The following is a 57,671-nucleotide window of genomic DNA, read 5'->3' on the forward strand; positions in this document are numbered from 1 at the left end:
GATCTCACGGTCAAGACCACGCAGGCACTGATGAAACTGGGCGCGCAGACCCTGGAACGCGCGGGGCGGCTGACCCAGCAGCAGATCCTGTACCAGTCGGGTGGCGACCTTGCCACGATCGACGAGATCAACTGGCGGCTGGCGCTCGTCGGCCTCAAACCTCTTGCGGCTGGGGCGATGCCGGAGCCGCCGTCACGGCCGGTGGAGATCTCGGCGACCTACGGCGCGATCGCCGTCCGTTGCTCGGCGCCGGACGCACTCGATCAGGTACGTGCCGCGATCGTCGCCGCGTACGCCCAGGACGGTGCGGAGCCGGTCGACGCCGGACGATTCGCCGGTGTGCACGATAAGCACTGGGGCGTCAAGGAACCCAAGTCCAACCTCGACACGCAGCTCGGTGCCGATGTGGTGCTCGTCGAAAAGTCTTCCGGCAGCTGGATTTCGGTGAAGAGCCTCAACTGGGAAATCGGTGCGCTCGGCAAACACCCGCTCGCCGTCGCGCTCTCGATGAAATGGCCGGTCCTCACCGTCGCCACCATCGAGAAGATCTCCTACGAACTGTGCGTCTACGACAACGGCATCGCGACCCAATACGCCGCTCTCGGTAGGCCCGCCGGTCAGGCACCCCTCGACGCCCCGCTGGCCCCGCTGGATTTCGCGACCCTGGCCGACTACGGCGCCGACTACGCCTCCGAAACCCAGGTCAGAGCGGCCTTCGGCAACGCCGAGATGTTCGCCAAGGTCACCGAGCTCCCCGGTGCGGGCATCCGCCAGGCCGCGGAGAAGGCCCCGCTCACCGACTACGGCCCGAATATCCTCTTCTTCGGCAAGAACTGACCCGTCACAGCGAAAGCCGACCCGTGGTATTCGCACCGGTGAATATCTCACGCTGCTGATGCGGGATGAGACGCCCCGGAATCCGCGGAGCACACTCACCCGGCATGATCGGTGCCTGTGCGAGTACTGCTACAGCGTGTGACCAGCGCCCAGGTGAGCGTCGACGATCAGGTGGTCGGGCGCATCGACCCGGCGGCGGCAGGTGTCCCCCACGGCCTGCTTGCCTCGTCGGCGCCACCCACACCGACACCGAAGCCATCGCGAAAGCCCTGGCCGACAAGACATACCGGCTGCGCATCCTCGACGGGGAACGCTCCGCCGCCGACCTGGACGCCCCCATCCTGGTGGTCAGCCAGTTCACCCTCTACGCCAACACCGCCAAGGGCCGCCGCCCCTCCTGGAACGCCGCCGCCCCCGGCCCCCTCGCCGAACCCCTCGTCGATACCTTCGCCGAAACCCTTCGCGAACTGGGCGCCACCGTGGCTACCGGAAAATTCGGCGCCCACATGCAGATCGAACTCACCAACGACGGCCCGATCACCGTCCTGCTGGAAGGCTGACTACTCGTCGCCCGGCCGGTACGGGATGCCGTCAGCCGCAGGAGCAACGGCCTTTCCGATGAAGCCGGCGACCACGACGAGGGTGACCACGTAGGGCAGCATGCCGAGGAATTCGGTGGGGATCGGGTTGCCCGGCATGGTGTTGAGGAAGCGTTCCAGTGCACTGGAGAAGCCGAACAGCAGAGCGGCCAGCAGGGCGCCGATCGGCTTCCAGCGGCCGACGATCATGACCGCCAGCGCGACGAAGCCGAGCGCGGCGGTCATGTTCTTGCTGAACCCCACATTGTTGGCGATGGTGAAGAAGGCGCCGCCGAAACCCGACAGGGCGCCGGCGCAGGTGACGTTCCAGAAGCGCAGGCGGTTCACGTCGATGCCCGCGGCGTCGGCTGCGGCCGGATGCTCGCCGACGGCACGCGTGCGCAGGCCCCATCGCGTGCGGAACAGCAGGTACGACAGCCCGAACACGCAGGCCAGCGCGACATAGACGAACAGGTTCTGGTCGAACAGCACGGGGCCAAGCACCGGGATGCCGGTCAGGAAACCGAGGCCGATGTCGTGGAGGAACTCGCCGATGCGCGGCACCGTGCTCGGCTCGTTGAGCGAATGGTCCATGCGCATGAGCCGCTCGAACAGGAAGCCGGTCAGCCCGAGCGCGAGCAGGTTGAGGATGACGCCGGTGACCAGCTGGTTGACCTCGAAGCGGGTCGCCAGCCAGGCCAGCAGCAGCGTCGATGCCATGCCGCTGAGCACCGCGGCCAGAATTCCGAGGTAGGGGTTGTCGGTGATCGAGGCGAACAGCACCGCGGTGAACGCACCCGCCAGGAACTGTCCCTCGATGCCGAGGTTGATCACGCCCGAACGTTCACAGACCACACCGGAGAGTGCGCCGAAGATGAACGGCAGCGCCAGGAACAACGTCGAGGCCAGCACGAACTCCACCGGAAAGCCGACACCCGGCGTCACCACCCACGACAGCGCGGCGATCACCAGCGCGGCTACCGCGACGCCCACGATCACCCCGTGCGCTCGCCGCGAGAGCGGCCGGGCGAGCAGCACACCGCCGAGCACCACCGTGAGGACACCGAGGATCAGCACAACGGTGAGAGTGCCGACCGTCCAACTGCTCTCGGTGGTCTGATCCAACCGGTAGGTGGTCGTTCGTCCGCCGTCGATGAACAACAGCCCGAGGACGCCGAGACCGATACCGAGCACGATGAGCACCGCCCCGCCCACACTGTGCCGGGTGGCTTCGGTCGTGACGACCGGTGACGCGGTGGTGGTACTCACCAGCCCCTCGCTTCCAGAGTGTTGAGGCCACCGCGCGGTGTGCGCAGGTGCAGCAGGGTCTTCACCAACGCGGGCGCCGCGACGAACAGCACGATCACGGCCTGCAACAGCGTGGACATCTCGACCGGGATGGCGGGCTGCATGTGCAGCGTGCCCGATTTCAGCGCACCGAACAGCAGTGCCGCGGCCACGATGCCGCCCGGATGCGCCCGCCCCAGCAGCGCGACGGTGATCCCGTCGAACCCGAATTCCGCGACCGAGCCCGGGTTGACCGTGTACGGATTCAGACCGAGCACCAGCGCGGCACCACCCAACCCGGCCAGCCCGCCCGACACCCCCATCGTGGTGATGAACGTGCGCCCGATATCGATGCCCGCCGTCGCCGCCGCGTGGGCATTGGCGCCGACCGCGCGGATCCGGTACCCGAAGGTGGATTTGCGCAGCAGCCACCAGATTCCGGCCGCGAGCGCCAGCCCCAGCAACAGCCCCGCGCTCACCCGCAGCCCCGATCCGGCCCACCCGAGCAGCCGCGGCAGTCGGCCGGAGAAGTCCACCTGCTTGGAGACCAGCTCCTGCGAGGTCGTCGAATGGATGAACGTGGTGCCCAACGCCCAGAGCAGGAAATAGGTGGCGATGTTGTTCAGCATGATCGACGAGATGACCTCGTGCGCACCGGTTTTCGCCTTGAGCACACCGGGGATGGCACCGAGCAGGCCACCGCCGAGCGCACCCGCGAGCAGGGCCAGCGGCACATGCAGCAGCGGCGGCAGGTCGAGCGCGAACCCGACGATCACGCCGCCGAGCATGCCGAAGATGAACTGGCCGTGCCCGCCGATATTGAACAGCCCGGCCCGAAAGGCCAGGCCGACGGCGAGTCCGGTGAAGATCAGCGGGGTCGCGTAGGTGAGCGTCTCCGAGATCGGCCGCAGCACCTGGGCGAGCGTGGCATCACCGTCGAAATACTCTTGCAGCCGCCCGAAGTCGATGATCGCGCCTTCGAACATGTCGCGATATCCCGTGCTCACCGCCTGCCACGAGAAGCTCAGCGCATCGGCGGGCCGGTTGAAGAAATAGCCCCAGGCTCCCCGCACCGCCGCGTCGGAGACGATGATCAGCAGCGCGCCGATCGCGAAGGCGAGCAGCAACGAATAGATCGTCACCATCACGCTGTTGGCCTCGGTCAGGTACCCGATGAAGGTGCGGCCGACATCGCGCTTTTCCGGTTTACGCTCGCCGGGTGAGTCGATGTCCGGCTCGATGGTCGTACTCGGCATGGATGTCCTCGGGGTCGACGACTACAGCTCAGCTCGCGGTGGCTGGATCTGCGGGACGGTGGCCTGCCATGAGCTGACCGATGATCTCGCGCGGCGTATCCGGGGCGAGGACGCCGACGATCTGCCCGTTGTGGATCACCGCGATGCGGTCGGACAGGGCCAGGATCTCGTCCAGCTCCGCGGAGATGAGCAGGACCGCGGTCCCCGAATCACGTTCGGCGACCAGACGACGGTGGATGAACTCGATGGCACCGACATCCACCCCGCGGGTGGGTTGCGCGGCCACCAGAACCGAACGCGGCCTGGAGAATTCGCGCGCGATCACCACCTTCTGCTGATTGCCGCCCGAGAGCGCCGACACCAGCTCCCCCGGCCCTCTGGTGCGGATGTCGAAATCGGCGATGGCCTTGTCGGCGAGCGAGCGCACCGCCACCGCATCGACCACGCCACGATGGGACAGCGGTTTGTCGCGGTACTGGTTCAGGACGAGGTTCTCGGCGACGGTGAAATCGGCGGCCAGCCCGTCGCGGCCCCGATCCTCCGGGATGTAGCCGAGCCCGGCGACGATCCGCCGGTACGGAGCCCACCCGGTGATCGGGGTGCCACCCATCTCCACCGAGCCACTGGCGGGCGTGACGATCCCGAGCACCGCCCTGGCCAGTTCGGTCTGACCGTTGCCCTCGACCCCCGCCAACCCGACGATCTCACCGGCCCGCACAGCCAGGTTCAGTCCGTCGAGCATCGGCGTCCCACGCTCGCCGAGCACCGTCAGATCCTTGATGTCCAAGGCGATCTCGCCCGGCTGCGCCTGCGGCCGATCCACGGTGAGCACGACCGACCGCCCGACCATCGCCGCCGCCAATTCGGCCTCGCTGTCGTCGGGCGATGCCTCGGTCACCACCTTCCCGCGCCGCAGGACGGTGATCGTGTCCGCGATGGCCTTCACCTCTTTGAGCTTGTGGCTGATGAAGATCACCGACATCCCCGAGGCGGTGAGATTGCGGATGATGTCGAGCAGCTCGGCGACTTCGGGCGGGGTGAGCACCGCGGTCGGTTCGTCCAGGATCAGCAGATCGGTCCTGCCCGACAGCGCCTTCACGATCTCGACGCGCTGCTGCACGCCGACCGGCAGGTCCTCGCAGATCGCGTCCGGGTCGAGCGCCAGACCGTACCGGTGCGACACCTCGAGCACCGCCTGCCGCGCGGCCGCCCGGTCCAGACTCCCGCGCTTGACATGTTCACGACCCAGCTGCACATTGTCGGCGACACTGAACGGCCCGACGAGCTTGAAATGCTGATGCACCATGCCGATTCCGGCGGCGATGGCATCGCCCGGCGATCGCAGCCGCACCGGCTCGCCGTCGATCAGGATCCGGCCGCTGGTCGGTTCGAGGATGCCGTACAGCATGTTCATCAGCGTCGACTTGCCCGCGCCGTTCTCACCGAGGATCGCGTGCACCTGCCCCGGCTCGACGACCAGGTCGACGCTGTCGTCGGCGAGAAACGCACCGAATGCCTTGGTCAATCCCTGTACTTCGAGTCGCATGCGCGTGTCCTCTACAGCTTCGGGGCGGCCGGGGAATCGATCACGATCTTGCCGTCGACGATGTCGCGCCGCAGGTCGGTGAGCTCCTGCTTCAGCTGCGCCGGCACCTTCGCGTCGAAATCGTGGAACGGCGCGAGCCCGACCCCGGCATTGCTCAGGGTGCCCACGTATCGGCCGTCCATGACACCCTCGCCGTAGGCATTGTCGATCGCCACGCGAACCGCGGCGGCGATGTCCTTCATCGAGGAGGACAACATGATGTCCTTGTACTCCGGAACCGCTTCGTAGCCATCGGAATCCACCCAGATCATGGACACCCCGGTGGAGTCCTGCACGGCGGAGGCCCCGCCCATCCCGACCGGCCCGGCGACCGGGTGGATCACGTCGGCGCCCTGGGCGATGAAGTTCTCGGTGAGTGAGCGGCCCGCGCTCGTGTCGTCGAAATTGCCGGTGAACGAGCCGTTCTGGTCTTCGACGTCCCAGCCGAGCACGGCGATCGCGGTACCGTGCTCGGCGTTGTACCCGGCCACCCCGGCGGCGAACCCGTCCATGAAAATGGTCACCGCGGGAATCTCCATGCCACCCCAGGTGGCGACCCGACCGGTCTTGGACATCCCCGCCGCGAGATAGCCTGCCAGATAAGAAGATTGGGCCGCGTTGAACTCCATCGAGTAGACATTGTCCAACTCGACGTGCGCGTCGACGATCGCGAAACGCTGATCGGGATACTCGCCTGCCACCTGTGCCACCGCCTCGGCCATCAGGCCGCCGACGCCGATCACCAGATCGCAGTCGTCGTCGGCCGAGGCTCGCAGGTTGGGTTCGTAGTCGGCGGAACTGTTGGACTGGCGGTAGGAGCCGTAGACACCGGGGTTGGCGTCGATCGCGGCTTTCACGCCGTTCCAGCCGGATTCGTTGAACGACTTGTCGTCGACGCCGCCCGCGTCGGTCACCATGCAGGTCTCGAAACCCGCGTTCGCCGTGCCGTAGGTGTTGCCCGATCCCGTATAGCGCGCGTTCGGCGGCGGCTCGGCACAACCGGCGAGCAGTGCCGTAGCCGCGCAAGCGACCAGCGCGATGCGAGATCTCATCACTCAGAGATACAGGATCACACCGACAGCCGATCGGATTAGAAAGATTACTTCACCGAAAAGCCGTGGACGACTACTCCGGGCGCAGGGTGAGAATGCGTGGCCCGTCCTCGGTCACAGCGACACTGTGCTCCCAGTGCGCGGCCCGCGACCCGTCGGTGGTGACCACGGTCCAGTCGTCATCGAGGGTCTTGGTGTCGGTGGTGCCGAGCGTCAGCATCGGCTCGATCGCCAGCACCGACCCGACCACCAGGCGCGGGCCCTTACCGGGCGCGCCTTCGTTGGGCAGGAACGGATCCATGTGCATCTCGCGGCCGATGGCGTGGCCACCGTAACCGTCGACGATGCCGTACTTGCGACCGTGCGCCTGCTCGGCCGCGCGGGTGCCCAGCTCGATGGCGTGCGAGACGTCGGTGAGCCGGTTGCCCGGCAGCATCGCCGCGATGCCGGTCTCCATCGAGAGCCTGGTCGCCTCGCTCAGCAGGTGATCGGCCTCGATGATGTTGCCGATGCCGAACGTCCACGCCGAGTCGCCGTGCCAGCCGTCGAGGATGGCACCGCAGTCGATGGACACGAGATCGCCCTCGGTGAGAATGTCACTCGCCGAGGGGATCCCGTGGACCACACGATCGTTGACCGAAGAACAGATCGAGCCGGGGAAGCCGTGATAACCCTTGAACGACGGGACAGCGCCCGCGTCACGGATCGTCGCCTCGGCGACCTCGTCGAGCTCCAGCGTCGAAACGCCGGGCTTGGCCGCCGCGCGAACGGCGACCAGCGTCGCACCGACGATCGCGCCGGCTGCCTGCATGGCATCCAGCTCGCCCGCCGAACGAAACGGCACGACCTTCTTCTTACGGGTGAAGACCATCCGGCCTCAGTACTCCGATCCGCTGATTACTGTCCGAGCGCCTTGAGCGCCCGTGCGTTGACCTCATCGACCTCGCCGATACCGTCGACGGTCACGACCAGACCGTCGTAGTACTCGAGCAGCGGCTCGGTCTCCTCACGGTAGACCCGCAGCCGGTTGCGGATGACGTCCTCGGTGTCGTCGGCGCGCCCACGGGAGAGCATGCGCTCGACCACGGTGTCCTCGGCGACCACGAAGCACAGCACGGCGTCGAGCTTGGTGCCGTTGTGCTCGAGGATCTTCTTCAGCGCGTCGGCCTGGTCGACCGTGCGCGGGTAACCGTCGAGCACGAAACCGTTCGCGGCGTCGGGCTCGCCGACGCGGGCCTCGACCATGCGATTGGTGACGTCGCTGGGGACGAGGTCGCCCGCGTCCATGTACTTCTGTGCCTCGCGACCGAGGGCGGTCTGCTGGCTGATGTTCGCGCGGAAGAGGTCTCCGGTGGAGATGTGCGGAACGCCCAGCTTCTCTGACAGCAGGACGGCCTGAGTACCTTTGCCGGCACCCGGCGGACCGAGCAGAACAACTCTCACTTGAGGAACCCTTCGTAATTTCGATTCATCAGCTGGCTCTCGATCTGCTTGACCGTGTCGAGACCCACGCTGACCATGATGAGCACCGCGGTACCGCCGAACGGAAGGTTCGCCACCGCACCCGAATTGCCCATGTCGAGGAACAGGTTCGGGAGCACGGCGACCAGACCGAGGTAAATCGAGCCAGGCAGGGTGATGCGGCTCAGGACGAAGTTCAGATAGTCGGCGGTCGGCTTACCGGGCCGGTAGCCCGGGATGAAGCCGCCGAACTTCTTCATCTCGTCCGCGCGTTCCTCCGGATTGAAGGTGATCGCGACGTAGAAGTAGGTGAAGAACACGATCAGCGCGAAGTAGATCGCGATGTAGACCGGGTTGGACGGGTTCACCAGGTATTTCTGGATGGCTTCCTGCCACCAGCTCGGCTCCGTTGCCGTGCTCGACCCGGTCAGCTGCGCGATCAGGTTCGGCAGGTAGAGCAGCGAGGACGCGAAGATCACCGGGATGACACCGGCCTGGTTGACCTTCAACGGCAGGTACGTCGATGAACCGCCGTACATCTTGCGACCGACGACGCGCTTGGCGTACTGCACCGGAATCCGGCGCTGACCCTGCTCGACGAAGATCACGGCCACGATGATCGCCAGCACCGCGGCACACACCAGGCCGAACACCAGGCCGCCACGGGTGTCGAGGATGTTCTTGCCGTCGATCGGGATACGCGCGGCGATACCGGCGAAGATGAGCAGCGACATGCCGTTACCGACACCGCGCTCGGTGATCTGCTCGCCGAACCACATCACCAGCGAGGCACCGGCGGTCATCACCAGCACGATGATGATCATGCCGAAAATGCTGGTATCAGCGAGAATCGGCTCGTTGCAGCCCTGCAACAGCTGACCGCGCGAGGCGAGCGCGACGAGACCGGTGGCCTGCAGGACCGCCAAGGCGACCGACAGGTACCTGGTGTACTGCGTCATCTTGGTCTGGCCGGATTGGCCTTCCTTGCGCAGTTCCTCGAACCGCGGGATGACGACGGTCAGCAGCTGGATGATGATGCTCGCGGTGATGTACGGCATGATGCCGATCGCGAACACCGACAGCTGCAGCAGCGCGCCACCGGAGAAGAGGTTGATGAGCTGGTAGATACCGGCGGATTCACCGCCGGAGACCAGCTTCACGCACTCCTGGACGTTTTGGTAGTCGACACCGGGGGACGGCAGCGCGGCACCCAACCGGTACAGCGCGATCAACCCCAGCGTGAAGAGAATCTTCCGCCGTAAGTCCGGAGTCCGGAAGGCCGATACGAAGGCGGAAAGCACAAATCCTCCTGGCGAACGACATGGTCATGCCATGCGACTGAACCACTGGACAGCATGTGGAATCGTCAGCCGATGACGAGCTTTGGCAGACAACACTTGGAACTCTAACAGTGACACCGGACGAGCTCGCGACTCGTCCGGTGTCAGCTGCTGACTACAGTACCGTCAGGCCAGTTCGGTGACAGTGCCACCGGCTGCGGTGATCTTCTCCTTGGCGGAGCCGGTCACCTTGTCGGCGGTCACCTGGATGGCGACACCGATCTCGCCGTCGCCGAGAACCTTGACCAGCTCGTTCTTGCGAACGGCGCCGGCCTCGACCAGCTCGGCCTTACCGATGGTGCCGCCCTGCGGGAACAGCTCGGCGATGCGGCCAACGTTGACAACCTGGTACTCGACCCGGAAGCGGTTGGTGAAGCCGCGAAGCTTCGGCAGACGCATGTGCAGCGGCATCTGGCCACCCTCGAACGCCGCGGGGACGTTCTTGCGTGCCTTGGTGCCCTTGGTACCGCGACCGGCGGTCTTACCCTTGGAACCTTCACCGCGACCCACACGGGTCTTCTCGGTCTTGGAGCCAGGGGCGGGACGCAGGTGGTGCAATTTGATGGTCATGTCTAGACCTCCTCAACTGTTACGAGGTGGCGCACGACGTTGATCAGACCGCGGTTCTGAGCGTTGTCCTCACGAACCACCGACTGGCGGATCTTCCGCAGGCCGAGGGTCCGCAGGCTATCGCGCTGGTTCGCCTTGGCACCGATCGTGCTCTTGATCTGGGTCACCTTGAGATCAGCCATGTCAGGCTCCCTGTCCTGCACGCGCACGCAGCATGCCCGCCGGAGCGACATCCTCGATCGGCAGACCGCGACGTGCGGCAACCTCTTCGGGACGCTGGAGCATCTTGAGCGCGGCAACCGTCGCGTGAACGACGTTGATCGCATTGTCGCTACCGAGCGACTTGGCCAGAATGTCGTGAATGCCTGCGCATTCGAGCACGGCGCGAGCCGCGCCGCCCGCGATCACACCGGTACCGGGCGAAGCCGGACGCAGCATGACCACACCGGCCGCCGCCTCACCCTGAACCGGGTGGGTGATGGTCGAGCCGATCATCGGGACGCGGAAGAAGCTCTTGCGAGCCTCCTCGACACCCTTCTGAATGGCCGCGGGAACTTCCTTGGCCTTGCCGTAGCCGACGCCGACCAGACCGTTGCCGTCACCGACGATCACGAGGGCGGTGAAGCTGAAGCGACGACCACCCTTCACGACCTTGGAGACACGGTTGATCGCGACGACGCGCTCGAGCTGGTTCTTCTCGGCCGCGTTGTCACGACGGTCGCCGCCACCGCGACGATCGCCACCGCCACGACGGTTGCCCTCGGGGCCTCCGGCGTTGCTGTTGCTGTTGCTGTTAGGTCCGGCGGGTCCGCTGCCGCCGTCACGCCGCTGACGTCCCGGCATCAGACGTTCCTTCCGTTAGAAATTGCAGTCATCAGAACTTCAGCCCACCTTCACGAGCGGCATCGGCCAGCGCCGCGATACGGCCGTGGTAGTCGTGACCACCACGGTCGAACACGACCGCCTCGATACCGGCTGCCTTGGCACGCTCGGCGATCAGCTGACCGACCTTCGCGCCCTTGGCGGACTTGTCACCTTCGAGCGCACGCACGTCGGCCTCGATCGAGGAAGCGGCGGCAATGGTCTTGCCCACCGAGTCGTCGATCAGCTGAGCGTGCAGGTGGCGCGCGGAGCGGTTGACCACCAGGCGCGGACGCTCGGTGGTGCCTTCGACCTTCTTACGAAGACGGAAGTGACGGCGGGTCTTCGACAGGCGACGCTTCGTGGAAGCGTCCTTGCCCAGCGGAATCCGCTTCGCCTTCTGGTTAGCAGTTTGCGCCATGATCACTTACCCGTCTTTCCGACCTTGCGGCGAACGACCTCGCCGGCGTAGCGGATGCCCTTGCCCTTGTACGGGTCGGGCTTACGCAGTCCGTGGATGACAGCGGAGATCTGACCGACCTTCTGCTTGTCGATCCCGGACACCGAGAACTTGGTGGGCGATTCCACCGCGAAGGTGATGCCTGCCGGGGCCTCGATCGGCACCGGGTGGCTGTAACCGAGGGCGAACTCGAGGTTCGAACCCTTGGCCTGAACGCGGTAACCGACGCCGAAGATTTCCATCTTCTTCTCGTAGCCCTTGGTGACACCCTCGATCATGTTGGCGATCAGGGTGCGGGAAAGGCCGTGCAGCGAACGGTTCGCGCGCTCGTCGTTGGGACGAGCAACCTCGAGCTCATTACCTTCACCCTTGGTGACGATGATGGGCTCGGCCACGGTGTGGGAAAGGGTGCCCTTGGGCCCCTTGACCGTGACAACCTGGCCGTCGATGTTGACGTCGACGCCGGCCGGAATCTCGATGGGCTTCTTACCAATACGCGACATTAGTCCTGACCTCCCTTACCAGACGTAGGCGAGGACTTCGCCCCCGACGCCCTGCTTGGCCGCCTGACGGTCGGTGAGCAGACCGGTCGACGTGGAAATGATCGCCACGCCGAGGCCGCCGAGGACCTTGGGCAGGTTGGTGGACTTCGCGTACACACGCAGACCCGGCTTCGAGACGCGACGCAGGCCCTGCAGGCTGCGCTCACGGCTGGGGCCGTACTTCAGATCGACGACGATGGCCTTGCCAACGGTCGCGTCTTCGGTGCGGTAATCGGCGATGTAGCCCTCACGCTTGAGGATCTCGGCGATGTTCACCTTGATCTTCGAGTGGGGCGCCTTCACCTGATCGTGGTACGCCGAGTTGGCGTTGCGCAGACGCGTCAAGAAGTCTGCGATCGGATCAGTCATGGTCATGGTTAGACCTCGACACCTTTCTCGCTGCGGTTCCCATGCAACATCTCCCGCACGCTCGCGCGCAGGTGACCGTGGGCCTACAACAATTCGGCTGGTCCGGTCGGCACTTACCGACCGGATGAGTTCTCTTGCGAGCTCTCGGCGCCTGGCACGGTCCCACTCGCGCCGGAGCGCGCAGCGGACACAGATCTGCCCAGGCAACCGCTCTAGTGTAGGCAATGCCGTGGTCAGGACCAAACTCGGGGCCAGGGGAACCGGGGCGACATCGGTCACGTGGCGGTGTGATCCGCCTTCGCACCCGTCTTGTAGGTGATCAGGATCGCCGAGGCCGAGACACCGGTGGCGACGATCAACATCATCTCACCACCCACCACAATGCTCATCAAGCCACCGAGCAGGGCGCCGACAGCGAAGGCCGCGTACTGCAGGCCGTAGCCGAGCCAATCGCGCGAGCTACCCCCGCTGACGTGGCTTTCGATGCCCTGGCTCAGCTTCACGACCGTTCCGGTGGCATAGCTGAGCGGCACGCTGGTCTCGCCGTTCTTGACGAACGCGGTGTTGAGCGCGCCCACCGCGAAGGCGACGAACGCGATCGGGATGAACCCCAGCTCCTGTCCGCCGGTGCGGTCGAGGGGGTAGTCGACGATCGCGGCCACGGCGAGCGCAACGGTGGTCACCACGGATGCGCCGTAGTGGCCGCTGCGCCACAGCCGCCGCCGGAGCATCGAGGCCACGAACACACCGAGCCCGAACGAGAAAAGCAGCGTGATAGCCCCGGTGGCCAGTAGCTGGTCATTGTCGAACCAGCCGAGAACGGCACGCTCGGTATTACCGGTCATAAATGTCACGAAATATCCGGCGGAATGCGTATATGCGGCGGCACCGATAAATCCGGCCAATATCGAAAGAAATGCGACCATCGGCATCGCGCCCGCGGGAATCCCGCGTAGCGGCGCCCGGTGGGCCACGTCACTGGGCTTGTTCTTCGTGGTCAGGGTCACAATTTCACATCCTCTGCATTCACTCTGGCAAGGGATCGACACTGACGCCCACCTGCACGCTGCATTGTCACGCAACGATCTCGACAGTAGCCACTGAATAAATTTCCGACCAGTATGGAGATCACATTCTCGGGAAAGACACAGGATTATGAGGTGCCGGTAATGCCGCGGTAACCGAGAATTCGAAATCAATTCCGCGCAAAGATCGGGGGTGACCTGCGGCGATACCGTCGCAGGATGGCGGCCGATCCGCACCGTCGATCGAATTGTGTTCGATACCAACCACTTTGCGTTCGTGAGCGCTGCTCACGAGTGTGGTAGCTTCGCGAGGTTCGTCGGATCTGCGCAGGAGGCTCGGCCGTTGTCTTCCCACCGTGCACGTCGCCGGGGCTCGGCCTATCTGCTCGCCGTACTGCTCGGGATCGGCGCGCTCGTCACGCCCGCGCGCGCTTCGGCCGATCCCTACGTCGACCAGCTCGCCGACGCGGCGGCCACCCCGACGCTGGGGTGGGAGGGTTGTGCGGACGGATTCGAGTGCGCGTTGGCTCAGGTGCCGCTGGACTACAACAGCCCGCAGGCCGCCCAGATCGACCTGGCGGTCATCAAGCTGCCCGCGTCCGATCCCGCACGGCGTATCGGAACATTGTTCGTCAATTTCGGTGGGCCCGGCCCGTCCGGCGTTGACCGCCTCCGCGAGCGGGCCCGCTGGCCCTGGCTGTTCTCCGACGAACTGCGTGCCCGGTTCGACCTGGTCTCGTGGGATCCACGTTCGGTCTCGCGCAGCGCGGGCGCGCAGTGTTTCCCCAGCGCAGGCGAACAGGCCGCGTACCTCGGTTCCTTCCCCGGCACCCCCACCGATCCACGCGACGAGCCCGCGTTCTTCGCCGCCTCCGCCGATATCGCCGCCCGCTGTGCCGCGAACGCGGGCCCGATCCTACACCACGCGTCCACCGCGAACACCGCTCGCGACCTGGACCTGTTGCGCCGCGCGGTCGGCGATCAGACCCTGACCTACCACGGCATCTCCTACGGCACCCAGGTCGGCGCGGTCTACGCCAACATGTTCCCCGGCCGGGTGCGCGCGATGGCGTTCGACGGTTCCCTCGACTTCGACGGCAACGTCAACGGCCACGGCACCGACGGCACGAACCTGCCCCTCGACACCCGCCAGGGCGTAGCCGCGGGCATCGCCGAAACCTTCGATACCTTCCTGCGCGACTGCTCCGCCGCGGGTCCGCGCTGCGCGTTCGCCGCGGGCGACCCGAAACTCAAATGGATCGCACTGGCCGAACGAGCACGCCTCGCGCCGATCACGGTCGACGGCACCCCGTGGACCTTCTCCCAGGTAGTGAGCGCGGCGGGCAGCCTCTCACGCCCCGACACCTACCCCGACCTGGCGATTCTTCTCCAGAGCCTCTTCGACGCGGCAACGGTGCTCCCCACCCGGGTCCCCGACGCACTCTTCGCCGAGAACCACCCCGCCAACCGCGTCGAGGCTTTCTACACGATCCAATGCTCCGACAGCACCGTCCCCACGGATCCCGCCGTCTACAGCAGAGTGGCCGCAGCCGAAGACGCCCACTCCCGCTACTTCGGCCGAACCGCGGTCTTCAACGCCACCCCCTGCGCCTTCTGGCAGGCCGAGGACCGGGACCGCTACACCGGCCCGTGGAACCGCGAAACCGCCGCCCCGATCCTCGTCCTCAACAGCCGATACGACCCGGCCACGCCACTGAACGGCGCCAAAGCCGGTGCGGCCCAACTGAACCGGGCCCAGGTAGTCGTCATCGAAGGCGCGGGCCACAGCTCCATGTACGTCCAGAGCACCTGCGCCGAACACCTCAAACGCGACTACCTGTTCTCCGGACACCTTCCGCCCGCAGGCGTCAGCTGCGGAATCGATCGCTCCCCGTTCAGCTGAGCAGGCAGAGCAGATCGTAGAGCGGCGGCTTCTCCACACTGCCGGTGGCGAACAACAACTGCGCGATCGGCGAACAGATCAGCTCCGTCTCCGACGACCCCGACCCACCCCCCGAACCGGAATCGGCAACCGGCGCGATGGGGGCGGCGGATGCGACGGCGGGCGCCCCGAGGAGCGCGACGGAGACAATAGCGACTGTGGCGAACTTCTTCATGCGCCAAGAGAACACATCGACAGCCGCATCGGCAGTGAAACGCGAACATTTCATCCAACCTCGTGACAACACACAAGCGGCACACCCCAATGCTCCGATCTGCCCGCCGAAGTAGCGGACAGATCGGCCGAGTCGGTGCATACGCCGACAACTGGGCACTCGGTGCCGGCACGGATTCCGCCGGTGGTTGTGCGCCGGTTTCCAGCAGAGGATCCTGAGTAGGTCGGTAGTTGGAGGTTGTTCGATGACACCTCGTACGATCGCGCTCATCGGTGGGGTGACGGCATGTGCCGCCGCGCTGAGCGTCGCCGTGGTGCTGTCGGTGGATTGGTCGGAGGCCGCCCTCTACGACCCGGCCCGGATCCTTTTGCTCGGCCCGCGCGAGGCCTTCAAGGCGGCATCGCTTTCGCCGGTGTTCGGACGGGTCGAGCTAGTGCTGTTCCTCCTCGCAGGGGCATCCTTCGCCGCATCGGGTCTGTTCACCTGGACGAATCGCCCGCATGATCTGGCCGGACCGCTCTTCGTGCTGGCGGGCCTGGTGTGGCTCGCGGGCGGCATCCGCCGGTCGAGCGATCCCCTGCTGTTCACCACCGGTGCGGTGATGACGAATATCTATCTGCCGGTGATGATTCCGGTGCTCCTCGGTTTCCCATCCGGTCGGCTGAACCACGCGTGGGAACGATGGTGTGTCGGGGCGTGCTGGGCCTTGGCGGTGGTCGGTGTGTCAGCCGAGTGGATGTTCTTCGATCCACGCGAAGTTGCGACACCGCATCCCTCGACATCGGTCAATCTGTTGTTGATCCAGCACGATGCGGTCATCGCCGAACGGATCCAGCTGACGGTGGGAGCGCTGGTCTTCGTCCTCGCCATCGTGCTTCTCGGGGTGATCATCAATCGCTGGCGATCCGGCACGGCGGCCTACCGATCGGGCTTCTCGCCGGTGATGTTCTTCGCGCCGATCGCCGCGCTGATCATCCTGGTGATCCTGGTCTCGACCGCGATCCGATTGCCCGGTTCGCTGCACAGCTGGATATTGGACCTGCGTTACATCCCGATTGTTCTCTTACCCATGGCCATCGCGTACGGACAGTTGCGCTATCGGATGGCGCGCGCCGCGGTCGGTGACGCGATGGTCGTGATCGGGGCGGCCCCGATCAGCTCGGGCTTCGTGGAGGCACTGCGGCGGGCGCTGCACGACCCCACTCTGGAGCTGTGGAGCTTCGACGCCGAACGCGGCGGCTACATCGACGACCAGGGCATGATCCGGGTACTGCCGCACGGCACCGGTCACCGGGTGGCGACGATCCTCGAACTGGACGGTGCCGCGGCGGCCGCGCTCGTCTACGACAAGCAACTGCAAACCGAACCCGAACTGCTGGCCGTTGTGCGCGGCGCGACCGAACTCGCCCTCGGCCACGAACGTCTGCGCAACGATCTGCAAGCCCAGCTCGCCGAAGTACGCAGCTCGCGCGAACGCATCGTGGCGGCGGGCGATGCCGAGCGCCGCCGAGTCGAACGCGATCTGCACGACGGCGCGCAGCAACGCCTGGTCGCGGCGGCGCTACTGCTGCGCAGAGCACAGCGGTCCGCCGACACCGCGAACCGAGACCATCTGGTGACGCAGGGCGCCGCCGAACTGGATACCGCGCTCACCGAGCTCCGAGAACTGGCCAGGGGCGTCTTCCCACCGATTCTCGCCGAGCGTGGTCTGACGGCCGCCCTGACCGCACTCGCCGAACGCGCCCCGATCGCCGCCCGAATCCACGGCGACCTGGTACCGAGGCCGTCCCCTGGGGTAGAGCTGGCGGCGTATTTCATCGCCGCCGAAGCCCTCACCAACGCGGCCAAGCATTCCGGCGGTACGCATGTCGATATCGAGATGGGCGTTGTCGACGAGGCCGTCCAGCTCACCATCGCCGACGACGGACGCGGCGGAGCCGACATCGGGCCCGGTGGGGGGCTCAGCGGGTTGTGTGATCGTGCCGCCGCGCTCGGCGGTCAGCTGCGGGTGGCCAGCGCACCCGGCACCGGCACGGTCCTCACCGCGGTGCTGCCGCTTCGTGCGAAGGACACGGCATGAGCACGCGTGGCGGTGCCCCATGAGCGGGTCTGACCTCGAACCCGGCACGGTGTTCGCGGGCTACACGATCGAGCGAATGCTCGGCGCGGGCGGCATGGGTTCGGTCTACGCGGCCCGGCACCCCACGCTGCCACGCACCGTGGCGCTCAAGGTGCTCCATCCCTTCCTCACCGGCGACGAGTACGTCCGTACCCGGTTCGAATTCGAAGCCGATCACGGCGCCCGGCTCGACCACCCGGCCATCGTCGCGGTCTACGACCGTGGCCGCGAGGGCGATCGCCTGTGGATCGCGATGCAGCTGGTGCCGGGGACCGACGCGGCCCGCCTGGTGCGCGAGGGTCCGGTGGCGCCCGAGCGCGCCGTGCACATCATCGAGCAGGTCGCGGCCGGTCTCGACTACGCGCACCGGGCCGGTGTGTACCACCGCGACGTCAACCCGGCGAACATCCTGCTGGCCACGCCCACCCAGCCCGGCGAGGCCGAACGAGTACTACTGACCGATTTCGGCATCGCGAAGGCGCTCGATGACAACGTGCACCTCACCGCTGCCGGAATGATGGTCGCCACGCTGCGTTACGCGGCCCCCGAACAGCTCGAAGGACGAACTCTCGACCATCGAGCCGACCAGTATTCACTGGGCTGCACCCTGTTCCACCTGCTCACCGGCGCTCCGCCCTATCCGGGGCCGAGCCCGGCGGCCATCATGAACGGCCATCTCAACGCGCCGGTGCCGCTACCGAGTGCCCAACTACCTTCGCTGCCGAGGGCCTTCGACGCGGTGATCGCGCGGGCGATGGCCAAGAGTCCGGCCGACCGCTATCCGAACTGCGCGGAATTCGCCGCCGACGCGCGCGCGGTGCTCACCGCGGCGGTCGACGCCACCGCGGAACTCCCGACGATCCCCGAACACGTCCCCCAGCGCGATCAATCCCCCCTGCGCGTTGTGCTCGCCGACGATTCGGCGCTGCTCCGACAGGGCATCGCCCGGCTGCTCGAGGACGAGGGCATGGAGGTGGCTGGGCAGGCCGGTGACGCCGCGGCACTGTTGAGCCTGGTCCGCGCGCACCGCCCCGACGTCGCGGTCGTCGACATTCGCATGCCACCGACCTGCACCACCGAGGGCATCGACGCCGCCGTGGCCATCCGTCGCGACTTTCCCGATACGGCGGTGCTGCTGCTGTCGCAGTACATCGAGACCGAGAGCGTTCTCGACCTGCTCTCGGGCGGCGCGCGCAGCCTCGGCTACCTGCTCAAAGACCGAGTTTCCGATATCGACGAGTTCGTGACGGCCCTGCAGCGGATCGCCGCGGGCGGCTCGGCGATCGATCCCGACCTGGTCGGCCGCTTGGTCTCACGGCCGCACCACGGCGCCCTCCCGCTCGACGAGCTCTCCCCCCGCGAGCGAGAAGTCCTGCGGCTCATGGCCGAAGGCCGCTCCAACCGCGCGATCGGCGCCGCCTTGTTCCTCGGCGAGCGCACCATCGAAACCCACGTGCGCAGCATCTTCGTCAAACTCGGTCTCCAGCCGGAGCCCGACGACCACCGCCGCGTCCTCGCGGTACTCACCCACCTACGGGTCTACAACTGAACGCGCGATATTCGCCTAGGCGGCAGGTGCGCTCACGAGGAGCGCAAGCTCACCAGGAGCTCTTGTGCACGCCCGGGAGCTCACCGCGGTGCGCCATTTCGCGGACGCAGATACGGCACAGGCCGAACTTGCGGTAGTCCGCGTGCGGACGACCCGGAGTAAAGGTAAACGTAACCAGTGAGTAATTACAGGAATGTTGAAGACATGAAGCGCCTGCGTCAAGAATTGTTGACTTCTGGAGTCGCGTCAGAAGATGAGATCATGGGATGTTCGGCCAGCGAAATAGAAGATGTACTTTCCAGCGCCGGTTCATTTCGCCTACCAGACCAGTATCTTGCATTCTTGCAGGCAATGGGCAGGAGAGCCGGAGAACTGTTCGAAGGTACCGATATCTTCTATCCCAGATCGCTGGAAGCCCGAGAAGCTGCGATCGATATCGCCAGCGGGGACGGCGAGTCGCTGTCTCTCGAAAATCGATTCTTCTTTGGCCATCACCAAGGTTACAAGGTATATTTCTTCGAACCTGACTCCCTCGCAGTATTTACGTATCAAGAAGGTCACCCGGAGGTCAGGATGCTTGCAAAGTCGTTGCTGGCGTTTCTCCAGCACGCACTGGAGGTACGGGCATCAGCAGAGAAGTGAGAGTCACTTGTCGGCGGAGCCGCCCCCAATTGATGAGAGACTGATCTAAATGGCACTCGACTACATGGTGGCGGTCGCAACAGATCGAAGCGTGTCAGAAATCGCCACATTGGTGAACTCGATCTGCCTCTCGGGCGATATTTCTGGTCAGACAATTGCGACCAGCCTAATCGATGGCGTTTCGGTTCGACGTGGGTTGTATATTCGCGTAAGCGCCGCCCGGTCCCCAGCGTGGGGAGACCCCATAGAGGAGCAATTCGGATTCAAGCCGACAGTATCGATCTTTTTTAGATTGAATAAGACCGAAAGCCTAGATGTTCAAGTCACCGACGTGTTGTTCATCGCGACAAAACTGCTTGCGGCAACATCCGATGACATGGGCGTATATTTCTTGGAATCCGGCGATGTTTGGGCGATTCGCCGTGCGGGCAGCCTCGAAATAAATTCAGCTCCCTTTATGTGGACACCTGAGCGCACCGAAATGCTTAACCAATCGTACACCCGTCTGCCATACGCTCCATGAAGCACTGGCCGAGCGTCTGCCACACGAACATTCGGCCGATCTGGAGGTCCCGGATTCTTCGCGGATCACGGAGCGACCGTGCGGTCATGATTCGCGAAATACGATCTTGCATAGGTGCTTTCGTCGTTGACTGTGATCACGTCGCAGGTGCTGACCAGTGTGAGTGGCATCTCGACGCCGAGATGCCGCCGATGAGGAACGAAGACCGCTTCGGCGTTGATTCGCCGGACGATGGTGATGAGTCCGCTGAGGGGGTCGGCCGTTCGAGCGGTGAACACGATGGTCTTGGCAAGGTCGTAGCCATACCGCTTCGCCAGCGATCGTAGGCGGATCTCATCCCAGTTCTGTGCCGCGCCGGACAGGTCGGAGCGGAGGTAGCCGATGGCGGTGGGTTTCATCCTGTGATCACCGATCGAGGCACATCGAGCATGGCCTGTCCGGAGGGAGCCTTCGTGTAGGCGTGGCCAGACATCGATAGCTCCCACGCCTGCCGATGCGGAGGTTGCCGGAGGAACCCGGTGTGGTGGAGCGCTCGCAGTGCGCGTCGGGTTCGCCGGATGGAGAGCCCGGTGTCGGCGGCGATCTGGCGGTCGGTGAGTTGTCCTCCGGGTTGCAGTAGGCGTAGGACCAGCGCCTCAGCGAGAGTTGTCGACATCATTGGCTCCTCCTGGGGGTTTACGTACCCAGCAAGGTGCCTCGACGTGGAGTCCGGCCGCGTCGCCGCCGATGTCCGTGATCGTCTCAGGTACTACCGTCCTGTCCGATCTGTGGATCATTTACGTGCTCAGCGGGTTGTTCTGCGTCACCCGCACCCGTAGGATCGGCCCAATCGCGGGCGTTCGGGGAGGAGGCAAGCTCATGGTTACGTTGAAGGCTTTGCTCCAGTTGAAGCACCTACAGACGCACAGCGCGTTTGATCGTGAGTACAACGCGGTCGCGCGGCGCGTGGAGCCCGGCCTCGTCGGCGCCGGTCCGCGGAAGGCCCAGTTCTATCGATGGCTGTCGGGGAACGTCACCGGCCTTCCCTACCCGCATCACTGCCGGATTCTCGAGGCGATGTTCCCCGGGTATACGGCGGCAGAGTTGTTCGCTGAATCTGATGGGACACAAGGGATTTCCCCTCGGCGCCGTGCCGGCGATTTCGGTCCCGGAACTGGGGCCTCCGTCCAGACTTTCGCAACGCGAGGTGAGCTGTTCGGGAGTTTGCCTCCGGCGGAACTGTTCTCGGATGCAACGACGATAGATCTGGCTGGCATCTCGTTGAATCTGTTCTGCCAGCAGTACCCGGACTCAGAGATTGTGGAGTTGCTACGGTCCGGTGCCGTGATCCGGTGCATGTTCCTCGATCCCCGCAGTCGGCATACCTCAGATCGGGAGCGGGAAGAAGGTCAGCCCGCAGGTACTCTCGCAGCGCTGACCGGCCTCAATATCGCTGCGCTGCGCCGGATAAGCCAGCAGGTCACGACCGAGAATCTTCCAGGAACGCTGATGATTCGGACCTACGATGGGCCCGCCCGATTCAACATCATGGTGGTTGACGGAACTTGTGTCTTCCAGCCATACCTCCCGATGGCGCGTGGCGTGGAATCGCCGGCCTTCGTGATCGAGGCAGAGGCTGGTGGCCTCTACGCCACCTTCACCGGAGCATTCGAGGCGCTGTGGTCGGGTGCGGTGGAGGCTGTTGATGGTTGAGAGTCGGGATGCGCTGGCGATCGCGCGTGAGGCTGTGGCGATCGGCGCGGGAATGTTGGAATCAGCACGCCCGGCTGTCGTCCGACTCAAAGGAGATCGGGACTACGTCACCGATTTGGACCTCGAGATCGAGCGAAAGGTCCAGGCGTACCTTGCCGCCGCGACACCGGAGTTCGCGTTTCTCGGAGAGGAGACAGCTGGGCATAATGCCGGCGGCGAGTACCGCTGGGTGCTGGATCCGATCGACGGCACGTCGAACTTCGTCCACGGCATCCCACTGTGCGCGGTCTCTTTGGCACTCCTGCGAGGCGATGAGACAGTTGTCGCTGCTATCAGCGCTCCCTTCCTCGGCCATGCCTATCACGCGGTCGCCGGTGGCGGTGCATTCGTCAACGACGAACCAATGATTGCCAGTGGTGTCGAGGATCTCTCGGCGGCAATGGTGTCCATCGGCGACTATGCGGTCGGGCGGGAGGCGGCAAGCAAGAACGCCGAACGTCTCAGAGTCACTGCGGCCCTTGCTGGTCGAGCTGAACGTATTCGGATGCTCGGCTCGGCCTCGTTGGACCTTGCTTGGCTCGCCCAGGGGCGGACCGATGTCTGCGTGATCCTGGCGAACAAGCCGTGGGATACGGCCGCGGGCGTCCTCCTGGCGCGGGAAGCCGGGGCTGTCGTGAACGACGTTCGGGGCGAAGCTCATAGCCTGACTTCGAAAACGACTATTGGATGTGCGAGTTCCGCGCTCGCACTTGTGATCGCCGATCTGTTCGCACAACGATCCGCCTGACGCTCTCACCGCTGAGCTTCGCCGAACTCGATCACGTCGGACGACGTGAACTGGGACGCGAGCACGCCAGGTCGATGATCGACGACCTCTGAACGCGCGAAGGCACGGACTCCCATCGGAAGTCCGTGCCTTCGTACGATATTCGCCTAGGCGGGTGCGCTCACGAGGAGCGCAAGCTCACCAGGAGCTCTTGTGCACGCCCGGGAGCTCACCGCGGTGCGCCATTTCGCGGACGCAGATACGGCACAGGCCGAACTTGCGGTAGACCGCGTGCGGGCGACCGCAACGCTGGCAGCGGGTGTAGGCGCGGACGGCGAACTTAGGCTTGGCCTCCGCCTTGATGCGCAGTGCTTTCTTAGCCATGTGCTCAGTTCTCCTTGAACGGGAAGCCGAGGTGCTTCAGCAGCGCGCGGCCTTCTTCGTTGTTGGTCGCGGTGGTGACCACGGTGATGTCCATACCGCGCGGGCGGTCGATGGAATCCACGTCGATCTCGTGGAACATCGACTGCTCGCTGAGGCCGAACGTGTAGTTGCCGTTGCCGTCGAACTGCTTCGGCGACAGGCCGCGGAAGTCGCGGATACGGGGCAGCGCGATGGACACGAGACGGTCCAGGAACTCCCACATACGGTCGCCACGAAGGGTGACCTTCGCGCCGATCGGCATGCCCTCACGCAGCTTGAACTGCGCGATCGACTTGGTGGCCTTACGGATTTCGGGCTTCTGGCCGGTGATCAGCTCGAGGTCCTTGACGGCACCGTTGATCAGCTTCGCGTCACGGGCGGCGTCGCCGACACCCATGTTCACGACGACCTTGACGACGCCGGGGATCTGCATCACGTTGGCGTATTCGAACTCGCCGTTCAGCGCGTCCTTGATCTCGGCGCGGTAGCGCGCCTTCAGCCGGGGCTGAGTCTGCTCAGAGGTGGTCATGTCAGATGTCCTTCCCGTTTTTACGGGAGATCCGGACGCGCTTGCCGGACTCTTCGTCGGTGCGGTAGCCGACGCGAGTCGGGTTACCGTCGGAGTCGACGACCATCACGTTGGAAACCTGGATGGGGGCTTCCTGGGTGACGATGCCACCCGAGGACGCGCCACGCTGGTTCGCGGAGTCCGCGACGTGCTTCTTGATGCGGTTCACGCCTTCGACGAGAACCTTGCCGGTCGCCGGGAAGGCCTGAATGACCTTGCCCTTGGCGCCCTTGTCCTTGCCCGAAATGACGAGCACGGTGTCACCCTTGTGCACCTTCATAGTCAGAGCACCTCCGGGGCCAGCGAAACGATCTTCATGAAGCGCTTGTCACGCAGCTCACGGCCGACCGGGCCGAAGATGCGGGTGCCACGAGGGTCGTTGTCCGGCTTGATCAGCACGGCAGCGTTCTCGTCGAACTTGATGTAGGAACCGTCCGGACGACGACGCTCCTTGGTCGTGCGAACGACGACAGCCTTGACGACGTCGCCCTTCTTCACGTTGGCGCCGGGGATGGCGTCCTTCACGGTGGCGACGATGATGTCACCGATACCGGCATAGCGACGCGACGAGCCACCGAGCACGCGGATGCAAAGGATTTCCTTCGCTCCGGTGTTGTCGGCGACGCGCAGTCGCGACTCCTGCTGAATCACTTCAGCACCTCCTGGACCTGGATGTATACGTACGCCGGATTGCCGACCCGACGCACATGGTCAGTCACCCACCGGACGCGCGCCTGCCAGCGGAAATGCCTTCCACTGGGGGTTCACTGCCGGATTGCGAGGGCATAGCTCCCGCAGGCAACCGTTCTAGTGTAGGTGAACCCCCATGGCGAATCGAATCGGGGTCGACCTGCGTCGCTACCCCGCCGAAGACAGCGTCGCGCCGGTAGCCTGTGCGAGCTGGATCGCAACAAGCATCGGGGTGCGGGCATCGCATCGGGGAAGGAACAATCTGTGACATCGTCCGGTCGTCCGTCGTTGGATCGTCGCGCATTCCTGATCGCCATGGGCCTGGTCCCGGTGGCCGCAGCGCTGGCGTCGTGTTCCTCCGACGCTCCCGAAGTACAGCTCACCGGCGTCGACCTGGGCGGCGGCGACCCCACCATCCGCCCGCAGGACGACCTGTACCGCCATGTCAACGGCACCTGGCTGCGCGATTACCAGCTCCCGCCCGACAAGGCCTCGGTCGGCGCGATCACCGATGCCAACGACCGGACACTGGACCAGCTGCGCGCGATCATCGAGGGCATCTCCGATCCCGAGCACGGCACGGAGGCGCAGCAGATCAAGGATCTCTACGACGCGCGCCTGAACCTCGATGAGATCGAGCGCCTCGGTATCACGCCCTTGACCGGCCTGTTCGCCGCGATCGACAAGGCGTCGGGCAAGCCCGAGCTGGCGAAGGTGATGGCCGAGGCGCCGATCGCCGGGCTGATCGGGATGGGTATCAGCATCGACCGCAAGAACTCCAAGGCCTATATCCCCAGCGTCGGCCAGTCCGGGCTCATCCTGAGCGAGCAGTACTACCGCAAGCCCGAGTTCGCCGCCCAGCTCGTGGCCTATCAGACCTACCTCCAGCAGCTGGCCGCCGGCCTCGGCCTTGCCGATCCGGCCGGGTTGGCGCAGCGGATGCTCGATCTGGAGAAGCGGATCGCCGCCGCGCACTGGGACAGCGTGCGCCTGCGCAATACCGACGCCACCTACAACCTGATGAGCTGGCAGGAACTCACCGCGCTCGGCCCGCAGTTCGACTGGGATCCGTGGCTGGCCGGGATGACCGATCGGCCCAAGTCGCTGTTCGACAAGATGGTGGTCGGTCAGCCGTCGTTCGTCACCGCGGCCGCGCAGCTGTGGGCCGAGGTCGACATCGCCCAGTGGCGCGACTATCTCAAGATGCACGTGGCCGATTCCTATGCCCGCTTCCTGCCCAAGCCCATCGCCGACGCGCGCTTCGAGTTCTTCGGCCGGGTGATGAGCGGGCTGGAGGAGAAGCCGGAGATGTGGCGCTCGGCGGTGGGTGTGGTCGACAGCAACCTCGGCGAACCGCTCGGAAAACTGTACGTGGACAAGCACTTCCCGCCCGCGGCCAAGGAGCGCGCGCTGGAGATGGTCGCCGACCTCACCGCCGCCTACCGCGACAACTTCACCAATTCGACCTGGATGACCCAGCCCACCCGCGAGGCCTCGATCGCCAAGCTGGACAAGATCGCCACCCAGATCGGCTACCCGGACAAGTGGGTCGACTACTCGTCGGTGCAGATCACGCGCGGCAAACTGATCGAATCCCTGTTGGCCATCAACGCTTTCGAGTCCAAGCGCGCGTTCGCCCGCCTCGGCACCGAGGTGGACAAGATGGAGTGGAGCATGTCGCCGCAGACGGTGAATGCCTACTACAGCCCGACCACCAACCAGATCGTCTTCCCGGCCGCCTACCTGCAGCCCCCGTTCTTCGACAAGGACGCCCAGGCCGCGGTCAACTACGGCGCGGTGGGTTCCACGATCGGCCACGAGATCGGGCACGGCTTCGACGACCAGGGCTCCAAGTACGACGGCGACGGCAACCGTCGCGACTGGTGGACGCCCGAGGATCTCGCGGCGTTCGGCGCCAAGACCCAGCAGATCATCGCCCAGTACGACGTGCTCGTTCCGGAGGGCGCGCCCGAGGGCCAGCACGTGAACGGCGCGCTGACCGTCGGCGAGAATCTGGCCGACCTGCGCGGCCTGCAGATCGCGCTGGCCGCCTATCAGAAGGTGGCCCAGCGGTCCGGCGAGCAGCCCGACTTCCGGAGCATGTTCTTCTCGTGGGCGCGGCAGTGGCGCGACAAGCAGACCGAGGAGGCGACCCTGCAGGGTTTGCAGGACACCCACTCCCCCAACGAGTTCCGCTGCAACCAGGTGGTTCGCAATATCGCCGAGTTCTACACCACCTTCGAGGTGAAGGAAGGCGACAAGCTGTTCATGCCACAGGACCAGCGCGTCGCGCTCTAGGGGCACAGCTTCCCTCCGAAAAGCGACGTAGGTTAGCCTAGGCTGACTTACGCTGGAACTTGCTCTACGGAGGGTGCACCCATGACGACTGTTCGGACTTCGCGCGGCTGGCGGCGCGCGGCGGTTGCCGCGCTCGCCGGTGCCCTCGCCTTCGGCGTGGTCGCCTGCGGTTCCACCGAGGACGAGGCCGCGTCGGGCGAAGCGGTGACCATCACCCACGCCCGCGGCGAGACCACCGTCCCCGGTACCCCGAAGAAGATCGTGGCACTGGGCAACCAGTGGCTCGACAGCTCGCTGGCGCTCGGCGTGGTCCCCATCGGCTACATCGACAACGTCTCCGCGGTGTCCAAGAGCACCCCGCCGTGGACGCCGGAGTCCCTGAAGACCGCCACCGCCCTCAACACCACCGGCAATATCGCCGAGCAGGTCGCGGCGCTAGAGCCGGACCTGATCCTGGTCGACCCGTTCATCGCCGATCAGAAGACCTACGACGATCTGTCCAAGGTCGCCCCGACCCTGCCCGCACTGACCAAGGACGCCGTCACCCCGTGGCAGGACCAGGTCACCGTGCTGGGCAAGGTGCTGCACAAGGAGTCCGACGCGAGCGCGGTGATCAAGAAGGTCGACGACAAGGTCGCCGCCATCGCGACCGCCAACCCCGGCCTGAAGGGCAAGACCTTCGCCAGCACCTGGCTCGCGAGCCCCGCGCAGCTGATGGTGCTGACCGACCCCAACGACGGTTCGGCCAAGGTGTTCACCGCACTCGGCATGGGCATCCCGGCCAACCTCACCGCGCTGCCCGCCAACCAGGGCCGCCTTGCGCTGTCGCCGGAGAAGGTCGACGAGCTCACCGCCGACCTGCTGCTGGCCGGTTACTCCCCCGGCCTCGACGAGAAGTACCGGCAGCTGCCGGGTTACGCCGATCTGCCGTCGGTGCGCAAGGGTTCGGTCGTGTTCCTGACCACGCAGGAGATCAGCGCGATCAACCAGCCGAGCGCGCTGTCGGTGCCGTACATGCTGGACAAGCTCGAGCCCGCGTTCGCCGCCGCCGCGAAATAGGTTCTGCCCAGACCGGTTCTACCCCCGAGGATTTCACCGTGCTCGCCTCCGCTTACCCCGCCCAGACCCGCTTCGCCCTGCGCGCGGGCGTCACCTGCCTCACGACTCCCGCCGGCGCGGTGCTGCTGAACCCGCCGCGCAACGAGAAGCTGACCGGTCTGGGCGCGGGGGCGCTGCGGGCGCTGAAAACCCTGAACCAGGGCCCGGCGACCGCGGCGGAGATGGCGACCGCGGCGGCGGGCGACGACATCACCGCCCTGATGCGCAAGCTCACCGACGGTGGCTGGCTGTCGGTGACAGTCCGCGACGGCGGCCGCGACCTCTACAGCATCCGGCCCTTCGCCGACCCCGCCCCGCGCCCCGCGGTAGCCTTGCCCACCTGGTCGGCGACCCTGTCGAAATTCGCTGTCCTGCACCGCGACAACCAGGGCTTCGTGCTCGAACACCCCCAGTCGTGGTGCGACCTGCGCATCCACGACCCCCGCCTGCTCGCCCTGCTCGACGGCCCGCTCGCCGCCGATTCCCCGGTCCCCGCCGCCGTGAAGACCCAGTTCATGGCCGACCTGCAGTGGTGCGGTTTCCTGGTCGACGGCGACGAGGAGGAGCGCGAGTTCACCACCCGCTCCTGGAACACCCCCGACCTGTGGTTCCACCGCCGCAGCACCCTCGGCGCCCGCACGGTGACCTGGGACGACTTCGGCCCCACCCGCTGGGCCGACGGCCAGTTCCCCGAATTGCCCTTGCGCCGTGCGTCATTCGACGGCGAGTCGGTCGCCTTGGCGAAGCCGGACCTGGTCTCGCTGCGCGTATCGGATCCGAGCCTGGCCGCCACCATCGAAGACCGCGTCTCCACCCGCGCCTTCGACGACGCCGCCCCCATCACCTCGGTTCAATTGGGCGAGTTGCTGTTCCGCACCGCCCGCACCCGAGACGACGGCTCCCGCCCCTACCCCTCCGGCGGCGGCGCCTACGAACTCGAGATCTACCCCGTGGTGCGCAATGTGGCAGGCCTGGAAAACGGCATGTACCACTACGATTCGACCGACCACGCCCTGCGCCCGGTCGCCCCCACCGAGGCCCCCGCCGTCCAGAAGCTCCTCAAATCCACCTCGGCGACCCTGGCAGGCGGCGCGCAACCCCAAGTCCTGCTGCTGGTTTCGGCCCGCGCAGGCCGCGTCATGTGGAGCTACGAACAGGTCGCCTACGCCAACATCCTCAAGCACGTCGGCGTCCTCATGCAGACCGTCTACTTGACCGCGACCGCCATGAACCTCGGCGTCGTCGCCCAGGGCTTCAGCGACACCTCCGCCTTCGCCGCGGCCACCGGCCTCGACGAACTCGAAGAGTGCAACGTCGGCAGCATCATCGTGGGCTCGCAGGCCCGCTGATCCGGCCATCGCATCGAGTACCGGCCGGCCGATCCTCCGGACTCGTGACCTCTCACGCGACCGTTTCGAGAACGGTCGGCAGGCGCGCCCCGTGAGTAACCTGTCGGGGTGAGTGGCGGCGATGAGATCGTGGTGGCGGGGCAGACGTGCTGGCGGATCGAACAGGCGAATCGAGTACGCCCGATCGTCGACGCTGCTGACTATTTCCGGACCGCCAAGGCGGCGATGCTGGGTGCGCGGCATCAGATCATGTTGATCGGGTGGGATTTCGACAGCCGAATCGAACTCGAGCGCGGCGATCCCACGGTGCCGGGGCCCAACCGGCTCGGGGACTTCCTGGCCTGGCTGGTGCAGCGGACACCCGGACTCGACGTATATCTGCTCAAGTGGAACATCGGCATGCTCTACGGGCTGCAACGCGGGATGGTGCCGATCAGCATCACCAACTGGCTGACCGAACAGCGACTGCATCTGATGGCGGATTCGCGGCATCCGGTGGGCTCCGCGCAGCACGAGAAGATCGTGGTGATCGACGACGCGTTCGCGTTCTGCGGTGGCATCGACATGACGGCGCAGCGATGGGATACGCGTGAACATCCCGCCCACGATGCGCGGCGTCGTGACCCCGGGGAGCATGAACACGGACCCTGGCACGATGTGACCACCGCCGTGGAGGGGCCGGTGGCGCGGGCGCTGGGTGAACTCGCACGGGAACGGTGGGTGAGCGCGGGTGGTTCGCCGGTGGAACCGACGCAAGGCGAGGTCGGGGAGATCTGGCCGGACTTCCTTGTGCCGACCTTCACCGATGTGCGGGTCGCCATCGCGCGCAGCAGGCCGGAATACGGGGACTGCACGGAAGTAAGGGAAGTCGAAGCCTGCTATCTGCGGCTGATTCGGTGCGCGCGTTCGCTGATCTACATCGAAACCCAGTACCTGGCGTCGCGGGTGATCGTGGAGGCGATCATCGAGCGACTCGCCGACCCGGATTGCCCGGAGATCGTGCTCGTGTTGCCACGCAATGCCGGCGGGTGGCTCGAACAGAAGGCGATGGACGGTGCGCGGCAGCGGCTACTGCGGCTGCTCTGGCATGCCGATGCGCATCAACGATTCCGCGTCTACTACCCGGTGGCCGAAGACGGTAGCCCGATCTATGTGCATGCCAAGGTATTCGTGATGGACGACCGGGTATTGCGGATCGGGTCGTCGAACCTGAACAACCGATCGATGGGGTTCGACTCGGAATGCGATCTGGTGATCGACCGGGAATTGCAGGGACACGACGTGGCGCCGGAGATCCGGCAGCTGCGTAAGGATCTGGTTGCCGAGCATCTGGGCTGCCGAGTCGAGGAGATCGGGGACTGCTCGTTGATCGAGGTCATCGAGCGGTTGCGCGGCGAGACAGGCCGGACTCTGATGCCGTTCGACCGCGAGGAGATCGCCGAGGAGGAGAGCATCTTCGCCGACAGTGAATTGCTCGACCCGGAAGGCCGGGCCGAAGCTGGGCCGACATGGGCGAAAAAGCTGCGGCGTAAGGCGAAGGGACGTCTGGCCGGTGGCGCCGACCGCTGAGCCCCACCTCCGACGGCGGACATCTCGGCCGGAGTCGAATACTTCGGCTTCGTGAAGATCCGCATCCACGCACGAGACGTACATCACATCATGCAACCCCCAGCGCCTCCCGCGCGTCCAATCTATCGACGTGCATTCCGACAGATCGAGGATCTCATGAACGACGACTGGTCGGCGCCGACGCGAGCTTCCAACGATGCGTTGCGCGCGCAGATCGATTCGATGCTGGATACCTATACCGCCGAGAAATCGGCGCTGCTCGATGCTCAGTCCCAGGCCACCCAGCTCGTCACCGTCTGGTCGGCGGACAGCTTGGTCCGCGCCTCCGGCACCATCGCGGGGATCTCGGAGGTCCACATCGAGCCGGATGCCTTCAAACGATCGACCCCGGAATCCCTCGGCCGATCGGTGACCGAGGCGATCGCCCAGGTGGCCGCGCAAGCCGCCCAGACCCAACAGCAAGCGCTCGCCCCACTGGCGGACATGAGCTCGAACATGCCGGACCTGCCCGATCTGATCCCGGGCGCCCCCAGCATGAAAGACCTCGTCGCCCAGCTGACCCCGCCACCGCCACCGGCCCCCGAGCCGGTCACGGATGCACGCCACCGCCTCGTCGATGACACCGACGACGACGAGGGCGAATACTTCCGCAACCGTGGATACCTCCGATGAGCTCGCTGAAGGCCGACCCGCAAGCGCTGCGCGGCACCCAGCCGTCGTTCACCTCGGTCGCCGACACGATCACCACCGGCGCCCAGAAGCTGGCGGCGGTGATCGCGGCGGAGGGTGAGTGCTGGGGTAACGACGAGATCGGCGAGTCGTTCGCCAAGAACTACACCCCCGGCGTCGAGCCCGGCCAGAAGGCGGTGACCGGCCTCGCGACGGTGATGACCAAACTGGGCGAGAACATGGTCACCGTCGCCGAAGCGCTGCAGGCCCAGGACACCACACGTGCCGGTGAGATCGACAAGGCCACGGGGTCGCTGTAAATGGGCATCGAGATCCCCGACGAGCTGGCCTGGGTAGCCAAATACATTCTCGGCGCGGGTGATTGGCCCGAAGGCGACGAAACAGCCATGCGCCGTGTCGCCGATGGGTGGACCGCCATGGCGAACACCCTCGATACCGTCGACGACAATGCCGCACTCGCGCTGAACGCCGCTCTGACAGCGCTGTCGGAAGGCGAAACCCACACCGCCATCACCACTTTCCGCGACAAACTGCTGTCGGGCGACGAAGCGACCTTCGCCGCGGTCCGCAAGTGGTGCGAAAAACAGGCCGAGCTACTCGAAGACGGCGCCAACGACATCGAACACACCAAACTGGTGATCATCGCGACGATGATCATCGCCGCGGTGGAGATCGGTGCGGCGATCGCGACCTCGTGGACAGGTGTCGGTGCCGTAGCTGGTGTGGCCGCCCGGGTGGCCGCCCAAGTGGCGGTGCGCGTAGCGATCAAACAGCTCATCGCCCGCATGCTCACCCGCGGTGCCGCGAAAGCCGCAGCCCGATTGGCCCTGCGTGGCGCCGCATTCGAAGCACTGGAGGAGGGCGGCACCGACCTCGGCGCACGCTTGATCCAGGTAGCGAAGGGCGACCGTTCGGCCGACAAATTCGGCTGGACCGACCTCGGCCTTGCCACCTTCGGCGGCGCGGTCGGCGGCGCGGCGGGCGGCCTACTCGGCGGCGGCACCGGCGCACTAGGCGATGTCGCATCCTCGACGGCAGGCAAACTCGCAGGCAAGGTAGTCGGCGGCACCGTCACCGAACTGGGCGCCGACCTCTCCGCCCAAGTCGCTACCGCCGGAGTGGGCGCGGCCTTCCTCGGCCGGGAATTCGAACTGGATGTGGGCGTAGACACCTTCACCAGCGCGGGAGCAGGTGGCGTCCAGAGCGCGCTGGAATCCAGCAGTCACGGCGGAAACAGCACGGCCCCCACCGTTCCCGATGTCGGCACCGACGTTCCCGGCGCCACCACGCCCGCGGGGACCGATACCCCCTCCGGTGATCAGAGCCCGAACGGATCCGGCAACAACACCCCGAACGCACCGACAAGTCCGAACAGCGGCGACACCGGCGGGTCGACGAACCCAGCATCCACGGCTCCTACAGGGGACGGTGCAACTCAGCAAGGCGGAAACACCCAAGCACCAGGCGAATCCGCACCCACAAACCCGAATGACAACGGCTCGAACGCGACTCCGCCCGCCGGTGACTCGGCACCGTCGAACCCGAACAGCAACGGATCCACCGGATCACCCGACGCCGGGGAAACCTCACCCTCGTCCAATGGATCCCCCTCCGCCGGAGACCCGACGCCGTCCAGCCCGAACGACAACGGGTCCAACCCGGCCCCGCCGACCGGCGACACCACACCGTCGAACTCGGGCAGCGACACCCCGACCGGAACGCCCCAGACCGGCGACTCGCCGTCGACCCCGAACAGCAACGCCCCGGCCGAAACACCATCGACCGGCGACACCTCGCCCTCGGACAATCCCGCGAACACATCGCTCACCGGCGAGACCACACCCAACCCGACCGGCTCATCACTGGACCTCCCGAACCAGGATTCGTCGCCCCAGCCGAACGCCCCCACCGACAACAGCCCGAATACCACTACCGGACAACAGAACCCGACTCCGAGCGACAACGGGCAATCGAACACCACACCGGCGAATCCTCAACCCACACCCGCACCGACAGCATCCACCGGCCCGACCACCACACCCGACTCGACCACCCAACAACCGACCACATCACCCCCCGCTGCAACCACTACCCAGGAGTCGGCCCCTCAGCAATCGCCGACCTCGACTCCCGCCGCGACAACCACTTCGCCGACCCCCACCACCACACCGACAACCCCGACGAACAACCCCACCCACTCCGACACAACCCGTCCGTCCTCCACGGACACATCGACAGCGACCGCCACCACAACCACGGCTCCCCCAACTCAAACCGCGAACGCCACAACAACACCCACCACGTCAACCCCGCCTCCCACCGCCACACCGACATCCACGCCGGCACCCCCGATCAACCAAACCCCGACGTCAGCACCGTCATCCGTCAGGCCGGCGACATCAGCTCCGGCAGCCACCGGATCCCCGAACATCCCGCACTCGGCCTCATCAACGACACCGCCACCTGCTTCGAGCACCCCCAGAACTACGCCGAACCAAGCCAGTGCACCGGCAACCATCCCGTCATCGTCATCGCCGCCTCAACAGCAGCCTCTCGGCACCAGTCCCACTACACCGAACTCACCGAACACCCATCAACTATTCGGTCCCAACCCCACACCGACCAGCAGTCCCAACACACCGAGCACCACCAACCAGCCGCCGCGAAATCAAGCTCGCGAACTTCGAGAATCGCTGCGCAATCTGCCATCTCAGGACGGCCGCACCACCGCGGTCGACGCCAATCGGAGCCCATTCGTCCAGCGTCCACCGGCCTACCGAATCCGCCGCTTCCACCTCGGTGGCAACCAATGGGTTGCCGTCGCCACGATCCGCGCCCACATCCCTAACGCCCACTCGATGTCGCCCAGCGAACTGCGCCAAGCGGTGGAGAGCATCCAGGCAACCGTCGACGCGACGTTCAACAACGGCAGTCGTCTGCTCAGCGGTGACCAATTCCTGGTCGACGTGGAATTCACCACCGATCCGGCGACCGCCGACACATCCCTGGCTCCCGATCAGCCATCCAGCACCGCCAACGCGCTCCGCGATCACATGGGCTTGTTCCCCGCCGCGCCCGGCCAGACCCTGAGTCCGAACGATCTTCGCGAGATCAGCAACGACATCGCCCGCGCGAATACACCTGCGCGTTTCAGCGACCCCGCCGATTCCAGGGTGATCGATCATCGCGAACTCGCCGATGTCGAGGATCCCGCGCATCAGGCTCGGGTCGAAGACTCCCTCCGCGCGGGCAACAGCTTTATCCAGGGCGCAGACCCACGTACCCACCCGTACGGACAATTGACCAACGATGGCGGACGCACCGTTCCCGGCCGCGGCAACAACTGCCTCGACTGCTCGCTGTCAGCCTTGTCATCGTTCTACGGCCTTCCTCGGGTGTCCGCGCCCCGGTGGCCCGACCAATTGCCGAATGGTCAGCCGGACAACGTGTCAGGAGAGTGGAACGGACGCAACCGTGCCGCAGCATGCCTGGGCGCGAACTGGGCGTCGTACTCTGGAATGCCGATTCCGGACCAGTACCAGGCCTTGCACAACTACATCGCCGGCCTCGGCCCTGGTTCTGCGGCCATGGTCGGAACCAGGTGGCATGCGCGTGATCAGAACGGCAACAAGCTCTACAACAACGACGGCTCACCGGTGTTCCGCGGCGGTCACGCCACAGTGATCGTCTTCCCACCGGGAGCAACAGGCCCGGTGTGGTGGGATCCGCAGTCCGGGCAGACATTCGACGCTCCACCGGCATACCTGACCAACGACTCGGCGGCGTTGGAGTGCATACCCATCGATGCAAACGGAGGATCGCCCCATGGCGGAACCAGTACCCACCAGGGAACAGGCCAGACATTTGCTGGCCCAAGTGTTCGGTCCGAGCCAGGAGTACAGCATCCTGGAGGGCAAACACGGCTGGATTTGTCAGCCGATGCTGTCGCCGGAGGAGGACGCCCAGCGGGGAATGGGCTTGGGGAACTACGTGATCAACAAACTTACGGGGGTGATCACGGCGCACTCGAGCATGGCGATGCCGGTGATCGCGGAGGAATTCGACGCGACGACGGAAGCGGGCCTACCGCCCCAGGGCTACCAGGTGTATCCGAAACAGCGCCGAATTCACCTGACACGCAGGTTCGAGGACCAGAACACGATCGTGTACCGAGTACACCTGACCTTCTTGGAGAGCCCGGACGATCCGGGGATAACCCAGGAAGTCGAGATCACCAAGAATCCGATCCGTCACCGGCCGACCGACCGAGTGTCAGCGGTCGCGACGTCGTGGGCGTACGAACAGAGCCGGAACACGGGGACATGGCCCGCGGAGGGGACGATCGAGCAGTAGGCGATCGACCGAGCGACTCCACTCCGGCTGCGACCGCGCCGCAAGGCTCACCGACGGTTCGAGAGCCGAACACTCCAGGAACCACCTCCCATCCCACAGACGGCACTTCGGCGCCGACGTCGCAGTCATCGGTCAACCAGGCCCAGACTTCGCCACCTGCGCCAACCAACACACCGCCGTCGACCCCTGGGACATCACCGGTTCCCGCCGACAGCACAACACCCGCTTCTCACCAGTCGTCCACTCCGACACAATCAACCCCGAACCCGCAGCAGGTAGACAACGCCAACCAGGCACGCACAGCCCGCGAGAACCTGCGTTCGCAGCACCCTGACGGAGGAGTGCGCCCGGTCACCAACCCACAAGGTGGCCGCGAGGGCAGCGTGGAGTCAGCAGCGCAACGGCACGTGGCCGGCAATGGAGACATTCGAGGTGTAGGAATAGCGAGCGTCCCGGACACCAACCCGTCGACCTCATCTCCCACAACTTCCACACCACCGTCGACCCCACCATCTGCGCCAGCAGGCCCGTCGAGCCTCCCGGCACCCCCTCCGAGTCCAGACACCACACCGACGCCGCAGTCACCTTCTACATCGCTCACGCCGGAGTCAACTGCACCTTCACCTGCCGGTGGATCACCGTATATCGAGGCTGGTGGCGCCAGGCGACCTCGCAATGCCTACGACACCGAGGCGCAGGATGCCTGGGCCAACAACGCCTACGACCACATCCGCAGTACGGATGCCGACCTCGACGGTATGGTCGCCGGACTCGCTGATGTGCCAAGGCATGACGGCTCGGTGGGATTCGGCAGGGCCGAACTCGAGCGCATCAAAAACCACCTCTTCAGGGAAGAGCACCCGCTATCGATCACCGACGATGACGGTAAGGACATCGGGATCGAATATCGACGATACGACGCATATGCCGATATCGCCGAAGCTTGGATGCGGATGTCCCTCGGCCGAGCAACCCCCGACGACATCGTCCTGCTAGAGCATGAGCTGGCCGAAGCGCAATATTATGAAAGCCATCCCGGGGCGCCGTATCAGGAAGCTCACCAGTTCGCCAATCTGAGCTTCAACTGGGAAGCGATGCAGCACTCTCATACTGGCGAGAACATCGATGAATGGAGTTCAGTCTATGGCAATGTATCTGGTGTTCCGGCTGGAGTCGGAGACCGACCAGGAAGTGACGTACCGGTTCGGCGGGGCGGATCACAATCTCAATCGGTCCCTGACAATCAACAAGGCGGACTACTCGGTGAAGGTCGCGGACGGGAAGGAGGACGCGATGGCAGTGAGAACAGCAGGCACCGCGATGACTCGTCACCGTCAGGACGGAGTCTGGATCAAGGCGGGCAACTTCCAAGCCTGAACAACCCCCCGCCGCGCCAATCCGGCGGTCACAACAGCGCCGGAAATCAACCGCCGAACTCACCGCCGAACGCCACTGGCCCCTCGCCGGACTCGGCGCCGCCTCAACGTCCAGCTGTTCCGGCTGCTGCTGACAGCACAGCCGTTACCCCGGTACAACAGGGCCCGATTGCGGCGGCGCCGCGCACACAACAAACCGCAGTTCCCCAACCGGCGGACAGGCGTTCCCACGAAGTCCACCGGGCTGACATCGCCGCGTCTATCGAGGACCCGAGTCCACCACGAACCCCGCCGACCAGTGATTCGAATAACCCGTCGTCCGCGCCGCGCTCGCCACAAGACCTCGAGAACGCCGCGAGGTCCAGGAGCGCGCGCGAACGGATCCGCGCCAGCGCCACTACGGGGAACGGATCTACTCAAATCAGAAATCAGAACAGTGGCAGGTCATTTCAAGTCCGCCGCGTACCTGACTTCTTCGGACAACCACTAACTCTCCTCCGTATCGCCGTTCACTTCAGCGGAAGCGCGTCGCTGAACCCACACACCATCAGGGAACTGAGCGAACGCGCTCAGTTGGCAACGGACCTCGCCTTCAACGGCGGCCACCAGTTCATCAACGGTGAGTGGGTCATGGTCGACCTCGTCCCGGTCGACAATCCGGCTGACGCCGACATGCAGGTGCGGGTGGACGACTCCGGGGCGCCCGGGACCACTCATCCGGACGCAGACATACCCGCCATTACCTCACGGTTGCGTGAGCAGCTCGGCCTTGAACCGACCACTGACACCCTGTCAGCCAGCGATCTTCGGCAGGTCAGCAGCGACATTGATCGGGCTGCCTTTGCCGCTCCGACTGCCCCACCGTGGCAGGCCAATTCGTTTGTCAGCAATACGGATTTCGCAACGAACAGCCGAAGCGCCCCCCCGGTAGCTTCATTGCCGAACAACAGTGGACGGCCCCCTCATCGACCCGACTTCCGCGCGCCAGAATCGAACACGCCCACGCGGCCGAACACGCCACCGGCGCCATCTTTCACAAGCCCGACCAGCGCCCCGTTCAGTACAGCAGCGCCACATTCCGAGTCGCAACCACCGCGGGATTATCAGTCTTGGGGCGCACCTAATCCCAACCACAGACCGTCCCGATCCAGCGGCCCGCGACCGTCTTGGCGCAGACTACTCGGATTACCTTCGCGTGCCCCTGCTGAAAACACACCCGCTTCCGCTCCATCCAGGAACACACCCGTTCCACCTCCACACCGACCGTCCGCGCTTCCTACAACGACCCCTGCTGTAAACACACCCGCCCCCGCTCCATCCAGGAACACACCCGCTCCAACTCCACACCGACCGCCCGCCATTCCTACAACGCCCGACAACAGTCGACCAGAACGAGCCGAGGATGAATTCGGAGCGACGGCGTACCGCGCAGGACCTCCGTTCCAAACGCAAGACATGCATCATCAATATGTTGGCGAACATCTTCCCGGAAATACGGTGTGGGAAACTCCGCCCTCGAACGTTGAGTATCTCGACGAGCAAGCGCGTCGTCCGTTCCGCATCGAGATTCGAGATGGGATCCTATACAACTCGAACGGCCAACGGTTCGACACCACTGTAGGTCGTTCATCATGGGGCATCTCCGGGCGCGCAATCTTCGTGATGGATCAAAATGGCAATCTCTACGCCGCGCTGGAACATGCCCCTGGCCGATTCAATCATTCAAGTTTCCTAGCCGGCTCACCCGTAGCCGCTGCCGGCGAACTTGTTGTAATCAATGGGGTGATACAGACGCTCAGCGACTCGAGTGGACATTACCGACCAGAACGGGGTCATACATTGCAGGCCATCGACCATATCCGCAGGCTGGGGATCCAGCTCACCACCGACCAAATCCGGCTCGAAGCATCGCGGCACTGAAGGGATTCTGATGGATTATTGGAATGGAATAGTTCAGAGAATCTTCTATCGAATTCAGTTCGAACCGGATTTGAATGAGGAATTAGCATCACGTATTGCCAATGCATTGTTGGTCGAACCGATCGAAACCCTGACCGCAGCCGAGGAATACACCGCCCTGACCGACGGCCTTCGCCGGCAGGCGCCGTTGCCAAGCCTTGTTCCGATGCGCCAACCACCAACTGAGTTACGCAACTTCCTACTGCGAGTCGTCGAAGGCATGGACTCGATGCGACCGTGGCCGACACCCCCGTACGTTGAACTGCCAGTCGATGACCTGTCCAATTTTCAAAACTTCCGACCCATTGCCCGACTTGCACTGTCGGTCAATGAGGTCGAAGGTAGGATTTCTCGGATATTCAATCGCGATAGTGAGGATGGCCCGTTCTTACTGCTGCGCCTTAATTCTGGCGCCACTGTCGGCTTCTTCTCGCCCTACTGGGAAGGAAGCGACGACGTCCTGGTCGCAAGCGGAAGCGCGGACCGCGACCCCGTGGAAGTTCTCCGAGAGCTGACCGACACCGATCGATTGGAACCGGAGATAATTTTCCATATCGACAGCAATGATGCACCGCCTTCGCCGCTTTCAACCCGCTACGAGACGACACCAATTCTGCCGCCATTCCGGGGAGAGCATCTCGCAGGAAATGATGTCTGGGAAGGAAAGCAGGTTGAATATCTCGACGACAACAAGCGCAGAGATTTTCGACTATTCGGCTACAATGGCTTGCTGCACAACAGCAAGGGCGACTTGTTCGACACCGCATCAGCGCAAACTTTGTGGACCCCCCAGGGCGGTCGAGCAATCTTTGCAATGGACAAGGACGGCTATCTGTACTCGGCGCCATACCATATCATCGGCGAATTCCATCATTCGAGCTTCTTGGCCGGCCAGCCAGTCGCCGGCGCAGGCGAAATTGCAGCTAGCCAGGGAAAGATCGTGCTGATCAGCGATCACAGCACCCACTACCAGCCGGCACGAAAATACACCCGGCAGGTAGTCGATAGTTTACGCCGACAAGGTGTCGCTGTCGCCGACAATCAAATCGAGTACCACTACGCAGACTAAGCAGAAGTGGCACGGTGGGCCCGCCGATCCGCTCGGATAGGGCGACTTTCGTGGATTTCAACGAACTCGGATGATGCTGCGGGAATTCGGTGGTGCTCCAGCCGTCGCCATGCTGGTCGACCAGCGGATCACGGTGAGGGCCGCGATGACGATATCTGCGAGGTGGAGCGAGTTGGTGCGTTGCTCACGCGGCGGCATAAAGGACCTCGGCGTCGGCGAGGATGTCATCGCGAATCGACGGCGGATAGTTGCTTAGGGTCGGGTTGGGCGCAGGCTGGAGAGCGACCTCGACACCGCCACCTACGCGCGGCACCCCACGCGCCTGTCCCCCGTCGAACAGACGCAACGATTCTTCCACCGCCCCGCACCAGTACCGGCGAAATCACCGTCTACCCCGGCTACCAGGTGGACTCGCGCCCCACCACCGACGGCAAAGCCTTTCTCTGGCTGGACTATCCGAACGACGGCCGCTACCTCATCCAGCACCACGACGCCGACAACTTCACCGTCATCCCCCGCCCACCCACCGAACTCCAGCACCGCCTGTCCAAGCACATCGCGATGTTCACCGAACGAAGGCGCGGATAACATCGGCCAGAAACAGGTATCAGCGGTGTTACTAACATCAGCGATACCGTGTTCTGAGCCGCATCGGCGCGACACCGAGGCCGACGTCGGCACTCGCGCTACGTGCGCAGGCCAACGTCGCGATGATCTCTATACGTCGACGATCAGGACGCGATCTCCGCAGAGTCGCTCCCAATCATCACGGTCGGATGTGAGAACGACTGGCGGTCCAGGGCTGCGCAGCGCCATCGCCGCCACCAGCGAGTCGATCGCGTATTTGTGTCCGTGTAAACCGCCTGCCTCACGCAGCAGACGCACCGCATCGAGCGAATCAGCCTGGGTTACCTCCTCGACTCGCAGCCGCGAAAGCAACCAGCTCAGCCTGCCCATGTCCGTCTTTCCATGAACGGCTTCGACGATAGTCAGCACCGATACCCGTACAGGAATGCTGTTCCGCCTGGCTGCTTCGATGCGAGCGGTGAGCGCTCTGTCATGCCGCAGCAACAGCGACAGAGCCTCGGAATCCAGGACTACCGACCGAACACTCCGTTCCGTCACGCGGCTCCCTGTTCGGAGCCCTTGGCGCCGTGTCCGAAAAGCTCCTCAGCTGCGGCTTGCACCTCCGCATCGGTGAGAGGCTCGTGGCTCGACTCGAAGTCCGAGACGATCTCCCCAAGCCCGTCCATCTCGAGTTGGTGCCGCACCGCTTCGGCGACATACGCCGAGAGGCCGCGCTTGCCCGTCCGGTCGCGGACCGCGGACAGGAGATCCGATGGCATCGACACCGAGACGTTGGTGGTGGCGCCGGGACGAGCGGTAGTCATAGCCAAATTGTACTACATGAACTATTACACCTCGACCCGCCTCGGCGGTGTCGCCATAAATTGTTCAGGCTGGAACTGGTTCGGTTCCGTCGAAGGGTGGGTAGGTGTCGCTGGTTGTGCGTTCGGCGGCGGCGATGTAGACGGTGAGGGCTTCTCGGGATCGGGTGAGGCGGTCGATTTGGTCGTCGAGGCGGTGGAGTCGGGTTCGCATGGCGGAGAGCAGTTCTGGGCAGGCGGGCAGGGTGGGGGTTTCGCCTTCCGCGCAGGGTAGGAGGTAGGCGATGTCGTCGGAGGACAGGCCTGCGCCGAGTAGGTGGCGGATCTGTTGCACGCGGAGCAGGGCGGTTTCGTCGTATTCGCGGTAGCCGTTGGGGCTGCGGTCAGCGGCCATCAGGCCCTGGGCCTCGTAGTAGCGCAGTTGGTGGGCGTTGACGCCCGTGCGGGTACTCAGTTCACCGATTCGCATCGCAACCTCACTTGACCTTCATACCGGTATCAACGTTGATGATGCTGCCATGAACAACGCAACCGAAACATCTGTGACCGTCATCGGGCTCGGGCTCATGGGTCAGTCGCTCGCCGGCGCGTTTCTCGCCGCCGGACATCCCACCACCGTATGGAATCGGACGTCTACCAAGGCCGACCGGCTGATCGCCGAGGGTGCGCGGCTCGCGCCGACCATCGGTGACGCGCTGCGGGCAGGCTCGATCACCATCATCTGCGTCACCGACTACCCGGCCGTGCGTGAACTGTTCGGCACCAACGATGTCGAGGGCACGACCTTGCTCAACCTGACTTCGGGCGACTCGGCGCAGGCCCGCGAAACCGCCCGCTGGTTCGCGCAGCGCGGCGCCAACTACCTGGACGGCGCGATCATGGCCATCCCCCAGGCGATCGGAACCCCCGACGCGGTGATTCTGCACAGCGGTCCACAGGCGGACTCCGACGCCCACCGGTCAACGCTGGAGGCGCTGGGCACTGTCACCTACCTCGGCGCCGACCACGGCCTCGCCTCCCTGTACGACGTGGCGGGCCTGACCATGATGTGGAGCATCCTCAACGCCTGGCTCCAGGGCACCGCGATGCTCAGAACCGCCGGTGTCGACGCCGCGACGTTCGCCCCGTTCGCGCAGCTGATGGCGACCGGGGTGGCCACTTGGCTGCCCGGTTATGCCGAGCAGATCGACAGCGGATCGTTCCCGGCCGAGGTGGCGGCCCTGGAGACCGATGCGCGAACGATGGCCCACCTGATCGAGGAGTGCGAGGCGCTCGGCGTCAACGCCGAACTCCCGAAGCTGATGAAGGCGATGGCGGACCGGTCGATCGCCGCGGGGCACGGCGGGGAGCAGTATCCCGTGCTGATCGAGGAGTTCGCCAAGCCCCACCATGGCTGACAACACCGCGCGCTAGCGGTCGAGCACCTCGGCGAGGGTGGTGATCGCCAGCTCCCAGAGTTCGGCGAAGCGGGCAGCCTGGGGTTCCGTGAAGAGAGCGGTGCTCCAGCGGAAGTTCGTGGTGAGGGCGGAGCCTTCGGGGGTGGCGCCGATGCCCGCGATGACGTCCACCGCGTAGCGCAGGGGTAGGTCTGGTTCCGGGTCGAGTGGGAGTGCGGTGTCGTGTTGGCCGACGAGCAGCGACCAGGGGTCGGTCTCGTTGCCGCTCAGGTCGATTCGGCCGAGGTAGTTGAATTCGACCTGCGGTTCGGCGGCGGTGCGGAGTTCCTCGGCACGGTTGACGTAGCGGAGCAGGCCGTAATCGAGCCCCTGGTTGGGGATTTCGCGCAGGTGGGTTGCCACCGAATCGAGCAGGGCTCGGGCGGCGGCCGGGTCCGCTTGTGCGCGTGAGACATCCACCGCGTTGTCACCGACGCCGAGGCGGACGGGGAAGACGCTGGTGAACCAGCCGAGGGTGTTGGCCGTGTCGGTGCCGAGGGTGGTGTCGGCGCGGCCATGGCCTTCCATGGCGATCAATGCGCCTGCGGCCGGATCGTTTCCGTTCGCGGCGTGGAGCGAGGCCATGGTCATGGCGAGGGCGGTGAGAAGGAATTCGCGAACGCCCTCGTCCTTGCCGACGCGGTTGAGGAGACGCTCGGTGACCGCGACCGGGGTCGCTACCGTGCTCACGCGCAGGCTGGACCAGGTGTCGGTGGCCGGTGCGGGGTGCCGGGAGCCTAGTGCGGCGTCGGGCTCGCGGACCTGCGTCGTCCAGTAATCGCGCTGAGCGAGGACTTCCGGCTCGGACGCACGCTGCCACATGGCCTCGGACCACTGCCGGTACGAGGTGAACTCGGGCAGCATCTTCGGCGTCACGCCCGCTTGGATCTGCTGCCAGGCGGCGGCCAGCGCGTCGAGCATGATGTGCCATGACACGACGTCGACCGCGAGGTGGTGCACGGTGAGCAGCAGGATGTCACGATCCGCGAACCACACGGCCCGCACCATGTCACCGCCGCGCGGGTCGATCGCGTCATTGGCGATCCGCGCGTATTCCGTGATGGCCGTGTCGAGTTCGGCGCCGCTGAGGCCTCGCGGCGCTTCGATGACGACGTCGGCGGCGTTCGCGGCACCGGGCGCGCGCGTGAGCATGCGCGGGCCGTCCGGCGTATCGGTGAGCACCGCACGCAGGGTGTCGTGCCCGTCGAGCAGCGCTTGCAGCGTGGCTTCCAGTGCGGCCCGGTCGATTCCGGCGGGCAGGCGAAGCAGCGCGGTCTGGGTGAAGCGGCGGTAGTTGCCGTATTCGTACATCCAGGAGACCACCGGCAGCGGCGGGATCACACCGTAGGCGTCGGCACCGGATTGCGCGGCGGCGGCCGGTGCGTCATCGACCGCGGCGGCGAGTTCACGAATAGTCGGGCAGGCCAGCACCATTCGTGGATTGAGAGCGAGGCCGCGGCGGCGGGCCTTGTTGACGAGCGAGATCGCGACGATGCTGTCGACGCCGAGTTCGTAGAAGTCGGCGTCGATACCGGGTGCGCGACCGTCGAACAGTTCGGCGAAGAGCTCGCTGAGCGCGATCTCCGTGGGTGTCTCGGCGGCCGCGTTGTTGTCGGCGACCGACAGCGACTGCTCGGCGAGCTCGTTCAGCGCGTGGCTGTCGAGCTTGCCGTTGACGTTCACCGGCAGTTGCTCCATCACGACGATGCGCGCGGGAATCATGTACGCGGGCAAGCGTTGTGCGAGGTCGGCGCGCACCCGGCTGACGATCACCGCGCGACCGGCCTTACCGACGACGAAGCCGACCAGCGACGCACCACCCGCACGGCGCACCACAGTCACCGCGGCGGTGTCGATATCGGCCGAGCGCCGCAGCGCGGTCTCGATCTCGCCGACCTCGATGCGATAGCCGCGCACCTTCACCTGGGCGTCGGCGCGGCCGAGGTAGCCGAAACGGCCACCGGGAAGCCTGCGCACGAGGTCACCGGTGCGGTACATGCGCTCGCCGGGGCGCGTCGGGTCGGCGACGAAACGGTCCGCCGTGATGGCCGGTTTGCCGAGGTAGCCGCGGGCCAGCTGCACGCCGGACAGGTAGAGCTCGCCGACGATGCCGCGCGGGACCGGTCGCAGCCGGGAGTCGAGCACGTAGCCGACCATGCCGCCGTTGGCGGTGCCGATCGTCGGGATCTCCGAGGTGGCGACGGGTGCGACCACCGCTTCGACGGTCGTCTCGGTGGGGCCGTAGCAGTTGTACACAGCCGTCCCCGGCAGGGCGCGCAGTCGCGCCCACAGCGCGGTGTCGATGGCCTCGCCGCCGAGGGCGAGCACCGGCAGTGCGCGGTCGAGCAGGCCCGCTGCCGCCAGCTGCGCGAGCATCGACGGGGTGGTGTCGATCATGTCGATGTCGAATTCGGCCATCCCGGAAACGATTCGGTGCGCGTCGCGCATCTCCTCGGCATCGAACAGGTGCAGGGCCTGGCCGGCGAAGAAGCCGACCATCGGCTGCCAGGAGGCATCGAAGCCGAGCGACCAGGCGTGCGCGATCCGCAGGGGGCGGCCGAGCTCGGCCATCGCCGGGCGGTAGAAGCGCTCCAGGTGATCGGCGAAATATCCCGCCAGCGCGGCGTTCGTGCCGACGACGCCCTTGGGTTCGCCGGTCGAACCGGAGGTGAAGATGATGTAGGCGCTGTGGTCGAGTTCGCGGTGGACCGCGGGTGCCTGCGCGGGGCGGGCGGCGATCCGGTCTACGACAGCGGGGGCGTCGAGCGTCAGCATCTGGACAGGCGTCACGATGTCGCCGTCCACAGACAGTGCGTCGAGGTTCGTACCGTCGAGCAGTGCGCGGTCCTCGCTGAGGACCACGGCCAGCGTCGGGTTGGATTGGCGCAGAATCGACTCGATACGGCTCGCGGGCAGCGTGATGTCCACCGGCACGTAGGCGGCCCCCGCGGCGAACGTCGCCAGAATGGCGATGATCGACCGAGTGCCACGCGGAAGCATCAGGGCGACAACGGTTTCCGGGCCGACGCCGTGGGCGACGAACTCGCTCGCCATCCTGCAAGCCTCGTCGTGCAGCGCGCGGTAGGTGAAGACCTCGCCCTTGGTTGTGGTGAGCGCGATCGCGTCCGGTGCCGCCGCGGCCTGCTGCTCGAACAGTTCCCATGGCGTCGCCGTCGGCGCGGCCGTGATGTCCGTTGCGGCGCTCTGGAGTTCGGCGTGCTCGGCCTCGGTGAGCAGGTCGATCGCCTCGGTGGTCGCGGTGGCGTCGAGGGTCGGCAGGGTACGCAGGACGGTCAGCATGCGCGCGCCGAGGTCGGCGGGGTCGAGGTGACCGAGGAGGGCGGGAATCGCTTCGACCAGGACCAGGAGTTCGCCGTCGCTCAGGTGGGAGACCACCGTGAGCGGGTAGTGGGCGAGGCTTTCCATCTCGATCGGACGGAACCGGGCGCCGTCGGGGGCGGTGACCGTCTGGATGGCGTCGTCGATGGGGGCGTTCTCGAAGACGAACAGGGTGTCGAACAGGGCGCCGTGGCCCGCCGCGCGCTGCAGGGTCGACAGGCTGAGGTAACCGATATCGCGCATGGTGGCCGAATAACGTTGCAGGCGTGCGCATTGCGCGACAACCGGTTCGGTGGAATCGAGGCGGTGCACGACCGGGACGGTGTTGATGAACAGCCCGACCATGCCTTCGACGCCCGCGAGCTTCTCGGGGCGGCCGGAGATGGTAGTGCCGTAGACGACATCGCGGCGGTCGGTGACACGGCCGAGCAACAGCGTCCAGGCGAACTGGACAGCGGTGTTCAGCGTCATCCCGTTGGTGCGCGCCCACTGCTGTAGTTGCGCGGTCTCGGTGGTGGACAACCGGAGTCGCGTGGTCTGCGGGACAGCGGAGCCGCGCTCGCCGGTGCCGTCGGCCAACACCAGCGGTGCGCTCACCTGCTGCAGGTACTCGGCCCAGCGGCGGGCCGCGGCGTCGTGGTCCTGGGCACCGAGCCAGCCGATGTAGTCGCGGTAGGGACGGGGCGCGGGCAGCCCGTCGAGGGTACCGCCCGCCCGGTAGACGGCGAGCAGTTCGGTGAAGAACACCGCGACCGCCCAGCCGTCCATGAGGATGTGATGGGCGGTCAGGATCATCCGCCTGCGCGGCTCGGGCGCATCGGTGACGTCGAGCAGCAGCACCCGCAGCGCGGGACCGCGACTCAGCACGAACGGGACGCGGCGCTCGGATTCGGCGATCGAGTCGAATTCCGTGGAGAGCGCGTCCCGTTCGGCCCAAGGTAATTCCGCGCGCGACGGGATGATCTGCACGGGCTTGGGCACATCGGTGTCCCAGAACGCGGCACGCAGGTTCGGATGACGGTCCAGCATGGCCTGCGCGCTGCGGTGGAGCAGGTCGGTGTCGAGCGGGCCGTCGATATCGACCACGAATTGCATCGTGTACAGGTCGATCTCGGTGCCCGTCAGCCGGGACAGGGAGAACAGCCCCTCCTGCAGCGGGCTCAGCGCGAGTACGTCTTCGATCTGCGGCGCACTCATGCTGCGTCCCGTCCTAACTGCTCGTTCATACCGACGTTCGTGCTCATCCCTGTGCGGACCAGGAGGCGGTCAGCGCGGACAGGGCGTCGGCTTCCAGGCCCGACGCGCTCATCGGCGCGTGCGAAACCTGTTCTGGTTCATCGGCTTGCGTCGCGCCACCGGCGGCGGCGTCGACGGCCGCGGCCAATTCGGTGATGGTGGCGCATTCGAAGACCATCTGCGGCGACAGCGGCAGGCCGAGGGCATCGGCGCGGGCCGACCACTGGATGGAGATGACGCTGTCACCACCGAGGGCGAAGAAGTTGTCCTCGCCGACGACCTCGTCGATTTCCAGCAGTTCCTCGATCAGTGCGATCAGAGTGCGCTCGGTGCCGGAGTCGGTCGCCGCACCGGTGGCGACGACCCCAGCGGCAATCGGGGCGGGCGGGGCCAGCAGTCGCTCGAGATCCGCGGCGGGCAGCACCCGCAGGTCGGCGACCGGCAGGTCGGGTGTCTCGGCGAAGGCACGCAGGGTGGCGGCGAGCGCGTCGGCGATCAGCGCGGCCGTGGCCGGGTCGTACAGATCGGCATTCACCACGACGCGGACATCCATGCCGCCGTCGGCGGTCACGTTCAGGCTCAGGTTCAGATCCAGGAACGAGACGTCGAAGTCGGCGGGCAGCACGGTGACAGTCGTTTCGCCGGCGGAGGCGAACGGCAACGTGGCCGGCGCCCAATCGGCACCACGGAAGTGGATCATGCTCTGGAACAGCGGGTTCCGCGACCGTGAGCGACGCGGGTTGAGCGCTTCGACCAGTCGCTCGATCGGCAGCTCCTGGTGGGCATTGGCGTCGAGCACCACATTGCGCGCCCGAATCACGGTGTCGCGCAGGGTCGGTGCGTTCGACAGGTTGTTGCGCAGCACGACCATGTTGGCGAACAACCCGATCAGGGTGGTCGTCGCCGGATCGGTGCGCGCCGCGACGGGCGTGCCGAGGGTGATGTCGGTGCCACCGCCGAGTGCGTGCAGCAGGGTGGCGACCGCGGCCTGGCAGACCATGAATTCGGTGGCGCCGCTGCGGATCGCGAGCGATTCCAGTCCGGAGCGAACGGCGGCGGGCAAGGAGAAGCTCACCACTTCACCGCGCTTGCCGAGCACCGGCGGACGCTGCCGATCGTGGGCGACCGCGATCTCCTCGGGGACGTCGGCGAGCGCGGCACGCCAGTAGTCGATCTGGTCGGTGGCGAACTCGCTCGGCGCGGCCTGGTCGAACAGTTCACGCTGCCACAGCGCGTAGTCGGCGAACTGGACCGGCAACGCCGCCCAGCTCGGGGCGCCGCCCTGCTCGCTGCGAGCCCGGTAGGCGGTGGTGAGGTCGTCGAGCAGCACGCCGAAGGACGCGTGGTCGGCGACGATGTGGTGCACCAGCAGCGAGAGCACGTGGGTGTCGGCGTCGAGCACGAGCAGTTCGGCGCGGATCAGCGGCTCACCGTCGAGGGTGAAGTGGTAGTCGGCGATCTCGGCGAGGGCCTCGGTGAGCTGGTCGGCGGCGACCTCGCGAACCGGCAGCGGGACCGGCGTGGCGGGGTGCACCACCTGGTAGGGCACGCCATCGTGTTCGGGGAAGGTGGTGCGCAGCGACTCGTGCCTGGCGAGGATGTCATCGAGCGCGGCGCGCAGGGCGGCGATGTCGAGTGCGCCGTCGAAGCGCATGGTCAGCGGCAGGTTGCCGACCGAGCCCGCACCCTCCATCCGGTACTGGAACCACATCGCCAGCTGCGAGTACGACAGCGGAATGCGCTCGCCGCGCGGGCGCCCACCGATCGCTGGGCGACTGGACCGCCCCGGTCCGGCGTCCGAAGTATCCGCGGTTGCGGTCGTGCTCTCGGTAGCGGGGGCATCATCGAAATCGTTGTCGACGGCGTCGAGGTCGATGTCGAATTCGGCCAGGAAGCGGGCGACGAGGTTGGCGGCGAGCGCGGCGGGGGTCGGGCTGTCGAAGACGACGCGCACGTCCAGCTCGATGCCGAACTCCGCGCGGACCTGGGCGACCAGGCGGGCCGCGAGCAGCGAGTGGCCGCCGAGCTCGAAGAAGGAGTCTTCGGCGCCGACCTCGTCGAGGTCGAACAGGGCGCCGAACAGGGCGCAGACCTTGTGTTCGGTGGCGGTGGCCGGAGCGCGGTGGGTGCGCACGGCGGCGGAGGTGGCGGCGGGCAGCGCGCGCTTGTCGAGCTTGCCGTTCACGGTGAGCGGGATCTCGCTGATCACCGCGAAACCGCTGGGCACCATGTATTCCGGCAGCGCGTTCGCCGCGAAGGCGTGCACCTGCTCGAGGTCGACGGCATCACCGGCGGGCACCACGTAGGCGGCCAGCAGCGCGCCGATGGCCGGATCCTCGGTCACCACGACGACGCAGTGCGCCACGTCGGGGTGCGCGGCGATCGCGGCCTCGACCTCGCCGAGTTCGATGCGGAATCCACGCACCTTCACCTGCTCGTCGGCGCGACCGACGAACTCGAGTTCACCGAAGCTGTTGCGGCGCACCAGGTCACCGGAGCGATACATGCGCGCGCCCGCCGCGGGGCCTGCCTCGGCCTCGGCGAACGGGTCGGCGACGAACCGCTGCGCGCTCAGTGCGGGACGGTCGAGATAGCCGCGGGCGAGCTGATCGCCACCGAGGTAGAGCTCACCGACGACACCGTCGGGCACCAGCTGCAGCGCCTCGTCGAGGACGTAGGTGTAGACGTTGCGGTTGGGGATACCGATCGGCACCACACCGGTGCCCTGGGGCCCCGCGACCGGCATATGGGTCGAACAGACCACCGCCTCGGTCGGTCCGTAGTGATTGCGGAGTTCGGCCTCGAGAGTGTTGAAGAACCGGTCGGCGACCTCACCGGGCAGAGCCTCGCCACCGACGGGAATCTGGCGCAGCGACTGCCATTCGCTGATCTCGGGCAGCAGCAGGAACGTGCTCAGCATCGACGGCACCATGTGCAGCACGGTCACCTGACGGCGACTGATGAGGTCGGCGACATAGCGGATATCGCGGAAAGCGTTGGGCTTGGGCACGATCAGCTGCGCGCCGACGGTGAGGGTGATCGCGATGTCGACCAGCGAGGCGTCGAAGCTGACCGACGACGACTGCATCAGGCGGTCGGCGGCGGTCATGTTCCAGTCGGCGGTGAAGCAGACGATGTGTTCGGCGATCGCGTTGTGCGGCACCGGAACACCCTTGGGCTTGCCGGTGGAGCCGGAGGTGTAGATGACATAGGCGAGGTTCGCGGGCAGCAGCGGACGCACACGCTCGGCGTCGGTGGGTGCGGTCGCGGGCAGCTGCGCCGCCATCTCCTCCGCGGCGGCCAATTCGACCGCACCGAGCAATAATCGAGGCTTCGCGTCCTCGACCAGGTACTCGATGCGATCCTCCGGGTAGGCCGGGTCGATCGGCAGGTAGGCGCCACCTGCCTTCAACACGGCGAGCACGGCGACGATGAATTCCACCGAGGTGCCGAAGCGAAGGCCGACGAGATCTTCGGTACCGATGCCCTGCCCGATCAGCCAGTGCGCCAGGCGATTCGCTCGGGCGTGCAGCTCCGCGTAGGTCAGTTCGGTGTCGTCGGAGAGCAGGGCGAGCGCGTCTGGGGTGGCGGCCGCGGCTGATTCCAGCAGGGTGACAAGGGTTTTCGCCGGTTCATCGACGAGAACGCCGTGCGAGCGATCGAGCAGCACCGCGCGGTCGGCCGCACCGAGCATGTCGAGGTTGGCGAGTCTGCGCCGCGGTTCGCGCAACGCGCTGTCGAGGAGCTGACCGAGGTGCGCGAGCAGCTGGTCGATGAGGGCTTCGGCGAGCACATCGGTCTGGTACTCGGCCTCCACCACCGCGGTGCCGTCGGCCTCGAGCACGATGGCAAGTGCCAGCGGCACCTGCGCGCTCGCCGCACCGAGTTCGAGCTGGGTGGAGGTGACGCCGTCGATGGCGAAACCGTCGGCGCTCTTGCGCACCGAGAAACCGAGGCGGACCAGCTGGTCCAAGCCGTCGCGACCGGCCACCCGATCCGGGTTCGCTTCGCGGACCACACGATCGATGCCCACGCCGCGGTGGGCGAAGGCGCCGGTGCAGGTGTCGCGCACCGAGGCGACGAGCTGGGCGAAGTCGGCCTGGGCGCCCATGGTGGCGCGCAGCAGCAGGGTGTTGCCGAAGTAGCCGATGAGCTGCTCGGTGCCCGCGGGACGGTCGGTCACCGGGATGGAGACGAGGAAGTCGTCGGCGGCGGTGTAGCGGTGGATCAGGGCGTCGAAACCGGCGAGCAGCACCATGAACGGGGTCGCGGCCTGCTCACGCGCGAACTGTTCGGTGCGGGTGACGAGCTCGGCCGGGAGACGGTGGGTGCGACGCTGGGCGTTGCGGCCCGGGGTGGCCGAGGCGGAGCCGGGCAGTTCGAGGGGTTCGGGCAGCGGGCGCAGCGCGGCACGCCAGAAGTCGACGTCGGCTTCGGCCGGTTCGGCGGTGGGGGCGATCGCGGCGAACTGGACAGTGTCGAGCGCGGACGTTGCGGCCGAGCTTCGGTAGGCGGCGTTCAGCTCCGCGAAGAACACCGCCCAGGAGTCGTCGTCCCAGCAGATGTGGTGGATGGTGAAGAGCACGACGTGCTCGTCGGCGGCGGTGCGGATCAGGGTCGCGCGCAGCGGGAGTTCGGTGCCGAGGGCGAAGGGGCGGCCGAACTCGCGCTGAGCCAGCACCTCCACCCGCAGGTCACGGCCTGATTCCGCGATATCGGTGAGGTCGTGGGTCGACCAATCGGCGCGTGCGTCGGCGGTGAACACCTGGAACGGAGAGCCGTCGGTATCCGCGCCGTAGGTGGTGCGGAGGATGTCGTGGCGAGCGACGACCATGTCGAACGCGGCGTGCAGGCGGTCGGCGTCGAGCGGGCCGGTGAGGCGGTAGGCGACGCAGATATTCAGGGCGGTGTCGTCGGCGTCGCGGGTCTGCAGGAACCACATGCGGCGCTGGCCGGGGGTCAGCGCGCGCCGCTCCCCCGCCGGGATCCGTGGTACCGCGACGGGTTCGGCGTGCACAACCGACATGCCGCGTTCGCGCAGCTTCTGCTGGAGCAGCAGTTTGCGGCGATCCGCGACAGACAGGGTGGCTTCGGTGTCAGACATGTTCTTCGGCCCCTCAGCCCTGGTTGGTGTTCTGTGCCATGAGCAGCACGACATCGTCGAGCGATGCGCCGCCGAGAATCGCCGCGACCGGCAGATCGCGATCCAGCTCCGCCTTCACGCGCTTGCGGAAGTCCAAGGCCTGCAAGGAATCGAGGCCGAGCGCGACCAACGGCATGGTGGCGTCGATGGATTCGGCGCTGTCGCCGCCGATCACCTTGAGCAGTTCGGTGCGCATGCGCAGATCGAGCGGGAAGCTGTCGGTGGATACGACGGGCGCCTGAGCGGCGGCCGGAACCACACTCACCACGTCGGCGGGCGCCGGTGTCACCTGCGGTGCGGGCGTGGCGGATTCGAGCCCGGTGAGCACGCTGGCCTGGCCGAACGCTCCGAGTACCTCGCGCAGGAAGTCCCAGTCGGCGGCGATGATCATGCCGTCGCGAACCGGTGTGGCGAGCCCGGCCTCGATCGCGTCGGCGGGCACCATCGGGAACACACCGGCCTCTTCGACCCGGGCGAACCCGGCATCGTCGAGCGGACCGGCCACACTCCACAGACCCCACTGCAGGCTCGCGGCGGCGATGCCACGGGCGCGGAGCCTGCGGGCCGCCACGTCGAGCATGCGGTTGGTCACCGCGTACAGGACCTGCCCGCGTCCGCCCAGCGTCGCCGCCATCGACGAGCACAGCAGGACCCGGCAGTCCACGGTCAGCGGGACCGCGTCGATCAGGTTGTCCAGGCCGCGCAGCTTCGCCGCGGCGGCGGTGCGCACGGCGTCCTCGGTGATCTGCGCGAGTTCGGCGTCCACGTAGTTGACCGCGGCGTGCAGCACCAGATCCACGGGGCGGTCGGCGATCTCGGCACCGAAGGCGGCCGCGGCGTCGATGTCGCTGACATCGCAGGACCGCACCACGATCTCGGTCGCGCCGATACCGCGCAGCCGAGCCAGTTCCGGTGCCAGCGCATCGGTTTCGCCACTGCGGCTCAGCAGCGTGACCCGGCCCGCGCCCGTGCGCGCCAGATGATCGGCGAAGCGCAGACCCAGCTGACCGGTACCGCCGACGATCACCACATGATCGAGCTCTGTTCCCAGTGAACCGGTTTCGCTGGTCGTATCGACGACCAGCCGCTTCACGAACAGCTTGCCCGCGCGCAGCGCCAGCTCCGCCTCGCCGCTGGAGTGCACCGCACCGACGATCTTGGCGGCCTGCGCGGGAGCGGATTCGTTCGCGGCGAGATCGAGATGCCGGAAGTGGATGCCCGGGTGTTCGATTCCGACACTGCGGAATCCGGCGCTGACGCCCGACTGGAACAGTCCGGGAATCGGGTCACCGTCGTGCACGGTCTCGCCGCCGACGGTGAGCAGCCAGCACTCGCCGCCCGGTCGCAGCGCGGCCAGCGCAGGCGCCCACGCGTGTTCGGCATAGAACTCGACCAGCGCGTCGACAGCACCGCCGCTGTCGTCGGAGTGGCTCGCCGGCAGCAGCACGATCACGGCATCGGCCGGGAGTTCGTCGTGCCCACCGGCACCGGCGACGCGGGCCTCGGCGCCATGCCGGTCCGCCGCGGTGAGCAGCGCGGCGGCCAGCTCGGAGCATTCGCCGGTGTGATCGACGACGAGCAGGCTGCGCGGCGCGGTCAGGGCGCGGCGTTGCAGCGGCGTCCACTGTTCCACCAGCCGTTGGGGTTTCGGCGTGGTGACCACGAGTTCGGCGGGAGTCTCGTTGGTGCCGAGCGGGGCCCAGAGGCGCTTGGGGCTGGTGACGGTGTGCGGGAAATCGCGCAGCGGGAGCGCGACGGTGTCGTCGACGCGCAGCGCGTCCCAGCGGTAGTCGATGTCGAGGACGGCGACCTGGGCGAGATTGCGGGTGAACTCGGACAGTCCGTCCGCGGTGCGCAGCGAGGTGCCGAGGACACGGAAATCGCGGGCGGGCAGGCCGGGCCGGTTCGGGACAAGGCCGAGGTTCTCCTGGATGGCCAGTTGCAGCACGGGGTGTTCGGCGACCTCGATCAGCAGGTCGACACCGTCACTGCCCGCGCTCACCACGGCCCGGTCGAACCGGACGCGGTTGCGCAGGTTCCAGTACCAGTACTCCTCCTGCTTGAGGTCGGGCGTGATCATCTCGCCGAGAGTCGCGCCGTAGCACGGGATCTCGGAGGCGGTGAAGTTCGGTGCGCTCATCTCGTCGCCGAGGAAGCCTTCGAACTCGGTCCGTACCTCGGCGACGATGGAGGTGTGTGCCGGGAAGGCGACCCGGATCTCCCGCGCGAACTGGCCGCGCGCGGTGGCCGCGGCCACCAGATCGACAACGGCGCCGCGTTCACCGGAGATGGCGATGATGTGCGGCGAGTTGACGACCGCGAGTTCGGCCCACCCCGAGTGCCGCGCCATCAGCGCTTCCACACTCTCGCGGTCCATCCCGAAGACCGCCATCGAATAGCCGCGCGGGGACAGCCGGTCCGCGAGCAGGGCGCGATGGGTCACCGCGAGCACCGAATCGCGCAGCGTCATCACACCGGAGACCGCGCCCGCGGCGAGCTCGCCCTGGCTGTGACCGACGGTCGCGTGCGGGTCGACACCCGCCGCCCGCCACAGCGCGGCCAGGCCCGTCATGTGGAACATCAACGCGGGCTGCACTTCCCACACCGTGTCCTCGTACTGCCCCTCGTGGCCGAGCAGGTAGTGCAGCGGCTGGGAATGCCCGAAGCGTTCGGCATGGATGGCGGCGCACTCGTCGACGACGGCGCGGTAGGCGGCCGACAGCTCGTAGAACACCGCGCCCATGCCGGGCCGCTGGCTGCCCTGACCAGGGAAGACGAAGCCGATCTTGCGGGTGCTCGCGGCGGTGTCGCCACGGACCACCGAGGGGTGGTCGGTATCGGAAACGATCGCGTCGAGCGCGGCCAACAGGTCGGCCCGCGCTGCCGCGTCGGCGGTCGGCGCGGCACCGGTGGTGGTCGTCGACCCCGAGCCGGTCGCCAGCACCAGCACACGGCGACGGCGCGGCACACGCGTGCGGAACAGCATGTCCGCCAGGCGTTCCGCGGTGACCTCTGGATGCTCGACGAGGTAATCACGCACGGCGGCGGCCTCGGCGCGCAGTCCATCGACACTGTCGGAGGACAGCAGGACGGGAACGCTGCCGTCCGGCAAGCGGTACTCAGCCATGGTTGGTCTCCTCCAGCACCGGCAGGCCGACGATGGCGTGCGCATTGGTTCCCGCGACACCGAACGAGGACACCGCGGCGTAGCGCAGGCCGTCCGCGCGTGGCGCCCAGTCGGTGAGTTCGGCGGCGAGCCGCAAACTGGTTGTGTCCCAGTCGATATCGGTGGTTGGCGCGTCGGCCCACAGGCTCGGTGCGATGGTGCCGTGCGCACCGCACAGCAGCACCTTGATCAGCCCGAGCATCCCCGAAGCCGCCTGGGCGTGCCCGGTGTTGGACTTCACCGAACCCAGCAGCGGGGCGTCGGTGCGGTCGGGATTGCCGTATGTCGCTGCCAGCGCGGTCAATTCGAGTGGATCGCCGACGGCGGTGCCGGTGCCGTGACCTTCGATCAGGCCGATGTCGTCGGCGCTGACCCCGGCCGCGGCGACGGTGTCCTCGATCAGGCGCTGCTGAGCGCTCGCGCTGGGTACCGCGATCGGCGCGCCCGCGCCGTTGTGGTTGACCCGCGAACCGAGCAGCTGCCCATAGATCCGGTGACCCAGTGCCTTCGCCCGTGATTCCCGTTCCAGCACAATGACTCCCGCGCCTTCAGCCCACAGGGTCCCGGTCGGGTCGGCGGCGTAGGAACGGCAGTGGCCGTCGGTGGCGAGGGCGTTGTTCTTGGAGAACTCGTAGAACGCGCCGGGCGAACCCATCACGCACACCCCGCCCGCGAGCGCCCAGTCGCACTCGCCCGCGCGGATCGCCGAGGCCGCCTGATGCACGGCGGTCAGCGACGACGCGCACGCGGTATCCACGCTGATCGAGGGACCGATCAGGCCGAGCCCGTGCGAGATCCGCCCGGCCACCGCACCGAGCGCGGTGCCGGTCGCGCGATAGCCGCTGTACTCGTTCACCGAACCCACCCGCGGCCCGTACTCGACCGTGGAGACACCCATCCACACACCGGCCGAATCACCGTCCAGCGCACCGGGATTGATGCCCGCGTGCTCGAGCGCACGCCAGGCCACCCGCATGGCCACCCGCTGCTGCGGATCCATGGCCACCGCTTCGCGCGGGGTGATGCCGAAGAACTGCGCGTCGAACTCGGTCGCGCCGTCGAGGAACCCGCCCGCGTCGCGGACCGGCGCCCAGCCCTCCAGCCTGCCGAGGGCGAACAGTTCGTCGAGCGGCCAGTCACGGTCGCGCGGGAAGGGGCCGATCAGCTCACGTCCGGACGCGAGGGCAGACCAGAAATCGGGCAGGTTGTCGATGCCGCCGGGGGCTTCTACACCCATCCCGACGATCACGATGGGATCAGAGTTCATCGCGCGAGCGCCTGGCCGACGAGCGCCTCGGCGATGCCGTCGATGTTCTCGTCGATGTAGAAGTGGCCGCCCGCGAACAGGTTGACCTCGATCTCGGCTGTGGTGTTCTGGTCCCAGCCGTAGAGATCGCGCGGGCCGACGAACGGGTCGTCGTCGCCACCGAGCACCAGCACGGGCGTCGCGACAGCCACGTCGGGGCCGCAGGAATAGGCGTCGAAGGCGCGGTAGTCGGCCTTCAGCACCGGCAGCGCCATCCGCATCACTTCACGGCTGGCCATCACGTCGGCGCCGGTGCCGTTGAGCGCGGCCATGTGGTCGAGCAATTCGTCATCCTCGGTGGGATGGCCAGGGAGCTCGGCGATTCGGTGCGGTGCGGCGGCCGCGGAGACCACCAGCAAACGCACGGACAACCCCGCTGCCTCCGCCAAACGGATGAACTCGAACGCGACGATGGAGCCCATGCTGTGACCGAAGACGGTCAGCGGTGCGCCGGTGTTGTGCGCGGAGTCGCGAAAGGCTTCGAAGGCACCGGCGGCCAGCTCGGGCAGGGTCTGCGCGGCGGCTTCGCGCGCACGGTCCTGACGGCCGGGGTATTGCACGATCACGGTGTCGAAATCGGCGGC

At 66.2% G+C, this 57,671-nt stretch carries 47 protein-coding genes and 2 pseudogenes (2 of these 49 running past the window's edge); 19 read left to right on the forward strand and 30 right to left on the reverse strand.

From position 1 onward, the window contains the following. Nucleotides 1–837: the 3' portion of a hypothetical protein gene (locus tag ACFWPX_RS20240; protein WP_378928691.1), read on the forward strand. The gene continues 663 nt to the left of window position 1, outside the view; only the last 837 of its 1,500 coding nucleotides appear in the window; its start codon lies beyond the left edge, outside the window; the stop codon is at nucleotides 835–837. Between the two features lie 117 nt (nucleotides 838–954). Beyond that, nucleotides 955–1,397 (forward strand): annotated as a pseudogene (gene dtd / locus ACFWPX_RS20245) (D-aminoacyl-tRNA deacylase). Here the strand turns inward: dtd and ACFWPX_RS20250 are convergent. The 14 genes from ACFWPX_RS20250 to ACFWPX_RS20315 form a co-directional block, all read right to left on the reverse strand. Then, a complete protein-coding gene (locus ACFWPX_RS20250) occupies nucleotides 1,398–2,684 on the reverse strand; it encodes an ABC transporter permease (protein ID WP_378928692.1) in 1,287 nt (428 codons plus the stop codon). Continuing rightward, entirely contained in the window at nucleotides 2,681–3,958 is a 1,278-nt protein-coding gene (locus ACFWPX_RS20255; protein ID WP_378928693.1) for an ABC transporter permease, read from the reverse strand. Before ACFWPX_RS20255 ends, ACFWPX_RS20250 begins: the two co-directional genes overlap by 4 nt. A 28-nt stretch (nucleotides 3,959–3,986) precedes the next feature. Further along, the gene (locus tag ACFWPX_RS20260; RefSeq protein ID WP_378928694.1) at nucleotides 3,987–5,504 is read right to left on the reverse strand and encodes an ABC transporter ATP-binding protein; all 1,518 of its coding nucleotides are present in this window, start codon (nucleotides 5,502–5,504) and stop codon (nucleotides 3,987–3,989) included. 11 nt (nucleotides 5,505–5,515) lie between these two features. After that, the gene (locus tag ACFWPX_RS20265) at nucleotides 5,516–6,595 is read right to left on the reverse strand and encodes a BMP family ABC transporter substrate-binding protein (RefSeq protein ID WP_378919115.1); all 1,080 of its coding nucleotides are present in this window, start codon (nucleotides 6,593–6,595) and stop codon (nucleotides 5,516–5,518) included. Between the two features lie 73 nt (nucleotides 6,596–6,668). Continuing rightward, the gene (gene map, locus ACFWPX_RS20270; protein WP_378919117.1) at nucleotides 6,669–7,466 is read right to left on the reverse strand and encodes a type I methionyl aminopeptidase; all 798 of its coding nucleotides are present in this window, start codon (nucleotides 7,464–7,466) and stop codon (nucleotides 6,669–6,671) included. A gap of 26 nt (nucleotides 7,467–7,492) precedes the next feature. Next, nucleotides 7,493–8,038 (reverse strand): adenylate kinase, encoded by a 546-nt coding sequence (locus ACFWPX_RS20275; RefSeq protein WP_378919119.1) that lies wholly within the window; start codon nucleotides 8,036–8,038, stop codon nucleotides 7,493–7,495. Continuing rightward, nucleotides 8,035–9,357, reverse strand: a complete 1,323-nt coding sequence (gene secY, locus ACFWPX_RS20280; RefSeq protein WP_378919121.1) for a preprotein translocase subunit SecY — start codon at nucleotides 9,355–9,357, stop codon at nucleotides 8,035–8,037. Before secY ends, ACFWPX_RS20275 begins: the two co-directional genes overlap by 4 nt. A 165-nt stretch (nucleotides 9,358–9,522) precedes the next feature. Beyond that, nucleotides 9,523–9,966, reverse strand: coding sequence for a 50S ribosomal protein L15 (gene rplO, locus ACFWPX_RS20285; protein ID WP_056818375.1), 444 nt, complete (start codon nucleotides 9,964–9,966; stop codon nucleotides 9,523–9,525). Between the two features lie 2 nt (nucleotides 9,967–9,968). Beyond that, nucleotides 9,969–10,148: a 50S ribosomal protein L30 gene (gene rpmD / locus ACFWPX_RS20290; RefSeq protein ID WP_071931163.1), complete on the reverse strand. Its 180-nt coding sequence runs from the start codon at nucleotides 10,146–10,148 to the stop codon at nucleotides 9,969–9,971. A 1-nt stretch (nucleotide 10,149) separates the two neighbouring features. After that, nucleotides 10,150–10,809: a 30S ribosomal protein S5 gene (rpsE, locus tag ACFWPX_RS20295; RefSeq protein WP_378919123.1), complete on the reverse strand. Its 660-nt coding sequence runs from the start codon at nucleotides 10,807–10,809 to the stop codon at nucleotides 10,150–10,152. Between the two features lie 31 nt (nucleotides 10,810–10,840). After that, a complete protein-coding gene (gene rplR / locus ACFWPX_RS20300; RefSeq protein WP_266296784.1) occupies nucleotides 10,841–11,248 on the reverse strand; it encodes a 50S ribosomal protein L18 in 408 nt (135 codons plus the stop codon). 2 nt (nucleotides 11,249–11,250) lie between these two features. Further along, nucleotides 11,251–11,790 carry a 50S ribosomal protein L6 gene (gene rplF / locus ACFWPX_RS20305; protein WP_378632260.1) on the reverse strand — a complete coding sequence of 180 codons (540 nt, stop codon included), beginning with the start codon at nucleotides 11,788–11,790 and terminating at the stop codon, nucleotides 11,251–11,253. A gap of 15 nt (nucleotides 11,791–11,805) precedes the next feature. Beyond that, a complete protein-coding gene (gene rpsH / locus ACFWPX_RS20310; RefSeq protein ID WP_056818383.1) occupies nucleotides 11,806–12,204 on the reverse strand; it encodes a 30S ribosomal protein S8 in 399 nt (132 codons plus the stop codon). Between the two features lie 269 nt (nucleotides 12,205–12,473). Further along, a complete protein-coding gene (locus ACFWPX_RS20315; RefSeq protein WP_378919137.1) occupies nucleotides 12,474–13,130 on the reverse strand; it encodes a YoaK family protein in 657 nt (218 codons plus the stop codon). A 436-nt stretch (nucleotides 13,131–13,566) separates the two neighbouring features. Between ACFWPX_RS20315 and ACFWPX_RS20320 the strand changes: the two genes are divergently transcribed. Beyond that, nucleotides 13,567–15,126 carry an alpha/beta hydrolase gene (locus ACFWPX_RS20320; protein ID WP_378928695.1) on the forward strand — a complete coding sequence of 520 codons (1,560 nt, stop codon included), beginning with the start codon at nucleotides 13,567–13,569 and terminating at the stop codon, nucleotides 15,124–15,126. Here ACFWPX_RS20320 and ACFWPX_RS20325 read toward each other — a convergent pair. Further along, complete coding sequence (locus tag ACFWPX_RS20325; protein ID WP_378928696.1) at nucleotides 15,119–15,340, reverse strand: hypothetical protein; 222 nt, start codon at nucleotides 15,338–15,340, stop codon at nucleotides 15,119–15,121. The genes ACFWPX_RS20320 and ACFWPX_RS20325 overlap by 8 nt on opposite strands. Before the next feature lie 244 nt (nucleotides 15,341–15,584). Between ACFWPX_RS20325 and ACFWPX_RS20330 the strand changes: the two genes are divergently transcribed. Next, nucleotides 15,585–17,420: a sensor histidine kinase gene (locus ACFWPX_RS20330; protein ID WP_378928697.1), complete on the forward strand. Its 1,836-nt coding sequence runs from the start codon at nucleotides 15,585–15,587 to the stop codon at nucleotides 17,418–17,420. A 19-nt stretch (nucleotides 17,421–17,439) separates the two neighbouring features. Continuing rightward, entirely contained in the window at nucleotides 17,440–19,008 is a 1,569-nt protein-coding gene (locus ACFWPX_RS20335) for a protein kinase (protein WP_378928698.1), read from the forward strand. Between the two features lie 49 nt (nucleotides 19,009–19,057). Here the strand turns inward: ACFWPX_RS20335 and rpsN are convergent. Then, nucleotides 19,058–19,162 (reverse strand): annotated as a pseudogene (gene rpsN / locus ACFWPX_RS20340) (30S ribosomal protein S14); the annotation flags it as partial. A gap of 50 nt (nucleotides 19,163–19,212) precedes the next feature. Here rpsN and ACFWPX_RS20345 point away from each other — a divergent pair. Together ACFWPX_RS20345 and ACFWPX_RS20350 are read left to right on the forward strand one after the other, a co-directional pair. After that, nucleotides 19,213–19,650, forward strand: a complete 438-nt coding sequence (locus ACFWPX_RS20345; RefSeq protein ID WP_378928699.1) for an SMI1/KNR4 family protein — start codon at nucleotides 19,213–19,215, stop codon at nucleotides 19,648–19,650. A 49-nt stretch (nucleotides 19,651–19,699) separates the two neighbouring features. Further along, nucleotides 19,700–20,173: a SitI3 family protein gene (locus ACFWPX_RS20350; RefSeq protein ID WP_378928700.1), complete on the forward strand. Its 474-nt coding sequence runs from the start codon at nucleotides 19,700–19,702 to the stop codon at nucleotides 20,171–20,173. 65 nt (nucleotides 20,174–20,238) lie between these two features. Here ACFWPX_RS20350 and ACFWPX_RS20355 read toward each other — a convergent pair whose 3' ends face one another. Then, complete coding sequence (locus tag ACFWPX_RS20355; protein ID WP_378928701.1) at nucleotides 20,239–20,571, reverse strand: hypothetical protein; 333 nt, start codon at nucleotides 20,569–20,571, stop codon at nucleotides 20,239–20,241. Next, nucleotides 20,568–20,828 carry a helix-turn-helix domain-containing protein gene (locus tag ACFWPX_RS20360; RefSeq protein WP_378915894.1) on the reverse strand — a complete coding sequence of 87 codons (261 nt, stop codon included), beginning with the start codon at nucleotides 20,826–20,828 and terminating at the stop codon, nucleotides 20,568–20,570. Before ACFWPX_RS20360 ends, ACFWPX_RS20355 begins: the two co-directional genes overlap by 4 nt. A 71-nt stretch (nucleotides 20,829–20,899) precedes the next feature. Here ACFWPX_RS20360 and ACFWPX_RS20365 point away from each other — a divergent pair, with 71 nt between their 5' ends. Together ACFWPX_RS20365 and ACFWPX_RS20370 are read left to right on the forward strand one after the other, a co-directional pair. Further along, nucleotides 20,900–21,865 (forward strand): DUF5919 domain-containing protein, encoded by a 966-nt coding sequence (locus tag ACFWPX_RS20365; RefSeq protein ID WP_378915892.1) that lies wholly within the window; start codon nucleotides 20,900–20,902, stop codon nucleotides 21,863–21,865. Beyond that, entirely contained in the window at nucleotides 21,858–22,652 is a 795-nt protein-coding gene (locus ACFWPX_RS20370) for an inositol monophosphatase family protein (protein WP_378915889.1), read from the forward strand. Before ACFWPX_RS20365 ends, ACFWPX_RS20370 begins: the two co-directional genes overlap by 8 nt. Nucleotides 22,653–22,829: 177 nt before the next feature. Here ACFWPX_RS20370 and ACFWPX_RS20375 read toward each other — a convergent pair whose 3' ends face one another. The 4 genes from ACFWPX_RS20375 to rplN are packed head-to-tail and all read right to left on the reverse strand — an operon-like array spanning nucleotide 22,830 to nucleotide 24,273. After that, nucleotides 22,830–23,015 (reverse strand): type Z 30S ribosomal protein S14, encoded by a 186-nt coding sequence (locus ACFWPX_RS20375; RefSeq protein WP_056818387.1) that lies wholly within the window; start codon nucleotides 23,013–23,015, stop codon nucleotides 22,830–22,832. A gap of 4 nt (nucleotides 23,016–23,019) precedes the next feature. Then, nucleotides 23,020–23,583, reverse strand: coding sequence for a 50S ribosomal protein L5 (rplE, locus tag ACFWPX_RS20380; RefSeq protein ID WP_056818389.1), 564 nt, complete (start codon nucleotides 23,581–23,583; stop codon nucleotides 23,020–23,022). A gap of 1 nt (nucleotide 23,584) precedes the next feature. Continuing rightward, nucleotides 23,585–23,902 carry a 50S ribosomal protein L24 gene (gene rplX / locus ACFWPX_RS20385; RefSeq protein WP_056818391.1) on the reverse strand — a complete coding sequence of 106 codons (318 nt, stop codon included), beginning with the start codon at nucleotides 23,900–23,902 and terminating at the stop codon, nucleotides 23,585–23,587. 2 nt (nucleotides 23,903–23,904) lie between these two features. After that, nucleotides 23,905–24,273 (reverse strand): 50S ribosomal protein L14, encoded by a 369-nt coding sequence (gene rplN / locus ACFWPX_RS20390; protein WP_056818394.1) that lies wholly within the window; start codon nucleotides 24,271–24,273, stop codon nucleotides 23,905–23,907. 303 nt (nucleotides 24,274–24,576) lie between these two features. On the opposite strand from rplN, the gene ACFWPX_RS20395 reads away from it, so the two are divergent. The 9 genes from ACFWPX_RS20395 to ACFWPX_RS20435 all read left to right on the forward strand — a co-directional run bounded on the left by ACFWPX_RS20395 (nucleotide 24,577) and on the right by ACFWPX_RS20435 (nucleotide 40,661). Then, nucleotides 24,577–26,610, forward strand: a complete 2,034-nt coding sequence (locus ACFWPX_RS20395) for a M13 family metallopeptidase (RefSeq protein WP_378928702.1) — start codon at nucleotides 24,577–24,579, stop codon at nucleotides 26,608–26,610. Nucleotides 26,611–26,691: 81 nt separating this feature from the next. Further along, nucleotides 26,692–27,669 (forward strand): ABC transporter substrate-binding protein, encoded by a 978-nt coding sequence (locus ACFWPX_RS20400; protein WP_378928703.1) that lies wholly within the window; start codon nucleotides 26,692–26,694, stop codon nucleotides 27,667–27,669. Between the two features lie 38 nt (nucleotides 27,670–27,707). Then, nucleotides 27,708–29,057, forward strand: a complete 1,350-nt coding sequence (locus tag ACFWPX_RS20405) for a SagB family peptide dehydrogenase (protein ID WP_378928704.1) — start codon at nucleotides 27,708–27,710, stop codon at nucleotides 29,055–29,057. Nucleotides 29,058–29,165: 108 nt separating this feature from the next. Next, nucleotides 29,166–30,626: a phospholipase D-like domain-containing protein gene (locus tag ACFWPX_RS20410; RefSeq protein ID WP_378928705.1), complete on the forward strand. Its 1,461-nt coding sequence runs from the start codon at nucleotides 29,166–29,168 to the stop codon at nucleotides 30,624–30,626. 156 nt (nucleotides 30,627–30,782) lie between these two features. After that, a complete protein-coding gene (locus tag ACFWPX_RS20415; RefSeq protein WP_378928707.1) occupies nucleotides 30,783–31,298 on the forward strand; it encodes a YbaB/EbfC family DNA-binding protein in 516 nt (171 codons plus the stop codon). Beyond that, nucleotides 31,295–31,615: a hypothetical protein gene (locus ACFWPX_RS20420; RefSeq protein WP_378928708.1), complete on the forward strand. Its 321-nt coding sequence runs from the start codon at nucleotides 31,295–31,297 to the stop codon at nucleotides 31,613–31,615. Before ACFWPX_RS20415 ends, ACFWPX_RS20420 begins: the two co-directional genes overlap by 4 nt. Continuing rightward, a complete protein-coding gene (locus tag ACFWPX_RS20425; RefSeq protein WP_378928709.1) occupies nucleotides 31,616–38,965 on the forward strand; it encodes a toxin glutamine deamidase domain-containing protein in 7,350 nt (2,449 codons plus the stop codon). Nucleotides 38,966–38,975: 10 nt separating this feature from the next. Then, nucleotides 38,976–40,073 carry a hypothetical protein gene (locus tag ACFWPX_RS20430; RefSeq protein WP_378928710.1) on the forward strand — a complete coding sequence of 366 codons (1,098 nt, stop codon included), beginning with the start codon at nucleotides 38,976–38,978 and terminating at the stop codon, nucleotides 40,071–40,073. A 162-nt stretch (nucleotides 40,074–40,235) separates the two neighbouring features. After that, on the forward strand, nucleotides 40,236–40,661 hold the full coding sequence (locus ACFWPX_RS20435; protein ID WP_378928711.1) for an ESX secretion-associated protein EspG: 426 nt from the start codon (nucleotides 40,236–40,238) through the stop codon (nucleotides 40,659–40,661). A 129-nt stretch (nucleotides 40,662–40,790) separates the two neighbouring features. Here ACFWPX_RS20435 and ACFWPX_RS20440 read toward each other — a convergent pair whose 3' ends face one another. The 3 genes from ACFWPX_RS20440 to ACFWPX_RS20450 all read right to left on the reverse strand — a co-directional run bounded on the left by ACFWPX_RS20440 (nucleotide 40,791) and on the right by ACFWPX_RS20450 (nucleotide 41,930). Then, on the reverse strand, nucleotides 40,791–41,198 hold the full coding sequence (locus ACFWPX_RS20440) for a PIN domain-containing protein (protein ID WP_378928712.1): 408 nt from the start codon (nucleotides 41,196–41,198) through the stop codon (nucleotides 40,791–40,793). Further along, nucleotides 41,195–41,464, reverse strand: coding sequence for a hypothetical protein (locus ACFWPX_RS20445; RefSeq protein ID WP_378915865.1), 270 nt, complete (start codon nucleotides 41,462–41,464; stop codon nucleotides 41,195–41,197). Before ACFWPX_RS20445 ends, ACFWPX_RS20440 begins: the two co-directional genes overlap by 4 nt. Nucleotides 41,465–41,528: 64 nt before the next feature. Then, complete coding sequence (locus ACFWPX_RS20450; RefSeq protein WP_378915863.1) at nucleotides 41,529–41,930, reverse strand: MerR family transcriptional regulator; 402 nt, start codon at nucleotides 41,928–41,930, stop codon at nucleotides 41,529–41,531. Nucleotides 41,931–41,979: 49 nt separating this feature from the next. On the opposite strand from ACFWPX_RS20450, the gene ACFWPX_RS20455 reads away from it, so the two are divergent. Further along, entirely contained in the window at nucleotides 41,980–42,858 is an 879-nt protein-coding gene (locus ACFWPX_RS20455; protein WP_378928713.1) for an NAD(P)-dependent oxidoreductase, read from the forward strand. A gap of 12 nt (nucleotides 42,859–42,870) precedes the next feature. Here ACFWPX_RS20455 and ACFWPX_RS20460 read toward each other — a convergent pair whose 3' ends face one another. The 5 genes in view from ACFWPX_RS20460 to ACFWPX_RS20480 are tightly spaced (at most 43 nt apart) and all read right to left on the reverse strand, a layout consistent with a single transcriptional unit that may run on beyond the window. Then, complete coding sequence (locus tag ACFWPX_RS20460) at nucleotides 42,871–47,433, reverse strand: amino acid adenylation domain-containing protein (RefSeq protein WP_378928714.1); 4,563 nt, start codon at nucleotides 47,431–47,433, stop codon at nucleotides 42,871–42,873. A 43-nt stretch (nucleotides 47,434–47,476) separates the two neighbouring features. Beyond that, nucleotides 47,477–52,576, reverse strand: a complete 5,100-nt coding sequence (locus tag ACFWPX_RS20465; protein WP_378928715.1) for an amino acid adenylation domain-containing protein — start codon at nucleotides 52,574–52,576, stop codon at nucleotides 47,477–47,479. 13 nt (nucleotides 52,577–52,589) lie between these two features. After that, nucleotides 52,590–55,742 carry a nocobactin polyketide synthase NbtC gene (nbtC, locus tag ACFWPX_RS20470; protein ID WP_378928716.1) on the reverse strand — a complete coding sequence of 1,051 codons (3,153 nt, stop codon included), beginning with the start codon at nucleotides 55,740–55,742 and terminating at the stop codon, nucleotides 52,590–52,592. Further along, a complete protein-coding gene (locus ACFWPX_RS20475; RefSeq protein ID WP_378928717.1) occupies nucleotides 55,735–57,048 on the reverse strand; it encodes a polyketide synthase in 1,314 nt (437 codons plus the stop codon). Before ACFWPX_RS20475 ends, nbtC begins: the two co-directional genes overlap by 8 nt. Then, a protein-coding gene (locus tag ACFWPX_RS20480; RefSeq protein WP_378928718.1) for a thioesterase II family protein crosses the window boundary here: on the reverse strand, nucleotides 57,045–57,671 show its 3' portion. Its footprint extends 126 nt past the window's final position; 627 of the gene's 753 nt are visible here — the last part of the coding sequence; its start codon lies off the right edge, out of view; its stop codon occupies nucleotides 57,045–57,047. The genes ACFWPX_RS20475 and ACFWPX_RS20480 overlap by 4 nt, the downstream gene beginning before the upstream one ends.

The sequence above is a fragment of the Nocardia sp. NPDC058518 genome, from assembly GCF_042719655.1.
In the GTDB taxonomy this organism is placed as follows: Bacteria; Actinomycetota; Actinomycetes; order Mycobacteriales; family Mycobacteriaceae; genus Nocardia.

Bases quoted from the DNA above. Each gene is read 5' to 3' on its own strand.
- ACFWPX_RS20255 (WP_378928693.1), bottom strand. From the start codon at position 3,958: ATGCCGAGTACGACCATCGAGCCGGACATCGACTCACCCGGCGAGCGT.
- ACFWPX_RS20260 (WP_378928694.1), bottom strand. From the start codon at position 5,504: ATGCGACTCGAAGTACAGGGATTGACCAAGGCATTCGGTGCGTTTCTC.
- ACFWPX_RS20265 (WP_378919115.1), bottom strand. From the start codon at position 6,595: ATGAGATCTCGCATCGCGCTGGTCGCTTGCGCGGCTACGGCACTGCTC.
- map (WP_378919117.1), bottom strand. From the start codon at position 7,466: ATGGTCTTCACCCGTAAGAAGAAGGTCGTGCCGTTTCGTTCGGCGGGC.
- rplO (WP_056818375.1), bottom strand. From the start codon at position 9,966: ATGACCATCAAATTGCACCACCTGCGTCCCGCCCCTGGCTCCAAGACC.
- rpmD (WP_071931163.1), bottom strand. From the start codon at position 10,148: ATGGCTGATCTCAAGGTGACCCAGATCAAGAGCACGATCGGTGCCAAG.
- rpsE (WP_378919123.1), bottom strand. From the start codon at position 10,809: ATGCCGGGACGTCAGCGGCGTGACGGCGGCAGCGGACCCGCCGGACCT.
- rplR (WP_266296784.1), bottom strand. From the start codon at position 11,248: ATGGCGCAAACTGCTAACCAGAAGGCGAAGCGGATTCCGCTGGGCAAG.
- rplF (WP_378632260.1), bottom strand. From the start codon at position 11,790: ATGTCGCGTATTGGTAAGAAGCCCATCGAGATTCCGGCCGGCGTCGAC.
- rpsH (WP_056818383.1), bottom strand. From the start codon at position 12,204: ATGACCATGACTGATCCGATCGCAGACTTCTTGACGCGTCTGCGCAAC.
- ACFWPX_RS20315 (WP_378919137.1), bottom strand. From the start codon at position 13,130: ATGCCGATGGTCGCATTTCTTTCGATATTGGCCGGATTTATCGGTGCC.
- ACFWPX_RS20325 (WP_378928696.1), bottom strand. From the start codon at position 15,340: ATGAAGAAGTTCGCCACAGTCGCTATTGTCTCCGTCGCGCTCCTCGGG.
- ACFWPX_RS20330 (WP_378928697.1), top strand. From the start codon at position 15,585: ATGACACCTCGTACGATCGCGCTCATCGGTGGGGTGACGGCATGTGCC.
- ACFWPX_RS20335 (WP_378928698.1), top strand. From the start codon at position 17,440: ATGAGCGGGTCTGACCTCGAACCCGGCACGGTGTTCGCGGGCTACACG.
- ACFWPX_RS20345 (WP_378928699.1), top strand. From the start codon at position 19,213: ATGAAGCGCCTGCGTCAAGAATTGTTGACTTCTGGAGTCGCGTCAGAA.
- ACFWPX_RS20350 (WP_378928700.1), top strand. From the start codon at position 19,700: ATGGCACTCGACTACATGGTGGCGGTCGCAACAGATCGAAGCGTGTCA.
- ACFWPX_RS20355 (WP_378928701.1), bottom strand. From the start codon at position 20,571: ATGAAACCCACCGCCATCGGCTACCTCCGCTCCGACCTGTCCGGCGCG.
- ACFWPX_RS20360 (WP_378915894.1), bottom strand. From the start codon at position 20,828: ATGTCGACAACTCTCGCTGAGGCGCTGGTCCTACGCCTACTGCAACCC.
- ACFWPX_RS20365 (WP_378915892.1), top strand. From the start codon at position 20,900: ATGTCCGTGATCGTCTCAGGTACTACCGTCCTGTCCGATCTGTGGATC.
- ACFWPX_RS20370 (WP_378915889.1), top strand. From the start codon at position 21,858: ATGGTTGAGAGTCGGGATGCGCTGGCGATCGCGCGTGAGGCTGTGGCG.
- ACFWPX_RS20375 (WP_056818387.1), bottom strand. From the start codon at position 23,015: ATGGCTAAGAAAGCACTGCGCATCAAGGCGGAGGCCAAGCCTAAGTTC.
- rplE (WP_056818389.1), bottom strand. From the start codon at position 23,583: ATGACCACCTCTGAGCAGACTCAGCCCCGGCTGAAGGCGCGCTACCGC.
- rplX (WP_056818391.1), bottom strand. From the start codon at position 23,902: ATGAAGGTGCACAAGGGTGACACCGTGCTCGTCATTTCGGGCAAGGAC.
- ACFWPX_RS20400 (WP_378928703.1), top strand. From the start codon at position 26,692: ATGACGACTGTTCGGACTTCGCGCGGCTGGCGGCGCGCGGCGGTTGCC.
- ACFWPX_RS20415 (WP_378928707.1), top strand. From the start codon at position 30,783: ATGAACGACGACTGGTCGGCGCCGACGCGAGCTTCCAACGATGCGTTG.
- ACFWPX_RS20420 (WP_378928708.1), top strand. From the start codon at position 31,295: ATGAGCTCGCTGAAGGCCGACCCGCAAGCGCTGCGCGGCACCCAGCCG.
- ACFWPX_RS20425 (WP_378928709.1), top strand. From the start codon at position 31,616: ATGGGCATCGAGATCCCCGACGAGCTGGCCTGGGTAGCCAAATACATT.
- ACFWPX_RS20430 (WP_378928710.1), top strand. From the start codon at position 38,976: ATGGATTATTGGAATGGAATAGTTCAGAGAATCTTCTATCGAATTCAG.
- ACFWPX_RS20445 (WP_378915865.1), bottom strand. From the start codon at position 41,464: ATGACTACCGCTCGTCCCGGCGCCACCACCAACGTCTCGGTGTCGATG.
- ACFWPX_RS20450 (WP_378915863.1), bottom strand. From the start codon at position 41,930: ATGCGAATCGGTGAACTGAGTACCCGCACGGGCGTCAACGCCCACCAA.
- ACFWPX_RS20455 (WP_378928713.1), top strand. From the start codon at position 41,980: ATGAACAACGCAACCGAAACATCTGTGACCGTCATCGGGCTCGGGCTC.
- ACFWPX_RS20460 (WP_378928714.1), bottom strand. From the start codon at position 47,433: ATGAGTGCGCCGCAGATCGAAGACGTACTCGCGCTGAGCCCGCTGCAG.
- ACFWPX_RS20465 (WP_378928715.1), bottom strand. From the start codon at position 52,576: ATGTCTGACACCGAAGCCACCCTGTCTGTCGCGGATCGCCGCAAACTG.
- nbtC (WP_378928716.1), bottom strand. From the start codon at position 55,742: ATGGCTGAGTACCGCTTGCCGGACGGCAGCGTTCCCGTCCTGCTGTCC.
- ACFWPX_RS20475 (WP_378928717.1), bottom strand. From the start codon at position 57,048: ATGAACTCTGATCCCATCGTGATCGTCGGGATGGGTGTAGAAGCCCCC.